General features: G+C 45.7%; 49 protein-coding genes, 4 pseudogenes and 1 riboswitch (2 of these 54 cut by a window edge). Of the genes and pseudogenes, 41 read left to right on the top strand and 12 right to left on the bottom strand.

What is annotated here, in order from left to right; genetic code table 11:
- The 16 genes and pseudogenes from CK1_RS16695 to CK1_RS16620 all read left to right on the top strand — a co-directional run.
- A protein-coding gene (locus tag CK1_RS16695) for a class II fructose-bisphosphate aldolase (RefSeq protein ID WP_015527310.1) crosses the window boundary here: on the top strand, window positions 1-688 show its 3' portion. 164 nt of this gene lie to the left of the window's left edge; 688 of the gene's 852 nt are visible here — the last part of the coding sequence; the start codon falls outside the window, past its left edge; its stop codon occupies window positions 686-688.
- A gap of 34 nt (window positions 689-722) precedes the next feature.
- Window positions 723-1,748: a LacI family DNA-binding transcriptional regulator gene (locus tag CK1_RS16690; protein WP_015527309.1), complete on the top strand. Its 1,026-nt coding sequence runs from the start codon at window positions 723-725 to the stop codon at window positions 1,746-1,748.
- Window positions 1,748-3,265 (top strand): xylulokinase, encoded by a 1,518-nt coding sequence (gene xylB / locus CK1_RS16685; RefSeq protein WP_015527308.1) that lies wholly within the window; start codon window positions 1,748-1,750, stop codon window positions 3,263-3,265. Before CK1_RS16690 ends, xylB begins: the two co-directional genes overlap by 1 nt.
- Before the next feature lie 2 nt (window positions 3,266-3,267).
- Complete coding sequence (locus CK1_RS16680; protein ID WP_015527307.1) at window positions 3,268-4,320, top strand: galactitol-1-phosphate 5-dehydrogenase; 1,053 nt, start codon at window positions 3,268-3,270, stop codon at window positions 4,318-4,320.
- A 1-nt stretch (window position 4,321) separates the two neighbouring features.
- Window positions 4,322-5,251: a 1-phosphofructokinase gene (gene pfkB, locus CK1_RS16675; RefSeq protein ID WP_015527306.1), complete on the top strand. Its 930-nt coding sequence runs from the start codon at window positions 4,322-4,324 to the stop codon at window positions 5,249-5,251.
- Between the two features lie 46 nt (window positions 5,252-5,297).
- Window positions 5,298-6,299 carry an aldo/keto reductase gene (locus CK1_RS16670; protein ID WP_015527305.1) on the top strand — a complete coding sequence of 334 codons (1,002 nt, stop codon included), beginning with the start codon at window positions 5,298-5,300 and terminating at the stop codon, window positions 6,297-6,299.
- A gap of 248 nt (window positions 6,300-6,547) precedes the next feature.
- Entirely contained in the window at window positions 6,548-8,164 is a 1,617-nt protein-coding gene (locus tag CK1_RS16665; RefSeq protein WP_015527304.1) for a response regulator, read from the top strand.
- Window positions 8,161-9,948, top strand: a complete 1,788-nt coding sequence (locus tag CK1_RS16660; protein WP_015527303.1) for a cache domain-containing sensor histidine kinase — start codon at window positions 8,161-8,163, stop codon at window positions 9,946-9,948. The genes CK1_RS16665 and CK1_RS16660 overlap by 4 nt, the downstream gene beginning before the upstream one ends.
- Window positions 9,945-10,951 (top strand): annotated as a pseudogene (locus tag CK1_RS16655) (substrate-binding domain-containing protein). The gene CK1_RS16660 and the pseudogene CK1_RS16655 overlap by 4 nt, the downstream one beginning before the upstream one ends.
- Before the next feature lie 156 nt (window positions 10,952-11,107).
- Window positions 11,108-12,082: an ABC transporter permease gene (locus CK1_RS16650; RefSeq protein WP_129974804.1), complete on the top strand. Its 975-nt coding sequence runs from the start codon at window positions 11,108-11,110 to the stop codon at window positions 12,080-12,082.
- Between the two features lie 21 nt (window positions 12,083-12,103).
- A pseudogene (locus CK1_RS16645) lies at window positions 12,104-13,614 on the top strand (sugar ABC transporter ATP-binding protein).
- A 97-nt stretch (window positions 13,615-13,711) separates the two neighbouring features.
- The gene (locus tag CK1_RS16640) at window positions 13,712-14,602 is read left to right on the top strand and encodes an ABC transporter permease (RefSeq protein ID WP_353611193.1); all 891 of its coding nucleotides are present in this window, start codon (window positions 13,712-13,714) and stop codon (window positions 14,600-14,602) included.
- A 148-nt stretch (window positions 14,603-14,750) separates the two neighbouring features.
- Window positions 14,751-15,920 carry a substrate-binding domain-containing protein gene (locus CK1_RS16635; protein ID WP_015527298.1) on the top strand — a complete coding sequence of 390 codons (1,170 nt, stop codon included), beginning with the start codon at window positions 14,751-14,753 and terminating at the stop codon, window positions 15,918-15,920.
- A 265-nt stretch (window positions 15,921-16,185) separates the two neighbouring features.
- On the top strand, window positions 16,186-17,589 hold the full coding sequence (rhaB, locus tag CK1_RS16630) for a rhamnulokinase (RefSeq protein ID WP_015527297.1): 1,404 nt from the start codon (window positions 16,186-16,188) through the stop codon (window positions 17,587-17,589).
- Window positions 17,590-17,657: 68 nt separating this feature from the next.
- Window positions 17,658-17,816, top strand: a complete 159-nt coding sequence (locus tag CK1_RS16625; protein ID WP_015527296.1) for a hypothetical protein — start codon at window positions 17,658-17,660, stop codon at window positions 17,814-17,816.
- Window positions 17,817-17,842: 26 nt separating this feature from the next.
- The gene (locus CK1_RS16620; protein ID WP_306289013.1) at window positions 17,843-18,079 is read left to right on the top strand and encodes a hypothetical protein; all 237 of its coding nucleotides are present in this window, start codon (window positions 17,843-17,845) and stop codon (window positions 18,077-18,079) included.
- Window positions 18,080-18,248: 169 nt separating this feature from the next.
- Here the strand turns inward: CK1_RS16620 and CK1_RS16615 are convergent, their stop codons facing one another.
- Window positions 18,249-18,632: a DUF3783 domain-containing protein gene (locus CK1_RS16615; protein ID WP_015527295.1), complete on the bottom strand. Its 384-nt coding sequence runs from the start codon at window positions 18,630-18,632 to the stop codon at window positions 18,249-18,251.
- 47 nt (window positions 18,633-18,679) lie between these two features.
- Window positions 18,680-19,030: a sensor histidine kinase gene (locus CK1_RS16610; RefSeq protein WP_015527294.1), complete on the bottom strand. Its 351-nt coding sequence runs from the start codon at window positions 19,028-19,030 to the stop codon at window positions 18,680-18,682.
- Between CK1_RS16610 and CK1_RS16605 the strand changes: the two genes are divergently transcribed.
- Window positions 18,923-19,282 carry a helix-turn-helix domain-containing protein gene (locus CK1_RS16605; protein WP_243148537.1) on the top strand — a complete coding sequence of 120 codons (360 nt, stop codon included), beginning with the start codon at window positions 18,923-18,925 and terminating at the stop codon, window positions 19,280-19,282. The genes CK1_RS16610 and CK1_RS16605 overlap by 108 nt on opposite strands.
- 17 nt (window positions 19,283-19,299) lie before the next feature.
- Here the strand turns inward: CK1_RS16605 and CK1_RS16600 are convergent, their stop codons facing one another.
- Window positions 19,300-19,977, bottom strand: a complete 678-nt coding sequence (locus CK1_RS16600) for a GTP pyrophosphokinase (protein ID WP_015527292.1) — start codon at window positions 19,975-19,977, stop codon at window positions 19,300-19,302.
- A gap of 529 nt (window positions 19,978-20,506) precedes the next feature.
- On the opposite strand from CK1_RS16600, the gene trpE reads away from it, so the two are divergent.
- The 8 genes from trpE (at window position 20,507) to CK1_RS16560 (ending at window position 29,550) form a co-directional block, all read left to right on the top strand.
- Entirely contained in the window at window positions 20,507-21,994 is a 1,488-nt protein-coding gene (gene trpE, locus CK1_RS16595) for an anthranilate synthase component I (RefSeq protein WP_015527291.1), read from the top strand.
- On the top strand, window positions 21,991-22,569 hold the full coding sequence (locus CK1_RS16590; RefSeq protein ID WP_015527290.1) for an anthranilate synthase component II: 579 nt from the start codon (window positions 21,991-21,993) through the stop codon (window positions 22,567-22,569). The genes trpE and CK1_RS16590 overlap by 4 nt, the downstream gene beginning before the upstream one ends.
- A gap of 57 nt (window positions 22,570-22,626) precedes the next feature.
- On the top strand, window positions 22,627-23,640 hold the full coding sequence (gene trpD, locus CK1_RS16585) for an anthranilate phosphoribosyltransferase (RefSeq protein ID WP_015527289.1): 1,014 nt from the start codon (window positions 22,627-22,629) through the stop codon (window positions 23,638-23,640).
- A gap of 129 nt (window positions 23,641-23,769) precedes the next feature.
- Window positions 23,770-24,564 (top strand): indole-3-glycerol phosphate synthase TrpC, encoded by a 795-nt coding sequence (gene trpC, locus CK1_RS16580; protein WP_015527288.1) that lies wholly within the window; start codon window positions 23,770-23,772, stop codon window positions 24,562-24,564.
- A 107-nt stretch (window positions 24,565-24,671) separates the two neighbouring features.
- The gene (locus CK1_RS16575) at window positions 24,672-25,319 is read left to right on the top strand and encodes a phosphoribosylanthranilate isomerase (protein WP_015527287.1); all 648 of its coding nucleotides are present in this window, start codon (window positions 24,672-24,674) and stop codon (window positions 25,317-25,319) included.
- Window position 25,320: 1 nt separating this feature from the next.
- Entirely contained in the window at window positions 25,321-26,505 is a 1,185-nt protein-coding gene (gene trpB, locus CK1_RS16570; RefSeq protein WP_015527286.1) for a tryptophan synthase subunit beta, read from the top strand.
- Window positions 26,498-27,271, top strand: coding sequence for a tryptophan synthase subunit alpha (gene trpA / locus CK1_RS16565; RefSeq protein ID WP_015527285.1), 774 nt, complete (start codon window positions 26,498-26,500; stop codon window positions 27,269-27,271). Before trpB ends, trpA begins: the two co-directional genes overlap by 8 nt.
- A 185-nt stretch (window positions 27,272-27,456) precedes the next feature.
- Window positions 27,457-29,550 (top strand): glycoside hydrolase family 3 C-terminal domain-containing protein, encoded by a 2,094-nt coding sequence (locus CK1_RS16560; RefSeq protein WP_015527283.1) that lies wholly within the window; start codon window positions 27,457-27,459, stop codon window positions 29,548-29,550.
- A 57-nt stretch (window positions 29,551-29,607) separates the two neighbouring features.
- Here the strand turns inward: CK1_RS16560 and CK1_RS16555 are convergent, their stop codons facing one another.
- A complete protein-coding gene (locus tag CK1_RS16555; protein WP_015527282.1) occupies window positions 29,608-30,987 on the bottom strand; it encodes an aldehyde dehydrogenase in 1,380 nt (459 codons plus the stop codon).
- A gap of 70 nt (window positions 30,988-31,057) precedes the next feature.
- The gene (locus CK1_RS16550) at window positions 31,058-32,119 is read right to left on the bottom strand and encodes an iron-containing alcohol dehydrogenase (RefSeq protein ID WP_353611267.1); all 1,062 of its coding nucleotides are present in this window, start codon (window positions 32,117-32,119) and stop codon (window positions 31,058-31,060) included.
- A 436-nt stretch (window positions 32,120-32,555) separates the two neighbouring features.
- On the opposite strand from CK1_RS16550, the gene CK1_RS16545 reads away from it, so the two are divergent.
- Window positions 32,556-33,473, top strand: a complete 918-nt coding sequence (locus CK1_RS16545; RefSeq protein WP_015527280.1) for an AraC family transcriptional regulator — start codon at window positions 32,556-32,558, stop codon at window positions 33,471-33,473.
- Between the two features lie 209 nt (window positions 33,474-33,682).
- Complete coding sequence (gene glgP / locus CK1_RS16540; RefSeq protein WP_353611266.1) at window positions 33,683-35,956, top strand: glycogen/starch/alpha-glucan family phosphorylase; 2,274 nt, start codon at window positions 33,683-33,685, stop codon at window positions 35,954-35,956.
- 203 nt (window positions 35,957-36,159) lie between these two features.
- On the opposite strand, the gene nudC is transcribed toward glgP, so the two are convergent.
- Window positions 36,160-36,996, bottom strand: a complete 837-nt coding sequence (gene nudC / locus CK1_RS16535; protein WP_015527278.1) for an NAD(+) diphosphatase — start codon at window positions 36,994-36,996, stop codon at window positions 36,160-36,162.
- 226 nt (window positions 36,997-37,222) lie between these two features.
- Here nudC and CK1_RS16530 point away from each other — a divergent pair, with 226 nt between their 5' ends.
- The 4 genes from CK1_RS16530 to CK1_RS16515 all read left to right on the top strand — a co-directional run bounded on the left by CK1_RS16530 (window position 37,223) and on the right by CK1_RS16515 (window position 40,715).
- Window positions 37,223-37,948, top strand: coding sequence for a TraX family protein (locus tag CK1_RS16530; RefSeq protein WP_306289012.1), 726 nt, complete (start codon window positions 37,223-37,225; stop codon window positions 37,946-37,948).
- Between the two features lie 235 nt (window positions 37,949-38,183).
- The gene (locus CK1_RS16525; RefSeq protein ID WP_015527277.1) at window positions 38,184-39,422 is read left to right on the top strand and encodes an ammonium transporter; all 1,239 of its coding nucleotides are present in this window, start codon (window positions 38,184-38,186) and stop codon (window positions 39,420-39,422) included.
- A 46-nt stretch (window positions 39,423-39,468) separates the two neighbouring features.
- On the top strand, window positions 39,469-39,828 hold the full coding sequence (locus tag CK1_RS16520) for a P-II family nitrogen regulator (RefSeq protein WP_015527276.1): 360 nt from the start codon (window positions 39,469-39,471) through the stop codon (window positions 39,826-39,828).
- 185 nt (window positions 39,829-40,013) lie between these two features.
- Entirely contained in the window at window positions 40,014-40,715 is a 702-nt protein-coding gene (locus tag CK1_RS16515) for a GTP pyrophosphokinase (protein WP_015527275.1), read from the top strand.
- 288 nt (window positions 40,716-41,003) lie between these two features.
- On the opposite strand, the gene sdaAA is transcribed toward CK1_RS16515, so the two are convergent.
- Genes sdaAA through CK1_RS16500 form a run of 3 tightly spaced genes read right to left on the bottom strand, consistent with a single transcriptional unit; the run spans window position 41,004 to window position 43,758 of the window.
- Window positions 41,004-41,873, bottom strand: a complete 870-nt coding sequence (gene sdaAA, locus CK1_RS16510; RefSeq protein WP_015527274.1) for an L-serine ammonia-lyase, iron-sulfur-dependent, subunit alpha — start codon at window positions 41,871-41,873, stop codon at window positions 41,004-41,006.
- 20 nt (window positions 41,874-41,893) lie between these two features.
- On the bottom strand, window positions 41,894-42,562 hold the full coding sequence (sdaAB, locus tag CK1_RS16505; protein ID WP_015527273.1) for an L-serine ammonia-lyase, iron-sulfur-dependent subunit beta: 669 nt from the start codon (window positions 42,560-42,562) through the stop codon (window positions 41,894-41,896).
- Window positions 42,563-42,567: 5 nt separating this feature from the next.
- On the bottom strand, window positions 42,568-43,758 hold the full coding sequence (locus tag CK1_RS16500; protein ID WP_306289011.1) for a dicarboxylate/amino acid:cation symporter: 1,191 nt from the start codon (window positions 43,756-43,758) through the stop codon (window positions 42,568-42,570).
- Window positions 43,759-43,942: 184 nt separating this feature from the next.
- On the opposite strand from CK1_RS16500, the gene CK1_RS16495 reads away from it, so the two are divergent.
- The 5 genes from CK1_RS16495 (at window position 43,943) to CK1_RS16475 (ending at window position 49,200) form a co-directional block, all read left to right on the top strand.
- Window positions 43,943-44,815 carry a LysR family transcriptional regulator gene (locus tag CK1_RS16495; protein WP_015527272.1) on the top strand — a complete coding sequence of 291 codons (873 nt, stop codon included), beginning with the start codon at window positions 43,943-43,945 and terminating at the stop codon, window positions 44,813-44,815.
- A gap of 64 nt (window positions 44,816-44,879) precedes the next feature.
- On the top strand, window positions 44,880-45,347 hold the full coding sequence (locus CK1_RS16490; protein ID WP_015527271.1) for a DUF2284 domain-containing protein: 468 nt from the start codon (window positions 44,880-44,882) through the stop codon (window positions 45,345-45,347).
- Window positions 45,348-45,487: 140 nt separating this feature from the next.
- Window positions 45,488-46,612, top strand: a complete 1,125-nt coding sequence (locus CK1_RS16485; protein WP_015527270.1) for a DUF362 domain-containing protein — start codon at window positions 45,488-45,490, stop codon at window positions 46,610-46,612.
- 440 nt (window positions 46,613-47,052) lie between these two features.
- Entirely contained in the window at window positions 47,053-48,324 is a 1,272-nt protein-coding gene (locus CK1_RS16480) for an MFS transporter (protein WP_306289010.1), read from the top strand.
- Between the two features lie 246 nt (window positions 48,325-48,570).
- Window positions 48,571-49,200 carry a PucR family transcriptional regulator ligand-binding domain-containing protein gene (locus CK1_RS16475; RefSeq protein WP_015527269.1) on the top strand — a complete coding sequence of 210 codons (630 nt, stop codon included), beginning with the start codon at window positions 48,571-48,573 and terminating at the stop codon, window positions 49,198-49,200.
- 22 nt (window positions 49,201-49,222) lie between these two features.
- On the opposite strand, the gene CK1_RS16470 is transcribed toward CK1_RS16475, so the two are convergent.
- Window positions 49,223-50,305, bottom strand: a complete 1,083-nt coding sequence (locus tag CK1_RS16470; protein ID WP_306289009.1) for a sensor histidine kinase — start codon at window positions 50,303-50,305, stop codon at window positions 49,223-49,225.
- Window positions 50,306-50,384: 79 nt separating this feature from the next.
- Window positions 50,385-51,062, bottom strand: coding sequence for a response regulator transcription factor (locus tag CK1_RS16465; RefSeq protein WP_015527267.1), 678 nt, complete (start codon window positions 51,060-51,062; stop codon window positions 50,385-50,387).
- A gap of 205 nt (window positions 51,063-51,267) precedes the next feature.
- Between CK1_RS16465 and CK1_RS16460 the strand changes: the two genes are divergently transcribed.
- The 3 genes and pseudogenes from CK1_RS16460 to CK1_RS16450 all read left to right on the top strand — a co-directional run bounded on the left by CK1_RS16460 (window position 51,268) and on the right by CK1_RS16450 (window position 53,453).
- Window positions 51,268-52,416, top strand: coding sequence for a TlpA family protein disulfide reductase (locus CK1_RS16460; RefSeq protein WP_015527266.1), 1,149 nt, complete (start codon window positions 51,268-51,270; stop codon window positions 52,414-52,416).
- Window positions 52,417-52,443: 27 nt separating this feature from the next.
- Window positions 52,444-52,596, top strand: coding sequence for a CD1871A family CXXC motif-containing protein (locus tag CK1_RS16455; RefSeq protein ID WP_015527265.1), 153 nt, complete (start codon window positions 52,444-52,446; stop codon window positions 52,594-52,596).
- A gap of 7 nt (window positions 52,597-52,603) precedes the next feature.
- Window positions 52,604-53,453, top strand: a pseudogene (locus CK1_RS16450) (4Fe-4S binding protein).
- Window positions 53,454-53,516: 63 nt separating this feature from the next.
- On the opposite strand, the gene CK1_RS16445 reads toward CK1_RS16450, so the two are convergent.
- Window positions 53,517-54,245, bottom strand: a complete 729-nt coding sequence (locus CK1_RS16445; RefSeq protein WP_015527263.1) for a helix-turn-helix domain-containing protein — start codon at window positions 54,243-54,245, stop codon at window positions 53,517-53,519.
- Between the two features lie 221 nt (window positions 54,246-54,466).
- Here CK1_RS16445 and CK1_RS16440 point away from each other — a divergent pair.
- Both CK1_RS16440 and CK1_RS16435 read left to right on the top strand, forming a co-directional pair.
- Window positions 54,467-55,866 (top strand): annotated as a pseudogene (locus CK1_RS16440) (sodium-dependent transporter).
- A 240-nt stretch (window positions 55,867-56,106) separates the two neighbouring features.
- Window positions 56,107-56,188, top strand: a riboswitch (ZMP/ZTP riboswitch).
- Between the two features lie 74 nt (window positions 56,189-56,262).
- Window positions 56,263-57,671: the 5' portion of a formate--tetrahydrofolate ligase gene (locus CK1_RS16435; RefSeq protein ID WP_015527260.1), read on the top strand. 277 nt of this gene lie beyond the right edge of the window; only the first 1,409 of its 1,686 coding nucleotides appear in the window; the start codon lies at window positions 56,263-56,265; its stop codon lies beyond the right edge, outside the window.

The raw sequence follows: 57,671 nt of genomic DNA, 5'->3' as shown, positions 1-57,671 counted from the left end.
ATATGGTACGGTTGAGACTTACGCTGCGATCGTAGCAGCAGAGGCGGCCAAGGCTTCCGTTCCGGTATGCCTTCATCTTGACCACGGCAGCAGCTTTGAGCTTGCGATGCAGGCAATGCATGCAGGCTATACTTCTGTGATGATCGATGGTTCCAAGCTGGATTTTGAGGATAATATCAGAGAGACCAGGAGAGTTGCGGATGTGGCAGCAGCCCTGGATATCCCATGTGAGGCTGAGCTCGGTAAGGTCGGTGGTAAAGAGGATGATCTTGAGGCTGAGGCAGACACTAATACCGACCCGCAGGAGGCGAAGGAATTCGTGGAGCGTACAGGTGTTACTTCCCTGGCAGTTGCCATCGGAACCGCACATGGTTTCTATGTGGGAACACCGGTTCTTGACAAGGAACGCTTAAGCGAGATCCGCGAAGTCGTAGATATCCCTCTTGTTCTTCACGGGGCATCCGGACTCAGTGATGAGGATGTCAGCGACTGTGTAAAACGTGGTATCTGCAAGGTTAACTTTGCAACAGAGCTTCGTGCTGCATATTCCAGGGCAGTGAAGGAGACCTTTGCAGAGAATGAGAACACCATCGATCCGAAGGCCTACGGAAAGAAAGCGATCCAGGCAGTGAAGGAGCTGGTTGAGGCGCGTATGAAGGTTTGCGGCTGTGATGGAAAGGCAGAATGATCTTCTGTAAAAAAACAGAAACGGAGTGATCAGTATGGCAGCAACCATGAAAGATATTGCCAGGCGGACCGGACTTGGGCTCGCAACGATTTCTTCTTATTTTAACGGCGGAAACGTAAGAGAAAAAAACAGAATAAAGATCGAGGAGGCCATTCAGGAGCTGCATTATGAGGTCAATGAGGTGGCCAGAGGGCTTAAGACTAATGCTACCAAGACCATCGGCGTGGTGATCCCGGAGCTTAACAATACCTTTTGCGCGGAGATCATCACAGGAATGGAGGATGTCTTAAGGAGTCACGGATATGCGACTATTGTCTGTGACTGCCGTACCGATAAGAGACTGGAGCGGGATGCAGTGGAGTTTTTAAGCCGGAAGCGTGTGGACGGGATCATCAGCATGCCGGTGGATGCGGAAGGCAATCATCTGAAAAAATTCCAGAAAACCGGAAAGCCCATCGTACTCATTGACCGCAGGATCCGGGAGCTTTCCTGTGACAGTGTTCTTGTAGACAACGAGAAGGCGGCTGAGGACGCAATGAGAGTTTTTTTTCAGGCAGGACACCGTAAGATCGGGATCATTGGCGGACCGGAGGAAATTTCCACAGCTCAGGAACGTCTCCAGGGGTACCGCAATGCATACGAAAAAGAAAATATACCGGTACGGGAATCTCTGATCTATCACGGCGATTATACCATTCAGGGCGGTGTGCAGGGAATTGAGAAGCTTGTTGCGGACAATCCGGATATGACGGCCGTGTTTGTTACCAACTATGAGATGACCATGGGGGCGGTGATCGGGATGAATGAGCTGGGTCTTAAGATCCCGGAACAGCTGTCTATGATCGGTTTTGACAATCTGCAGTTTGCCAGAGCATGCAATCCCAAGCTTACCATTGTGGCACAGCCTACACAGGGGATTGCCGGAGAAGTGGCGGGAATCATGCTGAAACGGCTGGAAGGGGCTGCAAGTGAAGAAACAGAACCGATCACGGAGAAGCTTGGCGCAGAGATCATCATGGGAAAATCCGTCCGTGTGCTGGACGAGAAGGAGAAGCTATAATGAAACCATATTTATTAGGTATTGATATCGGCACCAGTGCCTGTAAGGTTGCGGTTTTTGAAAAATCGGGAACGGTTGTGGCTGCGGCCAACGGCGATTATCCGGTTTACTATCCGAAGGAGGGCTGGGCAGAACAGGATCCGGAAGAATGGTGGAGTGCTGTCTGTCAGGCGGTAAAGAAGGCCATCCAAAAAGCGGGGATAGCACCTGAGGAGATCGCAGGCATCGGTATTGACGGCCAGAGCTGGTCAGCCATTGCCATGGATAAGGACGGAAATGTATTGACAAACACTCCGATCTGGATGGATACCAGAGCACAGTCTATCTGTGACAGATTGAATGAAGAGATCGGGGCAGAGCAGATTTTTGAAGTATCCGGTAATTCCCTTCAGCCGTCCTACACAACTGCAAAGATCCTCTGGTATAAAGAAAATCTCCCGGAGGTGTACCAAAGGATCCACAAGATCCTGCAGTCTAACAGCTACATTGCATATAAGCTGACGGGTGTGATGAGCCAGGATGTTTCCCAGGGCTATGGCCTGCATTGCTTTGACATGAGAAAGGCAGCCTGGGATGAGGATATGTGCAGAAAGCTTGGGATTCCCATGGAATTTCTTCCTGAGATCTGTGCCTGTGATCATGTTGTGGGAACTGTTACAGAGAAGGCGGCGGAGGAATCCGGCCTTGCTGTGGGAACACCGGTTGTTGCCGGTGGTCTGGATGCGGCATGCGGAACACTGGGGGCCGGAGTGATCCATCCGGGTGAGACACAGGAGCAAGGAGGACAGGCCGGCGGAATGAGCATCTGCATGGATGCGTACAAGGCAGATCCCAGACTGATCCTTGGCTATCACGTGGTTCCGGGACAGTGGCTCCTTCAGGGAGGAACCACCGGAGGTGGTGGTGTCATGCGCTGGTTTGAACGTGAGTTTGCAGATTATGAGCGCTCTGTAGCAGGGGAAAAAGGCTCTTCTCTGAACCAGCTCAATGAGATCGCGGAAAGGGTCGCACCAGGCAGTGACGGAGTGGTATTTCTTCCATATATGTCCGGTGAGCGTTCCCCGATCTGGAATCCCAATGCGAAGGGCGTATTTTACGGACTGGATTTTGCCAAGACCAAGGGACATATGGTGCGTGCCTGTATGGAAGGCGTAGCACTTTCTCTGAAACACAACCTTGAGGTGGCAAAGGAAGCAGGAGCAGATGTGGAAGTTCTCCGTGCAATGGGAGGCTCTGCAAATTCTCTTCTCTGGACACAGATCAAATCCGATATCACAGGAAAACCCATCGTAGTGCCATCCTCTGATACGGCAACAACACTTGGTGCAGCGATTCTGGCAGGTGTTGGTGTTGGAATGTATCGGGATTATGATGAGGCCATCCGTCTTACGGTAAAGGAAACAAGAAGACATGAACCGAACCCGGAAAACCGGGACGTTTATGAGAAAACCTATAAAACCTATTTAAATCTCTATAAATCTCTTGAACCTATGATGAGAAATGAGGAGGAAAAGTGATCATGAAAGCAGCAGTAGTAGTAGCAAATGAGGATGTTCAATATCAGGAAGTGGAAGAACCTCAGGTAACACCGGGCCATGTGAAGATCAAGGTAAGATATTCCGGGATCTGCGGATCTGATATCCCGCGTGTATTAAATCACGGCGTACATTTTTATCCCATCGTGCTTGGACATGAATTTTCCGGCGATGTGGTGGAAGTGGGAGAAGGCGTTACCAAGGTGAAGGTCGGAGACCGTGTATCCGGTGCACCACTTCTTCCCTGTATGAAATGTGACGACTGTCAGAAGGGTAATTTCTCTCTCTGCAAGCATTACAGCTTCATCGGTTCCAGAGAGCAGGGAGCAAACGCAGATTATGTAGTGGTTCCTGAGCAGAATGCAGTACCATTCGCAGACAATGTTCCATATGAGCAGGGAGCCATGTTTGAGCCTGCAACCGTAGCTATCCACGGTGTATTCCAGAACGATTACCACGGCGGTGAGTATGTGGCAATCCTTGGCGGCGGTACAGTTGGTATGTTCACCATGCAGTGGACAAAGATCTTCGGCTCCAAGAAGGTAGTGGTCTTTGATATCAGCGATGAGAGACTTGCTCTTGCAAAGCGTCTCGGCGCAGATGAGATCATCAACACAAAGGAAGAGGGATATATGGAAAAAGCCATGGCCATTACAGGTGGAAAGGGCTACGGCTTCGTATTTGAGACAGCCGGACAGGTTCCTACCATGCATATGGCATTTGAGCTTGCAGCAAACAAGGCACATGTATGCTTCATTGGTACTCCTCATGAAAACCTTACCTTTACACCGAAGGAGTGGGAGAACATGAACCGTAAGGAGTTCAAGCTTACCGGTTCCTGGATGTCCTACAGTGCCCCGTATCCGGGACGTGAGTGGGAGCTGACGGCGCATTATTTTGCAACCGGCCAGCTGAAGTTTGACCCGGGCTTCATCTATAAGAAAATCCCGATGAGCCAGGCACAGGAGGCCTTCCAGCTGTTCAAGACACCGGGCCTTGTAAAAGGAAAGATCCTTCTTTCCAATGAGGAAGACTGATATGATCCTGACAGTAACCTTAAACGCTGCCATTGACAAGCGTTATGTAGTGGATGATTTTAAAGTGGGCGAAGTGAACCGTGTGCGTGAATGTACCTACGTTCCCGGCGGAAAGGGACTGAATGTTTCCAAGCCGGCGTCCATTTACGGTGCTGAAGTGGTTGCCACCGGCTTTGTAGGCGGCCACGCAGGCAATTATATAGAAGCTGCCCTGAAACCCTTTGGCATTAAGAGTGCTTTTTACCATGTAGAGGCGGAGAGCCGCTCCTGTATCAACATCTGGGATGAGGTGAATCATGTACAGACCGAATTCCTGGAGCCGGGATTTACACTGACAGAGGCAGATTTTGAGGGCTTTGAGAAAAAATTCCGCCAGCTTGTAAAAGACGCTTCTGTTGTGGCAATGTCCGGCAGCGTGCCGAAGGGACTTGACGGAAGTGCCTACCAGCGCCTTGTGAAGATTGTGAAAGACGCCGGAAAACCGGTGATCCTGGATACCAGCGGCAAGCTTCTGGAAGAGGGGATCAAGGCAGCACCGACACTGATCAAGCCTAACATTGATGAAATCCGTATGCTGACAGGCAAGCATTGTGACGATATCAACGATATCATTGAAGCAGCGAAAGCCATCCATGCCGGTGGTGTGGAGATCGTGGCGGTCTCGCTTGGAGCAGATGGTTCCCTGGCAGTCGGAGAGGAAGGGATTTTCCGTGCGGTGGTTCCGAAGATCGATGCGGTAAATACCGTAGGCTGCGGAGATTCCATGATCGCAGGCTTTGCCCTTGGATTAAGTGAGGGACTTTCCCTAGAAGAGACTCTGCAAAGAGCCAGTGCGATCTCAGCGGCGGCAGCCATGCGCGAGGAAACGGGCTTCTTTGTGATGGAGGATATGGAGGCTCTTCTTCCGAAGATCGAGATCAGGCGTTTATAAGATAAGCTTATAATAAGAAAATTTTTATAAAAAAGGAGATGTAAAGATGGCAGAAGTTATCAATCCGGCAATTGTGCCGAAAGTGACACTTCCTTCCGGCGAGCAGGTTCCGTGTGTCGGAATGGGAACATTCGGTTCCGACCGTGTATCCGCAGAGGATGTATCTGCAGCTGTTGCAGGCGCGATCCGCAGTGGCTACCGTATGTTTGACTGTGCCGCATGCTACGGAAATGAGCATGAGATCGGCCAGGTATTTAAGGACGCTTTTGACGAAGGTGTTGTAGAGCGTAAGGATCTTTTTATCATGACAAAGGTATGGAATGACATGCACAGAAGAGTAGAGGAAGCCTGTGACAAGAGCATTAAGGATCTTCAGTGCGATTATGTGGATATGTATTTTATCCACTGGCCATTCCCAAACTATCATGCACCGGGATGTGATGTGGATTCCAGAAATCCGGATTCCAAACCCTTCAGTGTGGAGGAGTTTATGGATACATACCGCCAGTGTGAGGCGTTGGTAGAAAAAGGAAAGATCCGTTACATTGGTATTTCCAATATGACCATTCCGAAGCTTGAGGCAGTTCTTCCGCTTATGAAGATCAAACCTGCAACCTGTGAGCTTGAGCTTCATGTATGCTTCCAACAGCAGGAGCTTTATGATTATCTGGTAGAGCATAACATCCAGCCGGTAGGCTATATGCCAATCGGTTCTCCACGCAGACCGGAGAGAGATATCTGCCCGGAGGATGTTGCGGATCTGGAGGTTCCGGAGATGCAGGCGATCGCAAAGGCACATGGTGTTCATCCGGCTCTGATCGCTCTGAAGTGGGCACATCAGAGAGGAGAGATCTCCATTCCGTTCTCTGTGCACAACTATGCAAGCAACCTGAAATGTGTCACAGAGGATCCCCTTACAGAGAAAGAAATGGCAACCATCGCAACTCTGGAAAAAGGCAACCGTCTTGTAAAAGGACAGGTATTTCTGTGGCATGGTGCCAGGGACTGGCATGACCTCTGGGACGAGGATGGCGTTATCGTAAAATAATAAAAATATGCAGGAAAATCCCGTGTTCCATATGTTGGATGCGGGATTTCTTTGTATTTAATTTGGACTAAGAAACTCCGTTGTAAATTTTAACCAAACATGTTAACATATAAAAAGAATTAACAGTTATTGTTCACAGAAAGGACAGTAATCTTACCAATGAAAATGACAGAGACGGGGGGAAGGATCTGTCAGGGGGATGTGCAATAAAAACAACAGAAACTGATCAGAGGGGGACAACAGAAATTATGTATCGTATTTTACTGGTAGATGATGAGATACTTGTTCGAGATGCGATCCGGGAGAATATTGACTGGAAAGCAATGGACTGTGAGCTGGTAGGAGACTGTGATAACGGGAAAGCAGCAGCGGAATTTGTGCAGAACCATCCGGTGGATATCGTGCTTACAGATATCCTTATGCCATATATGGATGGTATGGAACTGAGCCGTTTTCTCCATGATAATTATCCGGACATCGTGATCGTGATCTTCAGCGGATTCGGAGAATTCGAGTATGCCAAGAAGGCGATCCAGTATGGTGTCAGTGAATATATGCTGAAGCCGGTGACAGCCATGGAACTCAGAAATGTTATCGGAAAAATGAAAGAGAAGGTGGACCAGCAAAGAAAAGAAAAAGAGAAGCTGGAACGTCTGACACAGACTTCCGAGAATTATCAGAAAAACGCCATTGTGATCCGTTCCAGAGCGCTGCAGGGCTTTGTGGATAATATCAAGACACGGCAGGAAAGTCTGGAAGAGCTTGCAGCACTGGGAATCGATCTTGAGGCAGCATGCTATCGTGTGGCTGTTTTTGATCTGGATCTGTATTCGGATGGCAGTCAGCTTACTGCGGAGAAACGCCAGGAGAGTGCACTGATGTCTTTTGTCCTTTTTAATATCAGTGATGAGATCATCAGCAAAGAAAAAGCAGGAGTGGCATATCAGGCTGGAAATAACAAGGTCGGTGCTCTTTTCATGGGAAACCGTACCAGAGAGTTTGAACAGAAGATCATGGAGATCTGCAGGACGATCCAGGATAAGCTGAAGGAACTGATGTCGCTGGATATTTCTATCGGTGTGGGAAGCTGGGCCAGAACTCAGCAGGAGCTTCGTGCATCCCATGAACTTGCAGAGAAAGCTATTGAATATCGTTATCTTCTTGGAGGAAGCCTTCTTATTGATATGGAAGAACAGCTGGAGGAAAAAAATCTTTCCATTAAAGCTTATGTAGAGAAGCTGCCAGCTGCTCTGAAAGCGGGTAAAAAGGAAAACGCAGAGCATATTCTGGAACAGATCTCTTCTGAGATCAAGGAAGCGCGGGTGGATAAGAGTCGTGCCTGCGTGTATCTTCAGCAGATCATCCGTGCAGCAGATGAGACCTGTGAGGATATGGTTCCGGACAACAGGCTTTTTTCCAAAAGAGAAGCACTTCTGCAGCAGGTTACGGAGCAGAATTCTTTTGACAGTGCTGTTGAACTGGTCAGGAATCATATCGGAGAGATTTTCCAGACACTTTCCGATGCAAACAGCTCCAGCGGACAGCGTCAGGCCAGACTTGCCCTGGATTATATCCAGAAGAATTATATGGATCCGGATTTAAGCCTGAACAGTATCTGTTCCTATCTGAATATCAGTACAAGCTATTTCAGTACGATCTTTAAGGATCTTACGGGAGAGACTTTTACAGAGGTTCTGATCCGTACCCGTATGGAGAAGGCGAAGGAACTTCTGGAGAATACAACTATGAAGAATTATGAAATTGCCGAGAAAGTCGGATTTGCAGATCCCCATTATTTTGGGATCTCCTTCAAAAAAATGACCGGCTGCACACCAACAGAATATGCAAGGGAGAAACGTAAATGAGAGATATCCGGTTTGCGGCAAAGATCATAGGAAAATTTAAGAGTATCCAGAGTGCGATCTTTGCGGTAGTGACGGTGCTGCTTTTAAGTGCGGTGCTGGTCATAACAGGTGTTTCCATGAGATATACCCGCAATTCTATTTTTGAAAATTCTGCTGTCTACACCCAGAATATCGTGCAGCAGATGAATCAGAATATTGATTCCTATATTGATTACATGGAAAATATAGCCTATATGATCTCCAGTAACGAGGATGTACAGCAATATCTTTTTGGCGAAAATGTGGACAATGGAACAAGAGAGCGTCTGATCAATCAGTTCAAGACTATTCTGGATGGACGAAGTGATATCCGAAATCTTGGGATCATTGGAAGTAATGGACGGAAGCTGATCAACGACGGCAAACAGTCTGTGAATCCGGATCTGAAGCTTTCCACCCAGGAGTGGTATCTGGAAGCTTTACAGAAGCCGGAAGGCCCGCTTCTTACATCTTCTCATGTACAGCACATCATCAGCGGAGAGCGTCCGTGGGTGATCACTTTAAGCAGGGGAATCCGTAATTTTTCCAACAGTGGTGAGAAAGAGGGAGTCTTTTTTATTGATCTGAATTACAGTGCCATCAGTGAACTTTGTGATCAGAATACGATCGGGAAAAAGGGATACGCATTCATTCTGGATGAAAGCGGAAATATTGTATACCATCCCCAACAGCAGCAGCTTTACAATGAATTGCAGACTGAGAACATCGACCTGATCGTGAAATCAAAAGAAGATACGGTGCGTACCGAAAAGGGAAACAGAGGAAAGCTGTATTCCATTTCCAGATCAAATAAAACCGGATGGACCGTTGTGGGCTGTATGAGCGTCAGCGAGCTTCTGCGCAAAAGCAATCAGGCACAGAGTATTTATGTGCTTATTTCCGCACTTCTGATGATCGTGGCACTGCTTTTTTCCAGATTTCTGGCAAAGAGTCTTACATATCCTCTTCAGCGTCTCAGAGATTCCATGTCCAGAGTACAGGAAGGGCATTTTGACGGAGCAGATGTGGAGATCGATTCAGAGAATGAGATCGGAAGCCTGACGAAATCTTTCAATGTGATGACACATAGGATACAGGATCTTATGGAGCAGAACGTGAAGGAACAGGAAGCAAAGAGAAAAAGTGAGCTTAAGGCCCTTCAGTCCCAGATCAATCCTCATTTTCTCTACAATACCCTGGATTCGATCATCTGGATGGCAGAGGGCAGAAAGTACGAAGAGGTTGTTCTGATGACAGCATCCCTGGCGCGTCTTCTTCGTCAGAGCATCAGTAATGAAGATGAAGTGGTTCCTCTTGCAAGGGAAGTGGAGTATGCCAAGGGTTATCTTACGATCCAGAAGATGCGTTACAAGGACAAGCTGGAATTCGAGATCGATGTAGAACCTTCTATATTAAATATCCCTCTGATCAAGCTGGTTCTCCAGCCGATCATTGAAAATGCCATCTATCATGGACTGAAATATAAAGAGAGTAAGGGACTTTTGCAGGTAAAAGGCTTTATGAAGGACGGAAATGCAGTTCTTCAGGTGATCGACAATGGTGTAGGTATGGATGAGGAAACATTGTCACATATTTATGATAAGCATAAGGTGAATTATCATTCCAATGGTGTGGGTGTTTACAATGTACAGAAACGTCTGAAGCTTTATTATGGAGAAAATTACGGGATCACCTATGAAAGTGAAAAAGGTGTCGGAACCACTGCCACGATTACCATTCCGGGAATACAGGAGGAATCAATATGAAAAAACATAGAAAACTCCTGACTTTAGGAGTGGTCATCTGCCTTGTGGCGGGGCTTGTAGCCGGAATAGTCTATTATAAACAGGCAGAAGAAGAGAGAAAATTATCGCTGATCTATATTCCGAAGGTTGTGGACGGTACCAACGATTTCTGGACATCACTGATCCAGGGGGCGGAGATGGCTGCAAAGGAATATAATGCAGATATCCGCGTATGGGCACCTGAGGAAGAGAATGATGTGGATGGGCAGAACAAGCTGATCGAAAGGGCAACAGAAGAAAAACCGGACGCGATCCTGATCTCGCCGTCCAGCTTCACTGAATCCGACCAGCTTTTGAAGAAGGCAAAGGAACAGGGAATACATATCGCATTTATTGATTCCTACACACAGGAAGAGGTCCAGGATCTTACCGTTGCGACCGATAATCTGGAAGCGGGACAGATCCTTGGCAGGTTTGCGAAGGAGCTTGTGGGAACGGATGATCAGATTGCGATCGTTTCACATGTAAAGGGTGTATCTACGGCAGTTGAAAGAGAAAAAGGTTTCCGGACAGGACTTGGCAGTCTGAAGGATAATATCGTAGATGTGGTATACTGTGATTCTCAGTATGACAAGTCCTATGAGCTTACAAAAGAGCTGATGAAAAATATCCGGATCTCAAGATGATCGCGGGAATGAATGAATATTCCTCTGTAGGTGCTGCAAGAGCAGTAAAGGCAGCAAAAGCAGAGAATCGGATCAGGGTGGTGGGAGTAGACAGCTCACAGGAGGCCGTCCAGCTGATGGAACACGGAATCTTCCAGGGAATCGTTGTACAGAAGGCATTTAAAATGGGGTATGTGGGTGTTCGGGAAACTGTTAAGATGCTGCGTGGAGAAGACTATAAGAAGAATATTAATTCCGGGTGCCAGCTTGTGACTCCTGACAATATGTATACCAGTGAGATCGAAAAACTGCTTTTTCCGTTTAATACGTTAAAAACATATGGTGATCTTACACCGTAAATAGTCATAAATGTACAAAGAAAAGGGTTAAATATTTACCATACAGTAAATATTTAACCTTTTTTGCAAGATATTCTATTACAATTATTGATTTTTGACGGTATTATAATAACCAAGAAAACACAAGATACGTGCAAAACGTGAGGAGGGTAAAAATTGGAAAACTTAAAACAAAATCCAATCGTTAAGAAGCTCGGATTGAACAGAATACTTCTTGTCTGTGTTCTGATTCTTATGTTCCTGGTTTTTAAAGTAGTTCTTGGAAACAAGTTTCCGGCTGTTGATAGTATCAAGTCTACTTTGAACTATGTGTATTTCCTGGGCTTCTTGTCACTTGGCGTTACATTCGTAATCGCTACAGGAGGAATTGATTTCTCCATCGGACCTGTAATGTTCTGCTGTGCACTGGTATCCGGTTACTGCATGACATCTTACAAGGTTCCCTGTGCAGTTGCCATGATCCTTTGCATTCTGATCGGTCTCTGCTTTGGTATTTTCAATGGCTGGATGGTTTCTTACATGTCAGTGCCACCATTCATTATTTCCATGGCATCCATGAACATTGCAAAAGGTATTGCTTCTGTATTCACAAAAACACAGTCTGTAAGCTGGCCGGCAGCTGGCGATGCAAACGGCTGGTTCCGTAATATCGTTTCCGTAAACGGCTTCCCTGTAGGAATTATTATTTTCCTGGTAATGGCAGTTATCTGCGGTATCGTTCTTTACAACACAAAACCGGGACGTTACATCCTCTGCCTTGGTTCCAACAAAGAGGCTGTCCGCCTTTCCGGTGTTAACACAAAGAAATGGGAAATGCTTGCTTATGTGATCTGCGGATTCCTGGTAGGTATTGGAGCACTCTTCTTTGTAGCTACATACACAACTGTTCAGCCTGGCTATGGCGATCAGTACAACAACGAGGCTATTGCAGGTTGCGTTATGGGTGGTACATCCATGGTTGGTGGACTTGCTTCCATCGGCGGTACTGTAATCGGCGTATTCATCATCTCTCTTCTTCAGCAGGGCATCATGGCATTTGGTCTTGGTAAAGGACAGCAGATGATCATCACAGGTATCATCGTTATCGTTGCAGTTTATATCGACGTTTCTGCAAGACGCAGAAAGAACTGATCTTAGAGGGAGGATGCGACAATGGGTGAAGTTATTTTAACTATGAAGGACATTGATAAGTCCTTTCCTGGAGTTCATGCTCTGGATCACGTTAATTTCGAAGTAAAACGCGGCGAAGTACATGCACTTATGGGAGAAAACGGTGCCGGTAAATCAACACTGATGAAGGTTCTTACCGGTATTTATCAGAAGGATTCAGGTTCCATCGTTTACAAAGGACAGGAAACAGAATTCCACAATACACGTGAGGCACAGGATGCCGGCGTTGTAATCGTACATCAGGAGCTGAACATGGTAGGTGATCTTACCGTTGCTCAGAACATCTTTATCGGACGTGAGCCGAAAAAAGGTTTCCGCATTGATGACAAAAAGATGATCGAGGATTCAAAGAAGCTTTTCCAGGATCTGAACATTGAGATCAATCCGAAGGAAAAGATGAAAAACCTGACAGTCGGAAAACAGCAGATGTGTGAGATCGCAAAAGCAATCTCTCATAAAGCTGAGGTCATCATCTTCGATGAGCCTTCCGCAGCACTTACCGAGAAAGAGATCGCGGATCTGTTCGAGATCATCCGTGACCTTCGTAAGAAAAATCTTGGTATCGTGTATATCTCACACCGTATGGATGAGATCAAAACCATCACAGACCGTGTAACAGTCATGCGAGATGGTGGTTACGTAGGAACCCTCATCACAAAAGACAGTACAAAAGAAGATATCATCAACATGATGGTTGGTCGTGTTATTTATGAGGATCCGAAGCAGGAGAGTGCGGTTCCGGCAGATGCACCGGTAGTTCTTAAGGTTGAGCATCTGAACGCAGGTAAGATGGTCCAGGATGTAAGCTTTGAGCTGAGAAAAGGCGAGATCCTTGGCTTCTCAGGACTGATGGGTGCAGGACGTACCGAGACAGCCAGAGCACTGTTCGGAGCAGATCCGAAGCAGAGTGGTAAAATCTCCGTTATGGGTAAAGACGGTCAGCTTCATGAGGTGACTATCAACAGCCCGCAGGATGCTGTTAAATGTGGTATCGGTTATCTGTCAGAGGACAGAAGAAGATACGGTGTTGTTGTACAGAAATCTGTAACAGAGAATACAACACTTGCTACAATGGAGAACTTTACAAACGGTCTCTTCATTAATAAAGCAAAAGAAAAGAAGTTACTGAGAAATATGTAAAAGAGCTTGCAACAAAGACACCTACAACAGATCAGCTGGTAGTAAACCTTTCCGGTGGTAACCAGCAGAAGGTTGTTATTGCTAAATGGCTGACACGAGACAGTGATATCCTTATTTTCGATGAGCCGACAAGAGGTATCGATGTTGGTGCCAAGAACGAAATCTACAAATTAATGAACAGACTGGCAGCAGAAGGAAAATCCATTATCATGATTTCTTCTGAGATGACGGAAGTTCTCCGAATGAGTGACCGTATCATCATCATGTGTGAGGGTAAAGTTACCGGATGTATTGATATCTCCGAGGCAACCCAGGAAAACATCATGGACAAGGCCACACGGAATATCGATTAAGGAGGAAAGTCATGACTAAGAAGAAAAAAGTATTTTAAGTGATCAGAGATTTATTGTTTTGCTCGTTATCATTGTCCTGTGTGCAATATTCTCAGGCTTGAGTAAAGAATTCAGACAGTACACCACGATCCTGAGTATGCTGGATTTCTCATATTACGATCTTCTTATGGCGATCGGAGTTACATTCCCGCTTATCACTGGTGGTGTTGACCTGTCAATCGGAACTGGTATGGTAGCATACGCACTGATCGCCGGAACACTGATCAGAAACAACAATTGCCCGGTAGCTCTGGCAATGCTGATCTGTATTGTTCTTGGTATCGCAGTCGGTGCACTGAACGGTGTACTGATCGGTGTTATGAACCTGCCGCCATTTTTGGCAACACTTTGTACCTGTATGATTACCCGTGGTGCCGGATCTCTCTGCAGTGCGACACCTTGGCCGGGACTTACACAGGACGGTGGATGGTTCCACACAATCTTTAAAGTAACCGTTGGTACAGGAAGAAGTGCTTCACGTTATCCGCTCGGTTTCCTGTGGATGATCATTCTGGTTCTTCTTATGGAGTACATCCTGAACCACACCAAATTCGGTCGTTACACAATTGCAATCGGTTCCAACAAAGAGGCAGCAGCCCTTTCTGGAATCAATACAAAGTTCTATCACGTAATGGTATACGTTGTCTGCGGTCTGTTTACAGGTCTTGCAGCAATCGCATACGCAGCAGTAACACCTACTGTACAGCCTGGTACTGGTGCCGGACTTGAGATGGATGCTATCGGTGGTGTATTCGTTGGTGGTGTAGCAGCTACCGGTGGATATGGTTCCGTAATCGGTACATTCGTTGGTATCTTCGTCATCATGCTTCTGAAAACAGGTCTTCCATACATCGGCCTGCAGGCAAACTGGCAGCAGATCATCACAGGTATCGTTCTGATCGTAGCCGTTCTGATCGATATCCTGAAAGAGAAAAAAGCAGCACATTGATATTAAGAAGTGTGTATAATAAGTAAGGGTGCTGTTTACAGAGAAATGTGAACAGCACCCGATAATCAAAGATGTGAAACGCCAAGGGGTAGCAACGGCGTATGAACATAAAAAAACTATATAATATATTTTAAGGAGGAAATATTATATGAAAGCAAAAAAGGTTATGGCATTAATGCTCTGTGCAGCAATGGTAACAAGCATGAGCGCAACAGCAGCTTTTGCAGCTGAGGAGAAAGAAGATGCAGCAACAGAGGAATCCGCAGATTCCACAGCAGCTGAGGATCCTACTGCACAGTTCGACGGACTGAAAGCAAACGAAGCTTATGTGTTCCCGATGATGGTTAAATCTTTCCAGTCCACATACTGGGATGCAGCTCAGGAAGGTATGAAGAAAGCATCTAAGGAGCTGGGCGTTGATTATAAACCACAGGGACCGAACAGTGAGTCCGATATCGCTGACCAGGTTAACATGATCAACACAGCTATCGCTTCCAATCCTGTTGGATTAGGACTTGCAGCTTGTGATACATCTTCCGTTACAGATGCACTTAAGACATGTGCAGAAAAAGGAATCCCGGTTGTAACATTCGATACAGGTATCGCTGATGCTCCGGAAGGATCTGTAGTATGCGAGGTTTGTACAGACAACGCACAGGCTGGTGCAGTAGCAGCTGAGAATATGTACAACTCCATTAAAGACGTTGTTAAAGATGCTGACGGACAGGTTATCATCGGTGAGGTTAACCAGGATGCAACAGCTCAGAACATCCAGCAGCGTGGTACAGGATTCATCAACAAGATGATCGAGCTTCTTCAGGCTGATGGCAAGACAGTTGCAGTAAGCGGTAACGAGTTCTATGTAAACGCAGCAGAGGGTGCTGACGCAGACGCTAAAGACGCTGACGTTGTTATCCAGGTAGCTGTTCCGGCACAGACAACTGTAGAGCTCTGCTCCACAGAGGCACAGGCAATCCTTTCCCAGGAGAACTGTATTGCAATCTTCGGTTCCAACCAGGTTTCCGCAGAGGGTGTTCTTGCAGCAAATGCTAACCTTAACGTTCTTGGTTCTGACCCGGCAAACGGTGATGTAGTTGGTGTTGGTTTCGATGCTGGTTCTATCATCAAAGCAGCTGTTAAAGATGGCACATTCGTTGGTGCTGTTACACAGTCTCCTCTTATGATGGGATACTATGCAATCTACGCTCTGACAGCAGCAGCAAACGGCCAGGAGCTTGAGGATGTTCCTACAGACGGTTACTGGTATGATGCAACAAATATGGAAGACGAGGATATCGCTCCTAACCTTTATGACTAATCATATAATTGATAAGATCGTGAAGTTATAATGAACGCGGATTGCGTTCACGGACGTATGAAATAAGAGATCCGCTGGCTGATTCAGTCAGCGGATTTTTTAAACAAATAATGTAGTAGTTCATAAATAATCGCTGTATTATTGGCAAATAAAGACACTTTTTTGACAAAAGAGGTTCTTATCACCGGAAGGATCCTGATGTATGATAAATACAACATCAGATATGAAAGTGATCAGAAGCTTACATATTGAGGAGGATTTAAAAATGGCAACATATTATTTAGCAGTAGATATCGGAGCATCCAGTGGACGTCACATTCTGGGACATATGGAAAACGGAAAAATGATCCTGGAAGAAATCTATCGTTTTGAGAACGGCATGGTTAAGAAGGATGGAGAGCTCTGCTGGGAGTTTGACCGCCTTTTCAACGAGATCGTAAACGGTCTTAAGAAATGTAAAGAGATCGGCAAGATCCCGGTAAGCATGGGTGTTGATACCTGGGGTGTTGACTTTGTGCTTCTTGACAAGGACGACAAGGTTCTTGGCAATACAGTAGGCTACCGTGATCATCGTACAGAGGGAATGGACGAGGAAGTTTACAAGACAATTTCCCTGAAAGATCTGTATGCAAGAACCGGTATCCAGAAAGCAATCTACAATACAGTATATCAGCTGATGGCAGTGAAGAAGAAACATCCTGAGTATCTGGAGCAGGCTGAGACACTTCTTCATGTACCGGACTACTTTCATTTTCTTCTTACAGGCGAAAAAACTTGCGAGTACACAGAGGCAACCACAGGACAGCTTGTATGCCCGACAACCAAGGACTGGGATTATGAGCTGATCGATATGCTGGGATATCCAAGAAAGATATTCCAGAAGCTGATCATGCCTAGCACAAGCATCGGACATTTAACAGACGCAGTGAAGGAAGCAGTTGGCTTTGATCTTGAGGTTGTAGCACCGGCTACACATGATACAGGGTCTGCAGTTCTGGCTGTGCCTGCAAATGATGACGATTTCATTTATATCAGTTCCGGAACATGGTCTCTGATGGGAATCGAGAGAAAAGAAGCAGACTGCTCTGAGAAGAGCTGTGAGATGAACTTCACAAACGAGGGTGGATATGCAGGACGTTTCCGTTATCTGAAGAACATCATGGGTCTCTGGATGATCCAGTCTGTACGTCATGAGTTTGATGATGCGTACAGCTTTGCACAGATCTGCGAGATGGCTGAGGAGGCAAAAGACTTCCCGTCAAGAGTAAACGCAAACGATGAGTGCTTCCTTTCTCCTGAGAACATGACAAAAGAGGTTCAGGACTACTGCCGCAGAACAGGACAGCAGGTTCCGGAAACTCTTGGCGAGATTGCAACCGTTATCTATACAAGCCTTGCAGATTGTTACGCTAAGATCGCAAAAGAAATCGAGGAGATGACAGGAAGAACCTACAGCCGTATCCATATCGTAGGCGGTGGTTCCAATGCAGGATACTTAAATGAGCTGACTGCAAAAGCTACAAAGAAAGAAATCCATGCAGGCCCTGGTGAGGCTACTGCAATCGGTAATATCACAGCACAGATGCTGAAGGCCGAGGAGTTTAAAACGATCGAGGAGGCTCGTACAACCATCCATGAGTCCTTCGGTATCAAAGTATACAAAGCATAAATAATTTGAGGTCTTATTATGTTAGTTAACACAATTTTGAGAAATGGGTAAAAGACGAGCATCTTGGAATGATCGCTTCTCATTATGACGGATTTGCACAGGGTAAAGCAGGTGTCCTTGACAGTATGCTGATCCCGGCATTCTCCATGCTGATCAAACAGGGTACTGCATGTGCGGTAGAGGGTGACATGAAGGTTGCCATGGCAAAACAGGCGGCGGATATCTGACGCAGTTCTATCCGTACACAGGTCCGGTGATCTACCTTGCGATCACTCAGGATAAAGACGGAAACTTCAAATTCGTTGTAGCTGAGGGCGTAAACGAGGAGGGACCGATCCTTTCCTTCGGTGATACAAACATGAGAACACGCTTCACATGCGGAGCAAGAGAGTTCGTTAACCGCTGGAGCGAGGCTGGCCCGACACATCATATGGCAGCTGCTACAGGAAGACACATCGATACGATCCTGAAGGTTGCAAAAAATCTTTAACGTACCGGTAGATATCGTGACAAGATAAATTCTTTCTTATGTATTCAACCTAAAACATATTCAAAAAAGGAGACTGCGCGGAGCGGTCTCCTTTTTCCGTGGGAAAAATAAGATAAAAAAGATCTGCCGGAAATGCAGCAGGCAGATTCGGCAGATTTTGGTTTTGCAGTTATTTTTTATGCATAAGTGTGTGCTCCCTGGAAAGCTCATCGTGCAGCTGGATGGAAGACCAGTGCTGAGTTACCGGTGTGAGCATGGCCTTCAGTGCAACAGGCGGGAGCTGGTTTTCACGGAAAAAAGCAAGAAAACTATCCATCTGTGCACTGGAAAAATCCTTCAGCACGATCATCTCATCACTGAAATTGTTTCCCAGATTAAACTGGGATGAGGGATGAAATCCCGGAATCTCAAAAAGATATCCTAGCGGATGAAGAAATTCCGGCGCAGTGACGATCCGTGTCTTAACCTTCTGACGATTCAGATAGCGGCGGATCTGACGAAGCCGTTCCGGGTCGTTAAAATTATATAAAAGAGCTTCTGGCTGTGTATTCATATAGTGTCATACCTCATTTCTGAATAAAGATTTTTGTGGAACATAAGTTACTTTTCGCGATGTGCAGGGAAGCGGATCTCAACCTCTGTCCCTTCTCCAGGCTTGCTGGAATAAGTGAGTCCGTAATTATTTCCATAGAGAATTTGGAGTCTCCGGTGTGTATTATAAACTGCGATATTGGTGCCGCCGGACTGGCTTTTTCCCTTTCCGGAAAGGATAGTTGACAGGATTTCCGGCGAAATCCCAACACCGTCATCGGAAATCAGAAGAACAATATTCTCAATGTGGAGATGCGTCTGCCCAATCAGTACGAAAATATGATCTCTATGACAACACTGGATTATATTGAACAGAAATACCGGACTGCTACGCTGACGGAGCTTTGTGGTCGTCTGCATCTTCCCATGCATGTCCTCAGTAAGATGATCAAGAAAAGCACAGGGTTTAATTTCAAGGAACTTCTTCAGAGAAAACGTCTGAACAAGGCTGTAGAGCTGATGTGTGAAACTGATCTGCCTGTCAGTGACATCATTGCGGCTGTAGGCGATGAAAATAACAGTTATTTTCATCGGGTATTCAAGGAACATTATCACATGACACCGCGGGCGTTCCGGGTGAAAAACAGTGAGAAAGAACAGTTGAGGCTGTAACAGCCTCAACTGTTTTTTTAAATATCATGGAATTGTCCGATCTTGTTTTTGATCCGCTGCATTTCGTTATCCATATCGATCACAGTGCGGGCGCAGTTCAGCAGTTCATTGCTGACATCCTCATAACCGTCCATTTCTTCGATATTCTGCTTGTAACGCAGCTGATGCTCCAGAGTTGCCCAGAAATCCATACCGTTGGTACGGATCTGGATCTCTGCACGCATGGGAGTTTTTCCCTTGGAGAAGAATACGGGGATTTCCACGATCATGTGATAACTGCGGTAGCCGTTTGGCTTTGGATTTTTGATATAGTCCTTTACCTGGATGACGGTAATGTCATCCTGCCTGGTGATCAGGTCTGCAATAGTGTAGATATCATCGATAAAGGCACAGACAACACGGATGCCTGCCACGTCATTCAGCTGATTCTGAATATTCTCCGCAGTAAACTCATAGCCGAGCTTTTTGAGCTTTTTGTAAATGCTTTCCGGCTTTTTGATCCTTGTTTTGATGAAGGAGATCGGGTTACGTTTATATTCCAATGAAAATTCATCGTTGAGGACTTCCAGCTTGGTGCGTACCTCACGGACCGTACATCGATACATCATCATCAGATCATTAAATTTTGCGGAATTTTTGATAAAAACCTGTGGATCGGGGGTATCCAGCCAGGTGTTTGTATTTCTTTCAGCCATAGTGTTTTTCTGGTGAAACTCCTTTCTTATGTAATATTTATAACAATTACTTTCATACAATTATAGAACAAAATGATATTTTTTCAACATTTGTATTGACATATCAGAAAAGCTGTGCTATTTTATAGAAAAAGTTTAATTAAGTAAACCACTAAACCACTAAACCGTTGAAGCGGAGATAAAGATATTCATGCGCGCACAGAGAGTCCGGGAGGGTGAGAGCCGGGTCGAGAGGCAGTTTATCAAATGGACCGCAGAGGGCACAGGGAAAGATATTTTCGGGTATCAAGTATTCTGTGACGTGAGGGCATACGTCAGTTGCCGGGAATATGAAGGTATTCCGCCAAGTGCACGGGTCAGACCGTGAATCAGGGTGGCACCGCGGGTGATTTTGAATTTAGAGCTCGTCCCTGACAGAACCAGATTCTGTCGGAGACGGGCTTTTCTTGATTTTATGAGCAAGCAGCGAATGCAGATCACGAATGTCCCGTCCTCCGGTAAGGAATGAAAAACTCAGGAGGGCCTGTATATGTATCCAACATTAGAAAAAATCAAAGAACTCGCACAGTCAGGCGAATACCGGCGAATCCCTGTATGCAGAGAGCTGTATTCCGACCGCTATACACCCGTAGAAGTCATGAGGACCTTACGCACAGCCAGCAGACATTGCTATCTTCTGGAAAGTGCCAGCCAGACAGAGGTATGGGGACGCTATTCCTTCCTGGGATATGAGCCATCCATGGAGATCACCTGTACAGACGGAAAGCTTCAGATCCGCAGGATCCATGAGGACGGAACTGAAGAAAAAACCGTACAGCAGGCGAAGCATCCGGGAGATGCTATTCGGGAGATCCTGAAAGAATACAAAAGCCCGGTGCTGGAAAATATGCCGACCTTTACCGGAGGTCTGGTAGGATATTTTTCCTACGATTATATTAAGTACAGCGAGCCGAAGCTGAAGCTTACCGACGAGACAGTACAGGATTTTCGGGACATGGATCTGATGCTTTTTGACCAGGTGATCGCCTTTGACCATTACAGACAGAAGGTGCTTCTGATCACCGGTGTGATGACGGATGATCCGGAAAATTCCTATCAGAAGGCGGAAGCAAAATTAAAAGAGATGGCAGATCTGATCCGAAACGGAAAACAGAAGGAATTTCCGTCTTTGAAACTGAAATCTTCCATTGAGCCGCAGTTCCCGAAAGCAAAATACTGTGAGATGGTTGAGAAAGCGAAGCATTACATACACGAAGGAGATATTTTCCAGGTGGTGCTCTCCAATCCGATGCGAGCGAAAGCAGAGGGAAGTCTGTTTGATACATACCGTGTTCTCAGGGCTACCAATCCTTCGCCGTATATGTTTTATTTTTCCAGTGATGATATTGAGATTGCAGGAGCCTCCCCGGAAACACTTGCCAGGCTTGCAGGAACAGAATTAAGTACCTTCCCGCTTGCAGGAACAAGACCAAGAGGCAAGACAAAAGAAGAAGACCTGGCGCTGGAAAAAGGACTCCTGGCTGATGAGAAGGAACGTGCCGAGCATAACATGCTGGTGGATCTTGGGCGAAATGATATCGGAAAGATCAGTAAGATCGGTACCGTGAACGTAGAAAAATATATGTGCATCGAGCATTTTTCTCATGTGATGCATATTGGTTCCACAGTTACCGGCCAGATCCGGGATGACAGGGATGCGGTGGATGCAGTGGATGCCATCCTTCCGGCAGGAACACTTTCCGGAGCACCGAAATTCCGTGCCTGCCAGATCATCCAGGAACTGGAACAGAGCAAGCGAGGCATTTACGGCGGTGCTATCGGATATCTGGATTTTGCCGGAAACCTGGATACCTGTATTGCCATTCGCCTGGTTTATAAGAAAAACGGTGAGATCTGTATCCGGTCAGGAGCAGGGATCGTAGCAGACAGTATTCCGGAAAGTGAATTTCAGGAGTGCTGCAACAAGGCAAGAGCCGTTGTACAGGCAATCGAAACTGCACAGGAGGGACTGGAATGATAGTACTGATCGATAATTATGATAGCTTTTCCTACAATGTTTACCAGCTGATCGGTTCTGTGGAGCCGGATATCAAGGTGGTAAGAAATGATGAAGTGACCATCAAAGAGCTGGAGGCTATGAAGCCGGAGGCATTGATCCTTTCCCCTGGTCCGGGAAGACCGGAGGATGCGGGAATCTGTATTGAATCCATAAAATATTTCAAAGACAAGCTGCCGATCCTGGGTATCTGCCTTGGACATCAGTCCATCTGTGAAGCCTTCGGAGGGACAGTATCCTACGCAAAAGAGCTGATGCACGGAAAGCAGAAAGAGATACATAAAGTTGGAAAGAGCCTGATGTTTGAAGGACTTCCGGAAACTTTTCCGGCAGCCAGATATCACTCACTGGCAGCTATCCGGGATACCTTACCGGAGGAACTGGTTGTTACCGCTGAGTCTGAGAACGGAGAGGTGATGGCACTGGAGCATAAAGAATATCCGATATTCGGATTACAGTTCCATCCGGAATCTGTTATGACACCGGATGGAAAAACAATGATCGAGAACTTTATGAAGGTTATCAGAGACAGATAAGACAGAGAACAGCAATCCATAAAAGATAGAATCGTTACAGAACAGGAGGAAACAACAATGATCAAAGAAGCAATCATCAAGCTTTCAAAAAAAGAAGATCTTACATATGACGAAGCAGAAGCCGTAATGAATGAGATCATGGACGGAGCGGCAACACCGGTACAGATGGCATCCTACCTTACTGCACTTTCCCTGAAAGGAGAGACTATTGATGAGATCACTGCATCAGCAGCCGGAATGCGTGCACACTGCATCAAGCTTCTCCACGATATGAATGTTCTGGAAATCGTAGGAACCGGTGGTGACGGAGCAAACTCCTTTAACATTTCTACGACATCTTCTCTTGTGATCGCAGCAGGTGGCGTTCCGGTAGCAAAACACGGAAACCGTGCAGCATCTTCCAAGAGCGGTGCAGCAGATGTTCTGGAAGCACTTGGCGTAAAGATCACCATTCCGCCGGAAAAAAGTGCAGAGATCCTGAAAAAGATCAACATCTGTTTCCTGTTCGCCCAGAATTATCATATTGCCATGAAATATGTGGCACCGATCCGTAAAGAGCTGGGAATCCGCACGGTATTTAATATTCTCGGACCATTAAGCAACCCGGCAGGCGCAAACATGGAGCTGATGGGAGTCTTTGACCAGTCTCTGGTAGAGCCGCTGGCACAGGTTATGATGAAGCTTGGCGTGAACCGTGGAATGGTAGTTTTCGGGCAGGATAAGCTGGATGAGATCTCCATGAGCGCACCGACTTCTGTGTGCGAGATCAAGGACGGATGGTTCCAGTCCTATGAGATCACACCGGAGCAGTTCGGCTATACACGCTGCAGCAAAGAAGATCTGGCAGGCGGCACATCGGCAGAGAACGCAGAGATCACAAAAGCCATTGTAAACGGAAACGAAAAAGGCCCGAAGCGTCAGGCGGTCTGCATGAACGTAGGTGCAGCACTTTATATCGCAGGAAAGGCAGAGAGCCTGGAAGCCGGCGTAAGAAAGGCTGAAGATCTGATCGACAGTGGTGCAGCTGCTGCCAAGCTTGAGGAATTTATCAAATTAAGTAACGAGATTTGAAAATAATAGCGGCAGAAGAGAAATCGGCAATCCCTATCGGAAGAGATACGAACGGAAACATTAATCTGTCAGACTTCTTGAAATTGCCGAATGAGAGTTGAACTGAAATATCAAGGAGACAAACAAAGAATGAGCGAAAAAAACATTCTGGAGGAAATCGCAGAAAAAACAAGAGAACGTATCCGGAAGGAAAAACTTCAGTTTCCCCTGGATCAGCTGAAAATCCTGGCAGAAAAAGCACCACAGCAGCCGTCCTTTCTGGAAGCGTTGAAAAAGCCGGGTATGTCCTACATCTGTGAAGTAAAAAAAGCTTCCCCCTCCAAGGGGCTGATCGCACCGGAATTTCCGTATCTGGAAATTGCGAAAGAATACGAGGCAGCAGGTGCATCTGCGATCTCCTGCCTCACAGAGCCATTTTATTTCATGGGAAGTGACACTTATCTCCGTGAGATCACAGAAACAGTGGATATTCCGGTTCTTCGGAAGGACTTCACGGTGGATAAGTACATGATCTATCAGGCAAAAGCATTCGGTGCATCGGCTTTACTTCTGATCTGTGCTATCTTAAATGACCAGGAACTCCTGGAATACCGAGAGCTTGCAGAAACTCTGGGAATGGATGCACTGGTGGAAGCTCATGACGAGAATGAAGTGGCAAGAGCATTAAAGACAGGTGCAAAGATCGTCGGTGTAAACAACCGTGATCTGAAAACCTTTAAGGTTGATATGAATAACAGCATCCGTCTTCGAAACCTGGCATCGGACAATGTGGTATTTGTGTCTGAGAGCGGAATCAAAAACGCAGGTGATATCGCTATCCTGGAAAGAAACCGGGTAGGTGCAGTCCTGATCGGTGAGACCCTGATGCGAAGCCCGGATAAGAAAGCAGCATTGGAAAATCTGAATGGTGGAGCGCTTGTATAAAGGCCAAACGAAAGAATAGAGCAAATAAGTAACAGAGCTGACCAGCAGCAAATAGTAACGAAACAGGAAGGGGCAGGGTCAGACAGAAAGGGCAGGATTGGCTGAATATGAGAGAACAACCGTTGAAACATGGGAGCAGAATCAGGATCAAGATCTGCGGCCTGACCCGCCCGGAAGATATCCAGGCAGTTAACCAGGCTAAACCGGACTTTGCAGGATTCATTGTAGAATTCCCAAAAAGCAGAAGAAACGTCACCGTGGAGCAATTGAAGGCTCTCCGGGAAGAACTGGATGATAGCATTTTGCCGGTAGGCGTATTCGTCAATGCACCGGTGGAGCTTCCCGCACAGCTTTTAAACGAAGAAACCATCGCACTGGCACAGCTTCACGGCCAGGAGGACGAGAATTATATCAGACAGCTTAAGACCATGACAGACCAGATTCTGATAAAGGCTTTTTCCATAAAAACAGAAGCAGATATAAAGAAAGCGGTCCGTTCGGAAGCAGACTATATTCTGCTGGATCAGGGCGCAGGAGGAACAGGAGAAACTTTCGACTGGAGTCTGGTACCGGCGATCAAACGTCCCTGGTTTCTGGCAGGAGGTCTGGGCTGTGAAAATCTGGAATCGGCCATACATCTGCTTCACCCCTGGGCAGTAGATTTAAGCAGCAGTGTAGAAACCGACGGTCACAAAGACCCGGATAAAATATTAGAAGCAGTATACGCAGTAAGGAACATAAAGGAGGAAATATAACATGTCAAAAGGAAGATTCGGCATCCATGGCGGACAGTACATCCCGGAAACACTGATGAACGCCGTTCTGGAGCTTGAGGAAGCATACAACCATTACAAAAACGATCCGGAATTCAACCGTGAGCTCACAGAGCTTCTCAATGAATACGCAGGAAGACCATCCCGTCTTTACTATGCGGCACATATGACCGAGGACCTTGGCGGAGCCAAGATCTATCTGAAAAGAGAAGACTTAAACCACACAGGAGCCCACAAGATCAACAACGTACTTGGTCAGGTGCTCCTGGCAAAAAAAATGGGCAAGACCCGTGTCATCGCAGAGACAGGAGCCGGCCAGCACGGTGTTGCAACTGCAACCGCAGCAGCACTGATGGGAATGGAATGTGAGGTATTCATGGGAAAAGAAGACACGGAACGTCAGGCACTGAATGTTTACAAAATGCGTCTTCTCGGAGCAAAAGTCCATGCAGTCACAAGCGGAACCGCAACCTTAAAGGATGCCGTTTCCGAGACCATGCGTGAGTGGACAAACCGTATTGCAGATACCCATTATGTACTGGGATCTGTTATGGGCCCGCACCCGTTCCCGACCATCGTACGTGATTTCCAGGCCGTGATCTCCAAGGAGATCAAAGAACAGATGCTGGAAAAAGAGGGCAGACTTCCGGATGTTGTCCTGGCCTGTGTGGGCGGCGGCTCCAATGCTATCGGAACTTTCTACAATTTCATTGAGGACAAAGACGTTCGTCTCATCGGCTGTGAGGCAGCAGGACGTGGCGTGAATACTGCGGAGACTGCGGCAACCATCGCAACCGGTCGTCTCGGAATCTTCCATGGTATGAAATCTTACTTCTGCCAGGATGAGTACGGACAGATCGCACCGGTATACTCCATCTCCGCAGGTCTTGATTATCCGGGTGTAGGTCCGGAGCATGCACACCTTTATGATATCGGAAGAGCAGAGTACGTTCCTGTTACAGATGACGAAGCAGTAGAGGCTTTTGAATATCTTTCCAGAACAGAAGGAATCATTCCTGCGATCGAAAGTGCCCACGCAGTGGCCTATGCGAAAAAGATCGCACCGACACTTGGAAAGGACAAGATCATGGTAGTTACCATTTCAGGACGTGGAGATAAGGACTGTGCGGCAATTGCCCGCTACAGAGGGGAGGATATTCATGAATAAGAGAATTACAGAAGCATTTGCAAACGGAAAAGCATTTATTCCTTTTTTAACCTGCGGAGATCCGTCTCTGGAGGTAACAGAGCAGCTGGTTTATGCAATGGAAGAAGTAGGAGCAGATCTGATCGAGCTTGGGATCCCGTTCTCAGATCCTACCGCAGAGGGACCCGTGATCCAGGAAGCTAATGTCCGGGCACTTGCAGGCGGCGTGACTACAGATAAAGTTTTTTCAATGGTAGAAAAAATCCGTAAAAATACAAAAATCCCAATGGTATTCATGACCTACGCAAACGTAGTATTTTCTTACGGAACAGAGCGTTTTATCAAGAAAGCAGCGGAAGTTGGAATGGATGGACTGATCCTTCCGGATGTTCCTTTTGAAGAAAAAGAAGAGTTTGATGTTGTGTGCAAACAGTACGGCCTTGACCTGATCTCCCTGATCGCACCGACCTCCCATGAGCGGATCGCCATGATCGCAAAAGAGGCGGAAGGATTTGTTTACTGCGTATCTTCCCTTGGTGTAACAGGAATGCGTACCAGCATTACCACAGATATCGGAGCTATGGTGAAATTAGTAAAAGCCCAGAAAGACATTCCATGTGCAGTAGGATTCGGAATCTCCACACCGGAGCAGGCAAAAAAAATGGCAGATCAGTCAGACGGTGCCATTGTAGGATCTGCGATCGTGAAGCTTTGTGGTGCCTACGGCAAAGACTGCGTGCCGAAGGTGAAGGCTTATGTGAAAGAGATGAAGGATGCGATCAGATAAGTTCCCGGCTGAAATCGCAACACAGATCACAAAGTGTAATAAAAATCTGCTTTATCCCAAAGAAAGGGTAAAGTAGATTTTTTTTCTGCTCTGAACAGAGGCCGGAAAAATTGCAGGAAATATCTACTTGACAGTCAGAGACCAAATGATAGATGATATAAAAAAAGGTGAGGAGGAAATTGGGGATGAATCGGGAAGAAGCAAAGAAGAAAGCAGAAGCGCTGGTTGCCAGGATGACTCTGGAGGAAAAAGCCAGTCAGTTAAGGTACGATGCACCTGCAATAAAAAGATTGGGAATTCCGGCGTATAACTGGTGGAATGAGGGACTTCACGGTGTTGCCAGAGCAGGGCAGGCAACGGTTTTTCCACAGGCGATCGGAATGGCGGCAGCTTTTGACCGGAAAAGTGTGGCAGAGATGGCCGGTATCGTGGCAACAGAGGGCAGAGCAAAGTATAATGCATATTCCGTAAACGGTGACAGAGATATTTATAAGGGATTGACGTTCTGGTCTCCTAATGTCAATATTTTCCGTGATCCACGATGGGGTAGAGGCCATGAAACTTATGGGGAAGATCCGTATCTTACAAAAGAACTGGGAGTTTCCTTTGTAAAAGCACTTCAGGGAAATGGGGATACAATGAAGGCAGCAGCCTGTGCCAAACATTTTGCAGTACATTCCGGGCCGGAGGCACTCCGTCATGAATTTGATGCGGAAGCATCCGCAAAAGATATGGAAGAAACGTATCTGCCGGCATTCGAAGGTCTGGTAAAAGAAGCGAAAGTAGAAGCGGTTATGGGAGCTTATAACCGGACAAACGGGGAACCCTGCTGCGGAAGTCCCACATTACAGAAAAAACTCAGAGGCGAATGGAAATTTCAGGGGCATTTTGTATCAGACTGCTGGGCGATCCGTGATTTTCATGAACACCATATGGTAACGGATACAGCCGTTGAATCTGCAGCATTGGCGATTAATAATGGCTGTGACCTGAATTGTGGAAATACCTATCTTCACATTATGAAGGCATACGAAAAGGGGCTTGTCACAGAAGAAACCATAACCCGGGCAGCAGTGAGGCTTTTCACCACAAGGTATCTGCTGGGGTTGTTTGATGGAAGCGAATATGACAATCTCTCCTACATGGAGGTGGAATCTCCCAGGCATCTGGATGCAGCGGAGAAAGCAGCGGAAAAAAGCTTTGTTCTGCTGAAAAATAACGGGATTCTTCCGCTTGATAAAGAAAAACTGAAAACAATAGGGATCATCGGACCAAATGCGGACAGCAGGCAGGCGCTGATCGGCAATTATCACGGGACAGCTTCCAGGTATATTACCATACAGGAAGGCATCCAGGATTATGTGGGAGACGATGTAAGGATCCTTACTTCCAGAGGCTGTGATCTGTTCCGAGACCGGACGGAGCACCTTGCGTTTACCAGAGATCGTATTGCGGAAGCAAAGGTGGTTGCGGAAAACAGCGATGTGGTGATCTTATGTATGGGACTGGATGAGACACTGGAAGGAGAAGAGGGAGACACCGGAAACAGCTATGTATCGGGAGATAAAGAAGATATTGAACTTCCCGGAGTACAGCGAGAACTGATGGAAGCAATCGCAGACACCGGAAAACCGGTAGTATTCTGTCTGCTGGCAGGAAGTGACCTTGATCTGAAATATGCGGCAGAGAAATTTGATGCCGTCATGATGCTGTGGTACCCTGGATGCCAGGGCGGGAAGGCAGCGGCAAAGGTACTGTTTGGAGAAATCTCGCCATCAGGAAAACTTCCGGTGACATTTTATGAAAGCCTGGAAGAACTTCCGGATTTTACCGATTATTCCATGAAAGGCAGAACATATCGCTATATGGAACGAAAAGCACAGTTTCCTTTTGGATATGGTCTGACGTACAGTAAGGTGGCAGTAGATAAAGCAGAGGTCAAAACATGTGGACAGAAGATAAACGTGGAGGTAGAAGTGCAGAATAACGGCGCATATGATACAGAGGATGTTGTTCAGATCTATGTAAAAAATATCGACAGCAAAAATGCCATTCCCAATCCGATGCTGGCCGGTTTTCAGCGGATATTCCTGAAGGCGGGAGAATGCCGAAAAATAGAAATCCCAATATGGGAAAAAGCATTCACCGTAGTAGATGAAACAGGGAAACGGATGGAAGAAGGAAAGAAATTTGAAATTTATGCAGGCTGCAGCCAGCCGGATGAAAAAAGCAAAGAACTGACCGGGATCATGCCGGTAAAGATCATCTGGGAAAAATAATAAGAAAATCTAAAGTAACAGGAGGGCGATGCATCAGGCAGCGCCCTCCCTTTATATCTAACGCATAAACAACCGTACCATTTTCTCATAAATCTTCCGATATTTCTGATATCTCATAGGAAGATCGATCCAGGTCTTTTTATCTACAATACTCTTGTAATGAGAGAATGTCCGGAAGCCGTCGATGCCATGATAGGATCCCATGCCGCTTTCCCCAAAGCCGCCGAAGCCCATATTGCTGGTTGCCAGATGTATGAGGACATCGTTGATACAGCCACCGCCGAAACCACATCGGGAAGTAACTTCCCGGGCATTTTTTTCATCTTCGGTGAAGATATAAAGAGCCAGCGGATGTGCCATGGAATTGATCTTTGTTACAGCACCTCCGAGAGAGTCATAGGTGAGGACCGGAAGTACCGGGCCGAAGATTTCCTGCTGCATGACCGGATCTTCGAAGGTTACGTTATCAAGAACTGTCGGATCGATCTGAAGTGTTTCACGGTTGGAACCACCGCCGCAGACAGTTTTGGCAGGATCGATCAGACTGTTGATACGGTCGAAATGCTTTTCGTTGATGATCTTTCCATATTTCCGGTTCTTCAGTGGTTCTTTTCCATACTGGCGTGTGATCTGTCTGCGAAGCTCTGCGACCAGGGCTTCTTTGATCTCCGGATCACAGTAGATGTAGTCCGGAGCCACGCAGGTCTGGCCACAGTTCAGGAACTTGCCGAATACGATACGTTTTGCCGCAAGGCGGAGATTGGCTGTTTTGTCCACGATGCAGGGGCTTTTTCCACCCAGCTCCAGAGTGACTGGTGTGAGGTGTTCGGAAGCCTTTCTCATGACCTCTTTTCCCACAGACTGGCTTCCCGTGAAGAAGATGTAATCAAAGTGCAGACTGAGAAGATGTGTGTTTTCCGCACGTCCGCCTGTGACAGTTGCAACGTATTTTTCATCGAAACATTCATGGATGAGAAGACGGATCACTTCACTTGTTGCCGGTGAGTAGGCACTTGGTTTCAGGATGACTGTGTTTCCGGCTGCAATGGCGTCTACCAGTGGTTCTATGGTGAGAAGAAACGGATAGTTCCACGGACTCATAATGAGAACCACACCGTAGGGGGATGGTTTGCGGAAACTGCGGGAATGGAACTGTGTCAGTGGAGTTGGAACGGTCTGTTCTTTTGCGTAGGAGCGGATATTTTTCAGCATATGTGTGATCTCGGAGAGCACCAGTCCGGTCTCACACATATAGCTTTCGAAATTACTTTTTCCCAGATCCTTTTTCAGCGCGGCGTGGATCTGATCTTCGTGTTTCCGGATGGAAGCGCGGAGACGTTTCAGGGCGCTGATGCGAAAATCAAGGTCAAGAGTTGCGCCGGAGTAGAAGTACTGGCGCTGTTTATCTAAAAGCTGGTTGATCTGTTCTTTTTCCATGGAATTGTAGTCCTTTCTGAAAAAACTGTATTCGAAATATTGAAAAAATCTTTCTATGCCAATGGCTGTTTTAGCAATTGCCTGCCGGAGGCATCAGTCTGTAATACAGTGTTTCAAGTTCGCCGGCATCCATCAGCACAGGAACCGGGTACAGAGGATTGGCTTCTTTATCTGCGTAATGGGCAAGCTCCGGGATGTCTGTTTCCTGGATTTCCGGGATATAGTCTCCGATGCCAAAGCGTTTTTTCATATCTTTTATTGCATCAATAAACATCCGGGCAGCAGTTTTATCGTCCTCATGTTTATCGCAGAGACCGGCAGTTACGGCAAGGTTGCGGAGTTTGTGAGTGATGGAATCTCCGTATGTTTCCAGTACCATAGGAAGGATCACTGCATTGGCAAGCCCATGTGGAACATTATATTTTCCGCCGAGGGAATGTGCAATTGCGTGGATATATCCAACGTAGGATTTGGTGAAGGCACAGCCTGCGAAATAGGAGGCGCGGAGCATATTTCGTCTTGCTTCAATATTATTGCCGTCTGTGTAGGCGGTATCCAGATTTTCAAAGATCAGTCTGACAGCATCCAGGGCATTTTTTCTTGTGCCAGGTGTAGTGGAATTTCCAATGTAGGCTTCCACTGCGTGAGTCAGGGCATCCATGCCGGTGGTAGCTGTGATAAACGGCGGAAGGCTTAAAGTCACTTTCGGGTCAAGGACTGCGTAGCGTGGGATCAGCGGAAAATCGTTGATGGCATATTTGTGCCGTGTTTCTGCATCGGTAATGACAGCAGCAAGTGTTGTTTCACTTCCTGTTCCTGCAGTCGTGGGGATGGCGATGAGAAGAGGAAGCTTTTTGTGGATCTTCAGGATTCCCTTCATCTGAGCAAGAGACTGGTGTGGCTTGGCAATGCGGGCTGCTGTGGCTTTTGCACAGTCCATACTGGAACCTCCGCCGAAGCCGATGATCGCCTGGCAGTCATTGTCCAGATACATGTGAAGGGCTTCGTCCACATTGACGGTTGTTGGATTGGCAACGGTTTTGTCGTAGATGTGGTAAGAGATGCAGCTTCGCTTCAGTGTCTGCTCCAGCCTTTCTGTAAGGCCAAGGCTTCGGATTCCTGCATCTGTGATGATGAGTACATTGTTATAGTTTCTTTTTTCCAGAACTTCCGGAATACCTTTGACGCTTCCGATGATCTTCGGATTGCGGTAAGGAAGCAGTGGAAGGGCGAATTTAAAAACATTCTGGAAAACCCGGCAGTAAGCTTTTTTAATGGATTCATGGTAGTTTTCGTTCCTTTTAAAGTCAAATTATTTTATTCTAAATATTATATATAGCAGTTGGAAGGGGAAAAGTCAAGATTGCCGTTTATGGAAGTGCATCGCGAAGTGTGTTGCTGAGAACAGAGTAACCGTAACGTCATAAAAAGAAAACAGGAAAATATAATATTGTCATGGTTGTAAATATCCTTTACACTAAGGGAGTCAAACAGAATCATCATGCAAGGATTGTATATCCAGCGTAAGGCAAGTGTTCGCAGGATAGATATTGATCACGGAGGAAATCATGCCAGAAACAGACACATCCGCAAAAAATCCTCTTCACGTATCCGAAGTGGATGATAATTTAAAAGAATTAAGCCCTCACGGTTCCTTTGAGCTGCCGGTGGAAACCTATATGGCGAACTGTGAGATCTTTCATGCACTGTATGACCACTGGCACAGTGAGATGGAGATCATGTATATTGAAAAAGGCAGTGGTTTTGCCAGACTGAACCGGGAGAGCATCCGCCTGAAAAAGGGGGATATCCTGATCGTGAACTGCGGAGTTCTCCATAGTATGCGCACGGATCTTAAGAAGCCTCTTTATTATAAGAGTGTGGTTTTCAGCCTGGGTTTCCTTGCAGGTCAGCCGGGAGATATCTGCCAGGAATGTGTGGTATCACCATTAATAGAAAACAAGGCAGAATTCTGCCATCATATAGAAGAAGGAGATTCCGGATATGAGAAGCTACGGGAAATTTTTCTGGAGATCCATGACTGTCATACGGAGAAGAAGCCATATTTTTATGTGAAGCTGAAAATGCTGTTTTTTGATTTCTTTTATGAGATGCTGACGAAGCATTATATTATCCCGGTAAGTACAGAGCAGAACAAGAGCCTTGCAGCAGTAAAGGAAGTGCTGGATCATATCAGCCTTCACTACCAGGAGAATCTTACCGTTTCAGAGCTTTCCGGACTTTCCAATTACAGTGAGTATTATTTTATGAAGCTTTTCCGCCAGTATACGGGAAAAACCCTGGTGGAATACATCAATGACTTCCGTATGGAGAAGGCGAAGTATCTTCTTACGCATTCCGATGCACCTGTGACGGAGATTGCCATGCAGGTGGGATTTAACAGTACAAGTTATTTTATAAAGAAATTTCAGCAGTCCAATAAGGTTTCACCGCATAAGTACAGGAAGAGTATGAGACAGATCTGAGAAAGCTCCCGAAGCAACCGCATATGTATCGGTTACGTTTTTATCCAGAGCTACAGTAAAAAGTGAAAAACAGTCTGACAAATATCTTGCATATCATGACAGGATTGTTATATTTTTGAAAAGAAATGCGTGATATCCTAATATCATCAAAAACAAAGCAAACAACCTTGTAAAAACATATTTCATCCCATCAAGATCCATGAAAGGAGATCAAAATGGAAACATTAAGCAAAGTATTTGAAGACAAATATAACAAAAATGTAAAAGATTGTACAAACGAGGAAATCTATCACGGACTTCTTTCCTGGACAAAGGAGCAGCTGAAGGGCCGTGGCTACCAGGAAGGAAAAAAGAAAATTTATTATATTTCCGCAGAGTTCCTTATCGGTAAGCTTCTTTCCAACAACCTGATCAATCTGGGCGTTTATGATGAAGTTGCGAAATATCTTAAAGAAAACGGAAAAGAGCTTTCCATGATCGAGGAGATCGAGCCGGAGCCATCTCTCGGAAACGGCGGACTTGGCCGTCTGGCAGCATGTTTCCTGGATTCCATTGCAACTCTGGGACTTCCGGGAGAAGGAATCGGACTTAATTATCACCTCGGACTTTTCAAACAGGAGTTTAAGGATCATCTTCAGTTTGAGACACCGAATCCTTGGATCCAGCCGGAGAGCTGGCTTACAGATGCAGGCGTTTCCTATTATGTCCCATTTAAGGGCTTTATGCTGAAATCCACACTGTATGATATTGATGTTGCAGGCTATGAGAACAAAGCGATCAAGCTTCGCCTTTTTGATATTGATATTGCAGATGAGAGCATTGTAGGTGAGGGAATCTCCTTTGATAAGAGGGATCTGCTCCACAACCTGACACTGTTCCTTTATCCGGATGACAGCGATGATGCAGGAAGAAAGCTTCGTATTTATCAGCAGTACTTCATGGTAAGCAATGCGGCACAGCTGATCCTGGATGAGGCAACAGCAAAAGGCTGCAATCTTCATGACCTTGCCGATTACGCAGTGATCCAGATCAACGATACACATCCGAGTATGGTAATTCCGGAGCTTATCCGTCTCCTCACGGAGCGTGGGATCGAGTTCGAGGAGGCATGCGAGATCGTATCTCATGTATGCGCTTATACCAACCATACCATTCTTGCAGAGGCACTTGAGAAATGGCCGATCTCCTATCTTGAGGAGGTTGTTCCGCATCTGATGCCGATCATCCGCAAGCTGGACGAGCGTATCAAAGCAAAATATCCGCAGGAAAATCTTGCCATCATCGACAAGAACGACCTGGTACACATGGCACATATGGACATCCACTACGGATTTTCCATCAACGGTGTTGCATCCCTTCATACCGATATCCTGAAGGAGACAGAGCTTCATCAGTTCTATGAGATCTATCCGGAGAAATTCAATAACAAGACAAACGGAATTACCTTCCGCAGATGGCTCCTTCATTGCAACCATCCGCTGACAGAGTACATTACATCTATGATCGGTGACGGCTTCCGCAAGGATTCCTTTGAGCTTGACAAGATGCTTGGCTTCAAGGAAAATCAGGACGTTCTTGCAAATATCCTTAAGATCAAGCAGGATGCAAAGAAGAGATGTGCGGAGTTTATCAAAGCCAACACAGGTGAAGAGATCAACACACACAGTGTTTATGATATCCAGATCAAACGTCTTCATGAGTACAAACGTCAGCAGCTGAACGCACTTTACATCATTGACCGTTACCTGAAGATCAAAGCAGGCGAGAAGCCGCAGCGCCCGGTAACCTTTATCTTCGGTGCAAAGGCAGCTCCTGCATACGTTATCGCAAAGGATATTATCCACCTGCTTCTCTGCTTACAGGAGCTTATCAACAATGATCCGGAGGTTTTCCCGTACATGAAAGTTGTTATGGTGGAAAACTACAACGTAAGTGCAGCAGAGAAGCTGATCCCTGCCTGCGATATCTCCGAGCAGATTTCTCTTGCTTCCAAGGAGGCCAGCGGAACAGGAAACATGAAGTTCATGCTCAACGGTGCTGTAACACTGGGAACCATGGATGGTGCAAATGTGGAGATCAGCCAGCTGGTAGGCAAGGATAATATCTATATCTTCGGAGAGTCCAGTGAGCAGGTTATCGAACACTATGAAAAGGCTGACTACTGCTCCAGAGATTTTTATGAGAAAGACGAGCGCATCCGTCGTGCAGTAGACTTTATTGTAGGAAATGAGCTTCTTTCTATTGGAAGTGAGGAGCATTTAAGAAGACTGCATCATGAGATCGTAAGCAAAGACTGGTTCATGACTCTTCTTGACTTCGAGGATTATGCGAAGGTGAAAGATCAGGCACTGCTCGATTATGAGGACAGAACCGCATGGGCAGAGAAAATGCTTGTAAATATCGGAAAAGCAGGATACTTCTCTTCAGACAGAACCATCGAAGAGTACAACAGAGATATCTGGCATCTGACACCGGAGAAATAAAACGGTTTTAGGCAGATTGCTCCGGCTCGGAAGAAAAATAGAAAAATAGAAAATAAAAACACCGGCATTCATTGGAATATGTACTGGGGCTGAGATGTCAGAGATGATCTGGCAGCCTGGACAGGACATGGTACAGATGAATGGCCGGTGTTTTTGTGAAATTGGTTACGAAAAATTGTTTACGGAATCAGGCAAGCGATACTTCAGGCTTTTCCATGCTTAAATGCCATCATCATTTCCTTGGTAAGGCTGATATTATCTCCTTCATCCGGAATGTCTTCCCGGTTGAACCAGGAGGCCATGGAAAGCTCATCGTGGTCTACAGTCAGAGTGTCGTCGCCATCCAGATCACAGTAGAAGCCAAACAGAAGGGTTCCGGAGAAGGACCATGGCTGGCTCTTGTAGTAGCGGAGATTTTTGACCTTTACGCCGATCTCTTCCATAACTTCACGGTGAACGGTCTCCTCGATGGTCTCACCAATCTCGGCAAAACCTGCGATCATGGCGTAGCGGGTGTGATTTCGGCCCTCATATTTGGAGAGGATCAGCTTGTTACCGTTGGTAACGCCTACAATCACAGCTGGAGAAAGCACCGGATATTCACCGTTTCCACAGGCAGGGCAGATCATCTTGCGCTCATGTTTATCATGTACCATCGGTTTGCCGCAGCAGCCGCAGAAACGGCGCTTGCTGTACCACTGAAAGAGCTGATATCCGGTGATTCCTGCGAAAGCCAGATACTGTGGCTCCGCTGTGCGGAGAACTCTTGTGATCTCAAACTGATAACCAGGAAGGAGACTGGTGTCAAGATCCGGGATCAGATAAAAATGCTCTTCGTCAATGGAGAAGAGATAGATATAATTCTCATAGAGATTTTCAACTTTTCCTTCCAGCTCTCCAAAGCTTGGAAGAGTCATAGTCTCGCCATCTTTTTTCATAAGGATCTTTCCTTCTTCATAGGCGAGGATGTGGCTTTCTTTATCCGGGGCCACAGGTTTGTATTCATTGTGATAGGTATGTGGTGCGATATCCTGGATCATGATCGATAATTCCTTTCCGAATTTATTGTTTTACAGTGTTTGCTGAGAAGTTTTGCCATATAAAATACAGCATGCTTTCTACAGTATAAGCTTACCTTAAGAAAAAGGCAACTCCAGCAATAACAAAAAAGTTGTATGAGTCAGAAAATCAGTGTAAGATAAATGTATTATATTGTGCAGAAGATGTGAAAGATCTGAAAATTTTTCTGCACAGAAGGAGAAAATCATGCCAACAACAGAAAAGCCGGGACTGACCCGGGATGCCATTAAATATCTGGCAATTTTTACCATGCTTCTGAACCATATCGCCAACGTGCTTCTGCCGGAAAACACGATCCTGTGGGAAGTGTTTATAGACATTGGCTACTTCACAGCCATTACCATGTGCTATTTTCTTGTGGAAGGCTTTTACTATACACATTCCAGGAGAAAATACGGTGAAAGACTTCTGATCTTTGCCGGGATCTCTCAGATTCCCTATATGATAGCCTTTGGAAATTCACAGCTGAATATGATCTTTACTCTGTTTATCTGTTTTATGATCCTGGTTGTTCAGGAAAGGATGATGGCAAGTAAATGGAGAATTCCACTTCTGATCCTGCTTCTTTTACTATCCGTTTGTTCGGACTGGGCAATCCTGGCACCGGTTTTTACCATCTGGTTCCATGAGAGCTGGGGGAACAGGAAGAGGATGATAACAGCGTACGGAGTCGGTGCTGCCCTTTTTGTGCTGTTTAACTACAGCTCCTACGTTGAAAAAATGGCAGCCGGACCGGCAATGATCCATGCTCTGTTTTCGGCAGCAGGGATCGTGGCATCAGGAATCATCATCCTGTGCTTCTATAATGGCAAAAAATCCGAAAAAGCACCGAAGTTTTCCAAGTGGTTTTTCTATATCTTTTATCCGGCACATCTGCTGATCCTGAGCATAGTCCGTGTTATAGTACAGTAATAGATAAAATAAAATCTCTCCAATATTTATAACCGGATAGATTGCCGAAAATAAATTTCATATCCACATAAAACATAGTAATTCTGTAAGAAAACAGAAAAATAGCGAAAAAACTCTTGAAAACCCACAAACTATCTGCTATGCTAACTGACATGACAAAGGCGTCTGGAAATTGAGTTTCCAGGCGCTTTTTTGCGTTGCAGAATAATTGAGGGAATTGAGGAGGAAATGAATGATGAATGCAGGAGATACCGGCTTTATGCTGATCTGTACAGCCTTTGTGTTCTTTATGACACCTGGGCTTGCGTTTTTCTACGGAGGACTGGTCCGCAGGAAAAATGTGGTAAATACCATGATGGCCTGTGGGGCGATCATGGGACTGTCCGTAGTTATGTGGACATTGTTTGGATATTCGCTGGCATTTGGAGGAAATCATGGCGGGATCATCGGAGATTTTCGCTGGTTTGCGCTGAATGGCGTAGGCTGGGAGCCGGGACCTTATGCGGATACGATCCCGCATCTGGTATTTGTGGCGTTCCAGATGATGTTTGCTATGATCACACCAGCACTGATCACCGGTGCCGTGGTTGGAAGAATGCGTTTTAAGGCGCTGTTTTTCTTTATTGCGATCTGGTCTTTGATCGTGTATTATCCAATGGCACATATGGTCTGGGGAGACGGTGGATTTCTGGCAGCCATTGGCTCTGTGGACTTTGCAGGAGGAAATGTGGTACATATCAGTTCCGGTGTCAGTGCACTGGTTCTTGCCATTTATCTTGGACAGAGACGAGGCTATGCAAAAGCAACCTATCGCACACACAATATCCCATTTGTATTTCTCGGAGCAGCTATGCTGTGGTTCGGATGGTTCGGCTTTAATGCAGGAAGTGCGCTGAAGGCAGACGGCCTTGCGGCACATGCCTTTATGACCAGCAGTATTTCTTCTGCCTGCGCACTGCTGACCTGGATGCTGATTGAGGTGATCCGCGAGGGAAAACCGACACTGGTTGGTGCATCCACAGGTCTTGTTATCGGACTGGTAGCCATTACACCGGGAGCTGGTTTCGTACCGGTATGGGCATCCTTTATCATTGGGATCCTGGTAAGCCCGATCTGTTACTTTACTGTGATCCTTCTGAAACAGAAGCTGAAGATCGACGATGCCCTGGATGCTTTTGGCTGCCATGGTATCGGTGGTATCTGGGGAGGAATCGCAACAGGTCTCTTCGGAAAAACTTCCATTAACTCTGTTGCAAAATGGGATGGCCTTGTGTTTGGAGCTCACCGTCTGTTCCTGGCGCAGGTATTGAGTATTGTGATCACTATTGCGGTTGCTATTGTGGGAACGCTGATCTGTATCGGGATCGTGCGGATCTTTACACCGCTTCGTGTAGATCCGAAGGAAGAGATGGTTGGTCTGGATGCGTCCCAGCATGGAGAGAATGCATATCCGTCATTTAATGGATTTGACTGATAAAAGAATTTGTCCGCAATGATCGTGTGAAAATGGAGGAAATCGTATGCTTATAAAGATAGAAGCAATCGTAAGAGAAGAAAAAATGGAAGATGTAAAAGCAGCGTTAAATGAGATCCAGGTTAACGGTTTTACAGTAACCCAGATCATGGGCTGCGGAACACAGCGCGGCTATACAGAATATGTCCGTGGTTCCAAGATCGATGTATTTCTGAAACCGAAGATCAAGTTTGAAATTGTGGTATCATCGGAAGATTGGGAGATCAAAGTTATTGATGCTGTGCAGAAAGCAGCATTTACCGGTGATCCCGGCGATGGAAAGATATTTAGCTATGAGATACGCAACGCTGTTCGTATCCGTACAGGTGAGACAGGATACGATGCGCTGCAGTCGGAGTTCCTGTAAAATAATAAAGATGTAAAAAAGATCCTTCTGGAAAAACTGAGATATTCAGATTTTCAGAAGGATTTTTTGCAGATAATTAACAATAGTCTTACTTTGATTTGATGCAAACTTCTGCAGTTACATATAAGATAGAAAGGTACACAATAGATCAGTTAGAAAGTAAAATTAAAACATACGGAAAAACTATGTCAAAAAAGAAATCAAAGAAGATCAGAAAAGAGCAGGCTCAGGAGTTGAGTTCAGCAGAACCGGAACATCTTAAACTGGCGGCAGAAAAAACAGCAGCCATCGCAAGCTACATCAAGGATCCGGACTACCGCCTCCGCTGTAAGGCGGCCATCGATATCCTTATGGCAAAACTGAAGATGATCAATGCAGAGCTTTCCGGACAGAAAAAGCGTACTGTGATCAGTCAGATCACCAACCGGATAAAAAGTGCTGAAAGTATTTACGCTAAACTTCTGAAAAAAGGACTGGAACCGGATTTTGAGACTGCCAGAAAAAATCTGAAAGATCTCATCGGCATCCGTGTAGTCTGTCCGTTTGAGGATGAGCTTTACCAGGTTGCAGAATCCCTGGAAATGCAGAAGGATATCGAGATCGTCCGGATAAAGGATTACATTAAAAATCCAAAGAAAAACGGCTACAAAAGTCTTCATCTGATCGTGAAAGTACCTATCTACTCTGCGGAAGGTGAACAGAAAGAACTGGTGGAAATACAGCTTCGGACCATTGCGATGGATTACTGGTCTGTGTTAGAATATGAATTGTATTATAAAAAAAGAGACAATGCGGAAATTGAAACAGAATTAAAAAAATATGCAGAAGAAATTGCTAATCTGGATCACAGAATGCTGGGATTACGAAATAAAATCGAAAAAATCTGAGCAATCAGCGAATGCGAGATCAGAATGCCTGTTTTATGACAAACCTGTAAAATTACTGCATCAGAAAAGGAGAATATCCCGGTGCTGGAGAAATAAAAGATATTTACACATGAAATTATAAATTAGGATTTATAAAAAAGAAAACGGAGAATTCCCGAAAGAAAAATTTAAGGAATTCTCCGTTTTATTATCTGACTGAGCAAACTATGAAGTTATTATTCAATATAGAGCTGTGCAACAAATGGGGCATAAGATATCCAACTGCTTTTTCTCTGCCATAGTTGCATTTCAACTGCAAAGATGACACTTTTCACAGGCGGACGGTGTGGCTGCACAACCGCCGAGAGCAGTTTCACGAAGCTCTGCAGGAAGTTTTTTGCCCACAGTATACATGGCATCGATCATCTCATCCAGCGGGATGAACTGGGGGATACCGGCCAGTGACATTTCCGCTGCGATTAGGGCATTGGAAACACCGGCTGCGTTACGGTTCTGGCAGGGATATTCCACCAGGCCGCCTACCGGGTCACATACAAGACCGAGCATATTCATAAGAACGGTGGAAGCAGCATAAGTACACTGAAGAGGTGTACCGCCAAGAAGTTCCACAGCAGCAGAAGCAGCCATTGCAGAAGCGATTCCGACCTCAGCCTGACATCCGCCAACCGCACCTGCAACTGTGGCGTTTCGCATGGCAAGATAGCCGATCGCGCCTGCATTAAATAATGCCTGGCGGATTTTTTTATCGGAAAAGCCGTAGACCTCCTGAAGAGCAAGCATCATTCCGGGAACGATCCCGGCACTGCCGGCAGTAGGAGAGGCAACGATAAGTCCCATGGAAGCGTTGGTCTCAAGGGTTGCCATAGCGTAGGTGATTCCCTTTCCGAGAACATTTCCGCACAGGCTTTTTCCCAGGTCATGAAATTCGCAGAGCTTTCGGGCTTCACCGCCGATCAGTCCGCCCATAGATATCACCGGATCTTTGATGGGGGAAAAAGCAGCATCCTTCATGATCTCCAGAACACGATCCATGCGCTGGTCCACGATTTCAGCAGTGGTTTCACCGAGAAGGATCTCACGCTGGCGCATTACTTCGGAAATCGGAAGCTTTTTTTCCTGGCAGAGAGCAAGAAGTTCCTTGGCATTTTTGAAATCCATAAAACACATCCTCCTTTTCCCTACATCTGAACAACCATGACATCATGGATGTTGGTGTTCCGGTGAATGCTTTCTACGATATCTTCCGGGAGATGACCATCGGATTCCACGATCGTATAGGCTGTGGTTCCTTTGGATTCACGGAAGAGGCGCATGAAGGCAATGTTAATGTTACGTTCACTTAAGCATCTGGTGATGTAGGCCACAACACCGGGAGTATCCTGATGGATCACGATGATGGCACTGTATTCGCCGGTGAAATCCACTTTCACGTGGTTGATCTCCACAATGCGGACCTTGCCGCCGCCCAGCGATTCCCCCCGGACTGTCATTTCCTGTCCCTGTTCATTGACCATATGGATATCTACAGTATTGGGATGGACATCGGTTTCCGCTTCATTTGGAGTAAAGGAAAAGTCGATCCCCTGTTCCCTGGCAATATCAAAAGAATTCCGTATACGCATGTCATCTGTGGAAAAGCCCATGATCCCGCCAAGGAGGGCACGGTCTGTACCGTGTCCCTTGTATGTTCTGGCGAAGGAACCATAAAGGATGAATTCTACTTTTTTCAGGGGCGGCGTGATCATCTTCTGGGCAAGGAAAGCAATGCGTGCAGCCCCTGCGGTATGAGAACTGGAAGGACCGATCATGTTGGGACCCATAACGTCAAATACACTGATAAAAGACATTTTGCTTAATTCTCCTGTGGTGTTTTTGCAATAAATTTCTTATAAATGGTGTCAACGATCACGCCGATGGCGTTGTCACCGGATACATTGCAGGCAGTTCCGAAGGAATCCTGGGTAATGTAAAGGGCAACCATGATAGCACAGATGGCACCGTCCGGATCCCCGGCTTCCGCTCCGAATACCATGTAAAGGAATGGAAGGGCAGTCATGATGGAACCACCGGGAGCACCGGGAGATGCAACCATGGCAACACCGAGAGTCATGATGAACGGAACGATGATCCCAAGACTGATGGGCAGCTGGTTCATAAGGCAGACTGCAGTAGCACAGGCTGTGATGGTGATCATGGAACCGGCCATGTGGATGTTTGCACAGAGCGGTACTACGAAGTTGCGGATCTGCTCGCACACGCCGTCCTTTTTGGCACATTCCAGATTGACCGGGATGGTAGCTGCGGAAGACTGGGTTCCCAGAGCAGTTGTGTATCCCGGGATCTGATTTTTGATCAGAGTGAAAGGATTCTTTTTGCTGACAGTACCTGCGATCACAAACTGGATCGTAATGCAGATCAGGTGCATGATGATAACAACAAGGAATACCTTCCAGAGGATGCTTAAGATGGCAAAGGTTTTTCCGGAAATAGTCATATCTGTGAAGGTTCCGCAGATGTAAAGCGGAAGCAGCGGGATGATAATGGTATGAAGGACCTTGTCAATGATCTTGGAAAAGTCACTCATTCCGTTATAAAGGCTGTTTCCCATTTCTTTTCCACGCATGGAAGAGAGGCACAGTCCCATGACAAAGGCAAGGGCAACAGCAGAAAGAGTATCCATGACCGGCTCCAGTGTGATAGAGAAAAACGGTGTCAGGGATGCGTCTGCGGTAGCTGCGATCTGATCCAGTGCACCTTCACTCATAAAGTGTGGGAACAGGCTGGATGATACCAGATAGGATGCGGAACCTGCGATCAGAGTGGAGCCATAAGCCAGAGCCACTGTGATCAGGAGAAGCTTCCCTGCACCCTGTGAAAGATCCGCAATACCCATGGTCACATAGGCAAGGATCATCAGCGGGATGACGAATTTCAGAAAGGTACTGAAAAATCCGGAAAGGGTTACAACAAAGCGACAGAAGCCTTCCGGAAGGAACTGGCCGAACAGGATACCTACGATGATGGCAATGATCAGCTTCGGCACAAGTCCGATCTTGATTTTTTCTTTTCCATTTGGATTCTTTCCTCCTAAGTATGAATTTATTCATTTTGCACAAAAATACGATTGACGTCCTCGTGATTGTATTGTAACATTGACATAAAAATAAGGCAAATTCACAGATTTCATCATCACGATGAAAAAATTTCATAGTAAAAGGGAGAAAATCATGGAAATCCGTCAGTTGGAGACGTTTGTACATGTAGCACAGCTTCAGAGCTTTTCCAGGGCAGCAGAGGTTCTGGGATACACTCAGTCAGCGATCACTGTCCAGATCCGTCTTCTGGAAAATGAGCTGGAAACAAGACTTTTTGACAGAACCGGAAAGCGTGTGGTGCTTACTCCGTCCGGAAAAGAGTTTATGGGGCATGCAAGCCGGATCTTATATGACGTAAATAAAGCAAAAAAGTCAATGAATGATGATGCGGAACTGAAAAATCCATTACATATCGGGACGATCGAATCTCTCTGCACAGCAAAGCTTCCGGCTGTTCTCAGCAAATTTCGTGAGTTTCACCCGAAAGTAAATATGCAGGTGACTATTGATACACCGGAGCAGCTGATACGGATGATGGAGCATAACGGGCTGGATCTCATTTATATACTGGATACCCCAAGGTGGGACCAGAACTGGGTGAAGGTCATGGAGAAGGCGGAGCCGGTAGTATTTGTGGCCTCTGCAGATTCGGAGTTTGCGGGAAAGACGCTGAAGATGGAGGATATCCTGGAAGAGCCTTTTTTTCTCACGGAAAAGAATGCCAATTATCGCCAGGCCCTGGATCAGCAGCTGGCACTTAAGAAGCAGGCCCTGTCACCGGTACTGGAGATCAGCGATACCGCTTTCATCATCCGCATGCTGGAAAAGAACCACGGACTTTCCTTTCTTCCCTATCTGGCTGTGGAGCGGGATATCCGGAAAGGAAGAATTGCCCTTTTACATGTGGAAGATGTGGAGATATCCATGTACCGGCAGATCTTTTACCATAAAAATAAGTTTAAGACGAGAGAGATGGAGGAGTTTATCCGTCTGGCGGCAGAGTGAAAGTCAGAGCTTGTAAAAACAAATAAAATGTGGCACTATAAAAGAAAAACACAGGAGAGAACAAATGAATCTTATTGAAGAAGCAAAAGCTCTTGGTTTTTCCGACGCAGCGGTCATAAGTACCGATCAGCTTGTATTTGTGCCGGAATACCGGGTTTTCTGCGAGGACAATCTTTGCGGGAATTATGATAAAAACCCGGCATGTCCACCACAGAGCGGCACTGTAGAGGAGATGAAAGAGCATGCGCTGAAATACGAAAAAACGCTGATACTCCAGACAATGCAGGATGGCCTTATGGACTACAAAAAGGCAAAACTTGCTCATAACAAACTGACAGAACAGCTGGCAGAGAAGATGAAAGAAGAGGGAATAACTGATCTTCTGATCATGAGTGCGGGACCTTATAAACATAATTCCTGCATGTCCGCTTACTGTGTGGATGCACAGAAAATGGCAGACGCTGCAGGAATGCTATGCTGGACCAGCGACGGAATGATCCGTTATTTTTCCCAGGTTCTTTTCCATGGGTAAGATGAAGGATTTTGTAAAGGAATATGGGAGAAATAGATGGAGTTTTACAAATGCGAGTATCCGTTGACAGAAACAGAAAAAACGTGTAGAGTTTAAATAAATGTAATTACATAAAAAGAATCAGCAGGAGAAAAAACAGAATGGAAAAATCAACAGTTTATTTCACTGATTTTCGTTGTCCGGTGGGAACCAGCCAGCTGGACAAACTGAAAAAACTCTGCGTTGCCGCAGGAATCAAAGATATCGATATGGATGGAAAATTCGTAGCCATCAAGATGCATTTCGGAGAGCTTGGAAATATGGCATTTCTTCGTCCGAACTATGCAAAGGTAGTCGCAGATCTTTGTAAGGAGCAGGGCGGAATGCCGTTCCTGACAGATTGTAATACCCTTTATCCGGGAAGCAGAAAGAACGCACTGGAGCATCTGGACTGTGCAAATCTTAACGGATTTAACACGATCACAACCGGATGCCAGATCATCATCGGTGACGGAGTTCGAGGAACCGATGAAGTAGAAGTTCCGGTAGTAAACGGAGAATACTGCAAAACTGCCCTGATCGGACATGCTATCATGGACGCAGATATTTTTATCAGTCTCAGCCATTTCAAGGGACATGAGACAACCGGCTTTGGCGGTGCTCTGAAGAATATCGGTATGGGATGCGGAAGCCGTGCCGGAAAAATGCAGCAGCATGCCAGCGGAAAGCCGGCCATCCATGAAGATGTCTGTCGTGGCTGCCGCCGTTGTGCGAAAGAGTGCGGAAGTGATGCGATTACATATGTAAACAAGAAAGCAGTTATCGATTACGATAAATGCAAAGGCTGTGGCCGCTGTATCGGGGCCTGCAGCTATGATGCCGTATACAATCCGAATAGCAGTGCAAACGAGCTTCTTGATCGCAAGATGGCAGAGTATGCACAGGCTGTCTGTCACGGACGTCCCCATTTCCATATTGCACTGGTACAGGATATCAGCCCTAACTGTGACTGCCATGGTGAAAATGATGCGCCGATCCTTCCGGATATCGGAATGTTCGCAAGCTTTGACCCGGTTGCACTGGATCAGGCCTGTGCAGATGCCTGCCTGAAGGCAACACCGATCGCCAACAGCCAGCTTGGAGAGCATCTGGCAGAGCCGGGATGGCACTGTCACCATGACCACTTTAAGGATTCCAATCCGAATATTGAGTGGAAGGCAACTTTGGATCAGGCAGAAAAGATCGGCCTGGGAACCAGGGAATATGAGCTGAAGATAATCAAATAAGCAACAGAAATCATATAAAATCACGAAAGCACGCCTGTTACATGGCGTGCTTTTTTGCGTAAATAAAGAAACATAAAATGAAAAAACGTATAAAGACGGTATCTAAAATAAAAAACATATGCGTGCATATGCGTGCTCGAAATACAGCTATTGTGAATAATATACAAAGAAATAACAGGAAAATTTGGACAAAAACGAGAAAACAGAAAAAGCTGTAAATTTATATTGCATAATCAGACTGCGTGTGATAACATACACACAACATAATTAACACGCATTTAACACGCGAATAGAGAAAAATAGCACGCAAATACGAAAATATCAAAGATAAGCGGAGCTAATGTGCAGGAAAACGTGCAGATCGTGTGTACAGAAACAGGCTGCATTCTGTGAGCAGAGAATATAGAGCAGGCCTGAAATCTTTTTCAGAGGAGGAAATTATGACAGGAATACAGAAAAAACAGCGTCTGCTGACTATGATATTTGGAGCTTTCGCGATCTTTTTTACCGGATATCCCCATGTATGGTCTATTTACCAGCCCTATGTGATGGAGCAGGCAGGCTGGAGTCAGGGACAGGCATCCATGTGCTTTTATCTGGCACTGAGCACCTTTGTATTCGGAAATATCGTAGGCGGAAGGATGCAGAACCGCTTTAAGGAAAAGACGATTGTATGGATCGGAGGCGGGATCTTTGCGGCAGGAATCCTGGCATCCGCATTTCTGATCGTTCCTACACCGCTTCCTATGTATCTGTCCTATGGCGTGATGCAGGGATTTGGACAGGGAATGATCTACACGGTGATCCTGGCAACTGTGCAGAGATGGTTCCCGGACCGTACCGGATTTGCTTCCGGCGTTGTGGTAACTGCCAACGGACTTTGCGGATTTTTCCTGGCGCCGCTGAGTCGAAAGCTGCTGGAGGCAGAGGGTGTGCAGAAAACCTTTCTGATCATTGGGGCAGCCATCGCAGTTTCCTGGATTCTGTGCGGCATCTTTTTTCAGGCACCCGATAAGAGTCTGGTGAACGCAGGTGGCTCTGCGGCAAAGTCCGGAACATCGGAGATGAAGCAGTATACATCCGGAGAGATGATGCGTACAAGAAATTTTTATCTTCTTCTTGCGACCATGTTCTTTGGACTGATTTCTTATTTTATGGTTTCACCGGTATCCCAGACCTACCAGATCGACCTTGGGATCCCGTCTGCAGTGGCAGTCAGCGCCGTTATGCTTGGATCCATTGTCAATGCGGGAGCCAGACTGGTGCTTCCGACACTTGCAGATAAAGTGGGAAGGATCGTCTGCATCAAAGGAGTGCTGATCGTGGCAGTGATCGCTATGGGAGTTCTCGCTGTATCAAGATCCCTGGCAGTAACGGTTGCTGTTGTGCTGATGTACGGCTGCTACGGCGGCATCATGGGAAGCTTTCCGTCCCTGACAAGCGCTATTTTCGGAATGAAGCACACCGGGGAGAATTACGGATTTGTCATGTTCGGCATTGTATTTGCAACCTTTGGCGCACCGGCGATCTCCGGTCTGGTGAGTAGCAAAGGTTATGAGATGAACGTGGTATTTGGGATCGGAGCTGTTTTTGCAGTGATCGCATTGGTATGCCTGACTCTACTTGGACAGAATCTTGTGAAAGAGCATGCCGAAAAATCTGCCGGAGTAAAGAATGATACAGCACAGGTAAGCAAACCACAGGCAGAATAAGTCTGAATGTAACTGGATGCAGAGCTGTATCAGCTGCCGGATCAAAGACAGCTGACTGAGAATCAGAAAACAGAAAAACCTGGAAGAAATAAAATGCCTGTGGCTGATTTCTTCCAGGCTTTTTTTGAGTTGCCGGAATCAGATATTTCTGCTAGGATAACTGAAGGATGAGAAAATCAGATATCGTATTTGCCTGTTTATGGATGAGAGCGTGTGAAATACTGCAATAATAAGGAGTTGATGCATATGATCACCTGTCAGGATATACTGGAACTGCAACTGGACGTAGTGGAGCTGATCGCCGGGGAAAAAGGTCTCACAAGACCTGTCACATGGACCTATATGGTGCAGATCCGGCCTTTTGAGGAGCATATGAACCAGGGGAATTTTGCCCTGTGTGTGGTAGACTATGTCCGGTTTGACCTGGAAGAAGCCGGGAAAGCCATGGAAGAACTGTATGGGCTTGGAATTTCCGGCTTTGGGATTTCAATCACCGATGACAAAGAACCCGTCCCGAAGGAGATGATCGACAAAGCCAATGCGCTTCAGCTCTCGCTGTTTTACATCCGGTGGAAGGGAGCTTCTCTTGTGGATATTGCTCAGAGTGTGGGAAAGATCATCCTGGAATATGAAATGCAGAACAGGTGGATGGGAGATTATTTTGATCTGTCGTTTGAAGAAACCGTGAGACGACATAATACAAGAAACAGAGAATTTGGTGAAAAAGATATGCGCAGATGGTGGAGAGAAAAAGATTTTTCTTCAGTTCTCAGGGAACAGGCTATTACCTGCGAAATGGATACAGACAGTATTGTTGAGAAAATATACTCGGATTTGAACGCAGATCGCAAAGCGATTGCGTTCATGAGCATATAAAGTAAATGTAATACAAACATGTTCAGACTGGCAGCATAATTGCAATTATGCTGCCTTTTTTGCTGCTTTCCAGTACTTTTACCTGTCCGTTATGCTGTCTGACAATTTCACTGACAAGTGCAAGCCCCAGGCCGGCACCTCCCATAGCGCGGCTTCTTGATTTGTCCACACGGAAAAACGGGGTGAAGATTTTTTCCTGATATTCAGGAGGAATGCCGATTCCGGTGTCGGAGACTTCAAGAAAGACATAATTGACAGACGTGGATGTATCTGTTATTTCTTCGGAAAGATGGATATTTACGGTTACTTTTCCACCGGAGTGATTGTATTTGATCGCATTTTCCACAAGATTGTACACAGCGCGATACAGCAGCAGATAGCTTCCGGTAATGATGCAGTCCCCTTCCTGCTGGATCAGTTCAACTTCTTTCTGTTCCGCTACGGAAGCCAGGTCGCAGAAAACCTCATCCGTCAGTGCTGCCAGAGAGATCCTTTCGGAACGTTCAACAGTCTGTACACCGGTCATATCCAGGAGGATTTCAGCCAGATGGGAAAGTCGCCCGGTCTGTTCCTGGAGCATGGAAAAAATCTCCTGATAATCCTTTAAAGCAGGTGTTTCCCTGCGGGCAAAGACCTCCAGATTTGTCTGGATAACGGCAAGAGGAGTCCTAAGCTCATGGGCTGCATTGGCAGAAAACTGCTTCTGTGCAGTAAAGGCCTCATCCAGGCGTGCGAGCATTTTGTTAAATGAAATGGTCAGGCGGGAAATTTCGTCATTGGTAGCAGGAACTTCAAGAGCCTCTGAAAGGTTCTGGACCTCTATTTGGTTTACCTCCTGGCTGAGTCTGCGAAGCGGAAGTAATGCCTGACGGCTGATAAAATAAGTGCAGATACTGCTGAGAAGGATGATGATCCCTGTTACCATGAGTCCTTTGGTGAGAAAAAGTTTTTTGGTTAACTGCAGCTGATCGGAAAGCTCCGGAAATAAGACGGAGGGATTCATATTAAAGGTGATGGGAGCAGAATCTGTGTTATCGATCCGTATCATGTAATCTCCCAGATCCTCCATTCCGGCAACTGCAGACTGACTGATAAAAAAATACATCAGAATGCAGGTGACTGTCATAAGCAGCGCAGTGATCAGTGTCAGACGCCATTGAAGAGATAGCTTTCCGGTTATTTTTTCATTGTATATCCTCCGTTAAAATGTAACCCTGGCCGATCTTATTCTGTATCGGATCAAAGCCGAGAGCCGTGCGCAGCTTTTTTCGAAGAGAAGAAATGTGGACACGAATGGAATTGCTGAGACTGTTGACGCTTCCGTCCCAGATATGCTCGATCATTTCTTCTGGGCTTATGATACGGTTCTGATGAAGAAGGAAATATTCCAGAAGAGAACTTTCCTTTCGGGTCAGAGAAAGAGGAAGTCCATCGATACTGGCCTTTCTTGTACGGGTATCAAAGCTGATACGTCCGCATTGCAGACATACATCCTGCTGGATAAATTTCCTTCGTGTCAGACTTCGGATCCGTGCCTCCAGCTCTTCAAAATGAAAAGGCTTTGTGAGATAGTCATTGGCACCGAGATCAAGCCCTTCAACCTTGTCCTGGATCTGTCCTCTGGCAGAGAGGATCAAAACGGGAGTGGAAGTATCGGATTCCCGAAACTGGCGCAGGATTTCCAGACCATCAACGCCTGGAAGGTTCAGATCAAGAAGGATGAGATCATAATTTTCCACCAGACATAATTCCAGTCCTTCATCCCCGTCAAAACATGTGTCCGCTTCATAGCCATCCATGCGAAGTCCCTCCGCAATAGATTGGCAGAGCTGCTTTTCATCTTCGATTATCAATATATGCATAATAAATTCTCCTAAAAAACAGTTGATTTTGCTTTGTTATCTATCATATCATGTATAGCATAAAATTCCTGTAAATTTTTTCACTTCTTAACAGAGATTTTATACAGGGGATGATATAGTAAGGCTACAGAGAGCAAGATTTACATATAAAATATACGTCGGTTCCGGATATGGGCCGGTGATATCAGAAGGGAGAATATAAACAATGAAATTAAGAACACAGAAAATAACAGCACTTATGGCAGCAGCGGTATTAGGAATATCTGCATTTGGAAGCGTACCGGTAACGGCGGCAGAAAGCACGGAAACAGCAGATATCGGAGAGGCAATGGCGGTGGATGGAGAGGCAGTTTCATCAGATCTGGTAGCAGGTACATTTAAGCCTTCCGACGTAACCTGCAAGGCACAGGATTCTTATGAATATCCGTTTCTGGGACTGAAGCTTTCACTTTCGAAGGAGCTGTTAAATCAGATCAAGGATCAGAGCATTGCAATGCTTACTACGGAAGATTTTGAGAATCAGACCAATGCAGTGACATATGCCTATGTAAGCTGGAGCAAAATGACAGAGGAACAGAAAAATGCCGAAATACAGAAGATGGGAACCGGATATGACGACTGGGTGGCAGGTCTGGACAGAATTGGTACAATTGGCGTTTATGACGAAGCTTCACAGAAAAAACTGGATGAGATCACAGGCTGTACAGAGCATAAAGAGCTTGGAAGCAGCAGTGACGGGAAATACAAATATTATCTGAGCACCAACAAAGATGCAGATGAAAAGCTGACAAAGGAGCTGGAAAAGATCAAAACCGACATTACGGAAATGACACCGTATCAGAATATTTCCGTGTTTGAACAGCCACAGGATACCAGCGTCAACCCGGAGGATGTAAAATCTGTAGGAAAATTTGAAACAACAGGAATAGATGGAAAAACATATACAGAAAAAGTATTCAGTGACTATGACCTGACGCTGGTAAATATTTTTACAACCTGGTGCTCACCATGTGTAAAAGAGATTCCGGAACTTCAGGAGCTTTATAAAGAAATGAAAGAGAAAGGCGTCGGAGTAGCAGGCGTGGTGCTTGATACTACAGATGAAAAGGGAAATCAGGACGAGGAGGCAGTAAAAAAAGCAGGCATTCTTCAGGAAAAAACAAAAGCAGAGTATCCGTTCCTGATACCGGATACTACTATGATGAATGGCCGTCTGCAGGGGATTTCCGCATTTCCTGAAACATTTTTTGTTGACAAAGATGGAAACATTGTAGGTGATACCTATACAGGAAGCCATACACTGGACGAATGGAAGGAAATCGTGGAAAAAGAGCTTAAAAACGTTTCAAAGTAAAAGATGATCATTACGGAGAGTGAAAAAATGATTCGGAAAATAACAGCATCCAGGTGGATCGGACCTGCTCTGGCGGTTTTGGGGATTTTACTGATGATACTGGGAATCTGCAGGGGCGAGGTGTCTGTAGTTTTTACAAAAGCGATCAACATCTGTATGGAGTGTATTGGCATTGGATAATAAGAAGATGAAAATAAATGAATGGCCGCGGCATGGGATCCAGGCATTGTGGGCGGCCCTTACAAACAGTCACATATCAGGGTTTGTGACTGGAAAGATCTATACCGGAAAACTGAAAAATGTCTGTGTTCCGGGGCTGAACTGTTATTCCTGCCCCGGGGCAAGAGGGGCCTGCCCTATTGGTTCCCTTCAGGCTGTGATCGGAAGCTGGAACTTCAAGATGGCATATTATGTAGCTGGATTTCTGATCTTTGTAGGAGCGTTGCTTGGAAGACTGGTGTGCGGATTTCTCTGCCCCTTTGGACTGATCCAGGATCTGTTGAACAAGATTCCTTTTCCAAAGAAGATCCGGACATTTCGGGGAGATAAGCTTCTGCGAAAACTGAAATATGTGATCTTTCTTGTATTTGTGATCATACTTCCCATGTTTGTAGTAGATATCATGGGCCAGGGAGCACCATATTTCTGCAAGCTGATCTGCCCGGCAGGAACACTGGAAGGAGGTATCCCTCTGGTGCTGCTGAACAAATCCATGCGAAGTGCAGTAGGCTGGCTGTACATGTGGAAAAAATACAATCCTGGTGATCACTATTATCTTATCAATTATGATATACCGGCCATTCTGTAAGTATATCTGCCCGTTGGGAGCTTTTTATTCGGTATTTAATAAAGTTTCCGTTTTTCGTTACAGAGTAGATAAAGAAAAATGTGTTCACTGCGGAAAATGCAGAAATATATGCCAGATGGAGGTCGATCCGACGGAAAATCCCAACAGTGCAGAGTGCATCCGATGTGGAAGATGTAAAAAGATATGTCCGACACAGGCAATCCGGTGTGGGTTTGCAGGCAAACCCTGATACAGAAAAATACGAAAACGGTACAGCTTATAAAATATAAGGTGTACCGTTTTTTGCAGAAAACTACTTTTCCATATTATCTATCAGTAACATATTCAGCTGTTCCCAGCGCTTCAGATCTTTTTTTGTAAAAAGCAGCTGGTGGCGGAACGCTTCGGTAAGCTCCTGTGGTTTTAAAGTGATCACACATTTGAATGCGCAGGGCATCAGATCCGCACTGGAAATCCCACACAAAAGTCCTGTTGTAAAATCTCGAAGCTCCAGAGGATTAAAAATGTACAGGAGATCTTCTTCCAGTGGGTTATACTGATTTACAAAGGAAAAACGGATCAGCATATCACTGTAAAGAACTTTTCCGGTGTAAAAAATCTCACTGCTTCTTCCGTTGGCAGAAACAGAACAGATCGTTAAGGTTGCTTCGTATTTTCCAGATTCGCCTTTTTTTTCATAAATATCGATGACGCCATCCTTTGTACGCTGATATCGTCCATCGTAAAAGTAAAAATAGAGCCTCTGTGCCTGAAAAAACGGGCTTTTTTGTCCTTTTCCCGGTGCATTGGACGGTTCAATGGCTGTTTCAGGAAGACCAGTGGTAAGCTGGGACATAGATACCTGGAGAATCTGGCTGATCTCATATAAAGTTTCGATATCAACGGAGATATCTCCGTTTTCATATTTGCATATGGTAGCTCGGCTTTTATGGATGGCATCTGCCAGATCCTGCAGAGTCATCTTTCCGGCTTTTCGGTATTTTCTTATTTGTTCACCTACATAACAGGTAAATTCACTCATTTTGTTTCCTCATACTATCTGTTTTTCTTATTAATTTTCATTGAATACGATTATATCGGAAAAACAGGTGCTTTGTAAAGCAGTAAGAAACTTTTTGAGAATAAAATTTCGTAAAAAGAAACTTCTGCCATTTGCACTTATCTTTATTTAAGGTAAGATATAGCTGTTGGGCTGAAGGTTTCAGCCTATATCAAATATATACTTGAAGAGGGGAAATTGAAATGAAAGAAAAAGGAAGCAGCTTTTCCGGCTCAATAGGCTTTGTCCTGGCGGCAGCCGGAAGTGCAGTAGGAGTTGGAAATATCTGGAGATTTCCATATCTCTGTGCCAAAGATGGCGGAGGACTTTTCCTGCTGGTTTATCTGGTACTGGTACTGACTTTTGGATTTGTACTGCTGACAACGGATGTAGCACTTGGGAGAAAGACAAAGAAAAATGCATTGAGGGCTTTTGAATCTCTTGATCCAAAGTGGAAATTTTTAGGACATTTAACGTTTCTGGTTCCGGCATTGATCATGACCTATTATTCTGTTATCGGTGGATGGATCGCAAAATATTTTTTACTTATATTATTTCTGATGGGAAAGATGCGGCTTCAGATGGATACTTTACATCATTTATTACATCAGATATTGCACCCATTGTATTTATGCTGATCTTTCTGGCACTGACTGCCTGGATCGTATTTCGTGGTGTGGAAAAGGGAATCGAAAAGTTTTCCAGGATCATTATGCCGGGGCTGATTCTTCTGATCGTGATCATTGCCATTTTTTCACTGACACTGTCCCATACTGATACGGATGGAACTGTCCGCACCGGTATGCAGGGGCTGGCTGTTTACCTCAAACCGGATTTTCATGGACTGACGGTAAAACGTTTCTTGGAGATCCTTTTGGATGCGATGAGCCAGTTATTCTTTTCCTTAAGTGTATCTATGGGAATCATGATCACTTATGGTTCTTATGTGAAAAATGAAGTTAATTTAAATAAAGCAACAAATCAGATTGAGATCTTTGATACCGGCGTTGCGTTTCTTGCAGGAATGATGATCATACCGGCTGTTTTTGTATTTCTCGGAAATGATGGAATGGCTTCCGGTCCAAGCCTGATATTTATCTCACTTCCAAAGGTTTTTGACGCCATGGGAGTATTTGGCCGTCCGGTGGCAATTGCATTTTTCCTGATGATGGGATTTGCGGCACTGACTTCCTGCGTGTCTGTCATGGAGACACTGGTTGCAAACTGCATGGAACTTTATCATAAGCCACGTAAGAAAATGTGTGGTGCTGTCGGAATCTATTCTCTTGTTACAGCAGTACTGATCTGCCTTGGTTATAACAAACTGTATTTTGAACTTAAACTGCCAAATGGTTCTGTTGGACAGCTTCTGGATGTGATGGATTATATCAGCAACAGTTTTCTGATGCCGTTTATCTCACTTTTGACAAGTATTCTGATCGGCTGGGTGATCGGCCCTGACTGGATCATAGGAGAAGTGGAACGAAATGGGGAACACTTCAAACGGGCAGGGTTATATCGCTTTATGATCCGTTATGTAGTGCCGGTTGTAATGCTGATATTATTCCTGGTATCTACAGGATTTGCAGATTTGATTTCATAAGTGTGGTAATATGTTTATGGCGTCTGGACAGTCGCATTAACGGATGACCAGTACAAGATACGATTAAACAACAGAGGATTTGATGAAAAAAGATATGTACGAATGTTGGAGAGAAAACTAGTACATAGAACGGAAATGATTCAGAAAATTAGACATAGCTCACTTTAAAAGTGAAAAAATAATTTGATAATTTCTTGACAAGTACTAATAAATATGTTAGTATTCAATCATCAAATTAATAAAGTCTTCGGTGACTGACGGAATTGTGGGATAACCACGAGGGAGCCGGAGATTCGATGAGTCGACCGTCTGGGCAGTATTTGAAGAAATTCAGATACTGCTCTTTTTTATGGGATAAAAAGATCCGGACGGTTGCTGCGGAGAAAGGAGAACATTATGGGATTCAAAAGTGACATCGAGATCGCACAGGAGTGCACAATGGAGCCAATTACCAAGATTGCAGAGAAAGCAGGTATTGATGACAAATATCTGGAGCAGTATGGTAAATACAAAGCAAAGATCGACTATAATCTCCTGAAAGAAACAGACAAAAAAGACGGAAAGCTGATCCTTGTAACAGCCATCAACCCGACACCGGCAGGTGAGGGAAAAACGACTACAACCGTAGGTCTTGCAGATGGAATGCAGAAACTTGGAAAGAATGTTATGGTAGCTCTTCGTGAGCCATCTCTGGGACCGGTATTCGGTGTCAAAGGCGGTGCGGCAGGCGGCGGCTATGCACAGGTAGTTCCGATGGAGGATATAAACCTTCATTTTACCGGTGATTTCCATGCGATCGGTGCGGCAAACAACCTTCTTGCAGCAATGATCGACAACCATATCTTCCAGGGTAATGAGCTGAACATCGATCCGAGAAAGATCACATGGAGACGTTGCGTGGATATGAACGACCGTCAGCTTCGTAATGTAGTAGACGGACTTGGCGGAAGAACAAACGGTATGCCGCGTGAAGACGGATATGACATCACTGTAGCATCTGAGATCATGGCAGTTCTCTGTCTTGCAAGTGATATCAAGGATCTGAAAGAGAGACTTTCCAGAATCATCATCGGATACACTTACGGTAAGGTTGCTGAGCAGAAACCGGTAACAGCAGGAGACCTCCACGCAGAGGGTGCTATGACAGCACTTCTGAAGGACGCTCTGAAACCGAACCTTGTACAGACACTGGAGCATGTTCCGGCGATCGTTCACGGCGGACCATTCGCAAACATTGCTCACGGATGTAACTCCGTAACCGCTACAAAGATGGCTATGAAGCTTGCTGATTATGCCATCACAGAGGCTGGCTTCGGTGCAGACCTTGGAGCAGAGAAATTCCTGGATATCAAGTGCCGTATGGCAGGTCTTACACCAAGTGCAGTTGTTATCGTAGCAACCGTACGTGCCCTGAAATACAACGGTGGCGTTGCAAAAGCGGATCTTAACAATGAGAACCTTGAGGCTCTTGAAAAAGGTATCCCGAACCTTCTGAAGCATGTAAGCAATATCAAAAATGTATACAAGCTTCCATGTGTGGTAGCTATCAACGCATTCCCGACCGACACCAAGGCAGAGCTTGATTTTGTGGAAGCGAAATGTAAGGAGCTTGGCGTAAACGTTGCACTTTCCGAGGTATGGGCAAAAGGCGGCGAAGGCGGAATCAAGCTTGCTGAGGAAGTTCTCCGTCTGGTTGAAGAGCCTAATGATTTCACATATGCATACGAACTGGAAGGTTCCATTGAGGACAAACTGAACCAGATCGTACAGAAGGTTTACGGTGGCAAGAGAGTGGTTCTGACTGC

The organism is Ruminococcus sp. SR1/5 (genome assembly GCF_000209835.1).
Classification (GTDB): domain Bacteria; phylum Bacillota; class Clostridia; order Lachnospirales; family Lachnospiraceae; genus Blautia_A; species Blautia_A fusiformis.
Note: the sequence above shows the minus strand (reverse complement) of the source record. Positions and strands in the feature narration are given on the sequence as shown.

What these genes read in the sequence shown, in the direction of transcription:
- CK1_RS16660 (WP_015527303.1), top strand. Translation starts at nt 8,161, where the DNA reads ATGAGAGATATCCGGTTTGCGGCAAAGATCATAGGAAAATTTAAGAGT.
- CK1_RS16515 (WP_015527275.1), top strand. Translation starts at nt 40,014, where the DNA reads ATGTCAAAAAAGAAATCAAAGAAGATCAGAAAAGAGCAGGCTCAGGAG.
- CK1_RS16495 (WP_015527272.1), top strand. Translation starts at nt 43,943, where the DNA reads ATGGAAATCCGTCAGTTGGAGACGTTTGTACATGTAGCACAGCTTCAG.
- CK1_RS16460 (WP_015527266.1), top strand. Translation starts at nt 51,268, where the DNA reads ATGAAATTAAGAACACAGAAAATAACAGCACTTATGGCAGCAGCGGTA.
- nudC (WP_015527278.1), bottom strand. Translation starts at nt 36,996, where the DNA reads ATGATCCAGGATATCGCACCACATACCTATCACAATGAATACAAACCT.
- CK1_RS16635 (WP_015527298.1), top strand. Translation starts at nt 14,751, where the DNA reads ATGAAAGCAAAAAAGGTTATGGCATTAATGCTCTGTGCAGCAATGGTA.
- xylB (WP_015527308.1), top strand. Translation starts at nt 1,748, where the DNA reads ATGAAACCATATTTATTAGGTATTGATATCGGCACCAGTGCCTGTAAG.
- CK1_RS16625 (WP_015527296.1), top strand. Translation starts at nt 17,658, where the DNA reads ATGATCGCTTCTCATTATGACGGATTTGCACAGGGTAAAGCAGGTGTC.
- trpD (WP_015527289.1), top strand. Translation starts at nt 22,627, where the DNA reads ATGATCAAAGAAGCAATCATCAAGCTTTCAAAAAAAGAAGATCTTACA.
- trpE (WP_015527291.1), top strand. Translation starts at nt 20,507, where the DNA reads ATGTATCCAACATTAGAAAAAATCAAAGAACTCGCACAGTCAGGCGAA.
- CK1_RS16455 (WP_015527265.1), top strand. Translation starts at nt 52,444, where the DNA reads ATGATTCGGAAAATAACAGCATCCAGGTGGATCGGACCTGCTCTGGCG.
- sdaAA (WP_015527274.1), bottom strand. Translation starts at nt 41,873, where the DNA reads ATGGATTTCAAAAATGCCAAGGAACTTCTTGCTCTCTGCCAGGAAAAA.
- CK1_RS16610 (WP_015527294.1), bottom strand. Translation starts at nt 19,030, where the DNA reads ATGCAGACGACCACAAAGCTCCGTCAGCGTAGCAGTCCGGTATTTCTG.
- CK1_RS16530 (WP_306289012.1), top strand. Translation starts at nt 37,223, where the DNA reads ATGCCAACAACAGAAAAGCCGGGACTGACCCGGGATGCCATTAAATAT.
- CK1_RS16690 (WP_015527309.1), top strand. Translation starts at nt 723, where the DNA reads ATGGCAGCAACCATGAAAGATATTGCCAGGCGGACCGGACTTGGGCTC.
- CK1_RS16475 (WP_015527269.1), top strand. Translation starts at nt 48,571, where the DNA reads ATGATCACCTGTCAGGATATACTGGAACTGCAACTGGACGTAGTGGAG.
- CK1_RS16680 (WP_015527307.1), top strand. Translation starts at nt 3,268, where the DNA reads ATGAAAGCAGCAGTAGTAGTAGCAAATGAGGATGTTCAATATCAGGAA.
- sdaAB (WP_015527273.1), bottom strand. Translation starts at nt 42,562, where the DNA reads ATGTCTTTTATCAGTGTATTTGACGTTATGGGTCCCAACATGATCGGT.
- CK1_RS16605 (WP_243148537.1), top strand. Translation starts at nt 18,923, where the DNA reads ATGCGTCTGCCCAATCAGTACGAAAATATGATCTCTATGACAACACTG.
- CK1_RS16520 (WP_015527276.1), top strand. Translation starts at nt 39,469, where the DNA reads ATGCTTATAAAGATAGAAGCAATCGTAAGAGAAGAAAAAATGGAAGAT.
- CK1_RS16665 (WP_015527304.1), top strand. Translation starts at nt 6,548, where the DNA reads ATGTATCGTATTTTACTGGTAGATGATGAGATACTTGTTCGAGATGCG.
- CK1_RS16490 (WP_015527271.1), top strand. Translation starts at nt 44,880, where the DNA reads ATGAATCTTATTGAAGAAGCAAAAGCTCTTGGTTTTTCCGACGCAGCG.
- CK1_RS16575 (WP_015527287.1), top strand. Translation starts at nt 24,672, where the DNA reads ATGAGAGAACAACCGTTGAAACATGGGAGCAGAATCAGGATCAAGATC.
- CK1_RS16445 (WP_015527263.1), bottom strand. Translation starts at nt 54,245, where the DNA reads ATGAGTGAATTTACCTGTTATGTAGGTGAACAAATAAGAAAATACCGA.
- trpB (WP_015527286.1), top strand. Translation starts at nt 25,321, where the DNA reads ATGTCAAAAGGAAGATTCGGCATCCATGGCGGACAGTACATCCCGGAA.
- CK1_RS16615 (WP_015527295.1), bottom strand. Translation starts at nt 18,632, where the DNA reads ATGAATACACAGCCAGAAGCTCTTTTATATAATTTTAACGACCCGGAA.
- trpA (WP_015527285.1), top strand. Translation starts at nt 26,498, where the DNA reads ATGAATAAGAGAATTACAGAAGCATTTGCAAACGGAAAAGCATTTATT.
- CK1_RS16465 (WP_015527267.1), bottom strand. Translation starts at nt 51,062, where the DNA reads ATGCATATATTGATAATCGAAGATGAAAAGCAGCTCTGCCAATCTATT.
- CK1_RS16600 (WP_015527292.1), bottom strand. Translation starts at nt 19,977, where the DNA reads ATGGCTGAAAGAAATACAAACACCTGGCTGGATACCCCCGATCCACAG.
- CK1_RS16480 (WP_306289010.1), top strand. Translation starts at nt 47,053, where the DNA reads ATGACAGGAATACAGAAAAAACAGCGTCTGCTGACTATGATATTTGGA.
- CK1_RS16525 (WP_015527277.1), top strand. Translation starts at nt 38,184, where the DNA reads ATGAATGCAGGAGATACCGGCTTTATGCTGATCTGTACAGCCTTTGTG.
- CK1_RS16560 (WP_015527283.1), top strand. Translation starts at nt 27,457, where the DNA reads ATGAATCGGGAAGAAGCAAAGAAGAAAGCAGAAGCGCTGGTTGCCAGG.
- CK1_RS16555 (WP_015527282.1), bottom strand. Translation starts at nt 30,987, where the DNA reads ATGGAAAAAGAACAGATCAACCAGCTTTTAGATAAACAGCGCCAGTAC.
- pfkB (WP_015527306.1), top strand. Translation starts at nt 4,322, where the DNA reads ATGATCCTGACAGTAACCTTAAACGCTGCCATTGACAAGCGTTATGTA.
- CK1_RS16485 (WP_015527270.1), top strand. Translation starts at nt 45,488, where the DNA reads ATGGAAAAATCAACAGTTTATTTCACTGATTTTCGTTGTCCGGTGGGA.
- rhaB (WP_015527297.1), top strand. Translation starts at nt 16,186, where the DNA reads ATGGCAACATATTATTTAGCAGTAGATATCGGAGCATCCAGTGGACGT.
- CK1_RS16670 (WP_015527305.1), top strand. Translation starts at nt 5,298, where the DNA reads ATGGCAGAAGTTATCAATCCGGCAATTGTGCCGAAAGTGACACTTCCT.
- CK1_RS16470 (WP_306289009.1), bottom strand. Translation starts at nt 50,305, where the DNA reads ATGTATTTTTTTATCAGTCAGTCTGCAGTTGCCGGAATGGAGGATCTG.
- CK1_RS16545 (WP_015527280.1), top strand. Translation starts at nt 32,556, where the DNA reads ATGCCAGAAACAGACACATCCGCAAAAAATCCTCTTCACGTATCCGAA.
- trpC (WP_015527288.1), top strand. Translation starts at nt 23,770, where the DNA reads ATGAGCGAAAAAAACATTCTGGAGGAAATCGCAGAAAAAACAAGAGAA.
- CK1_RS16590 (WP_015527290.1), top strand. Translation starts at nt 21,991, where the DNA reads ATGATAGTACTGATCGATAATTATGATAGCTTTTCCTACAATGTTTAC.